The 57,671-nt window shown below is 56.2% G+C and carries 31 protein-coding genes (1 of these 31 running past the window's edge); 11 read left to right on the top strand and 20 right to left on the bottom strand.

Annotation, left to right across the window (positions count from 1 at the left end):
• The 4 genes in view from rfbC to rfbB are tightly spaced (at most 4 nt apart) and all read right to left on the bottom strand, a layout consistent with a single transcriptional unit that may run on beyond the window.
• Nucleotides 1-559 carry the 5' portion of a dTDP-4-dehydrorhamnose 3,5-epimerase gene (rfbC, locus tag G7W63_RS16425; protein ID WP_166260747.1) on the bottom strand. The gene continues 41 nt to the left of window position 1, outside the view, so 559 of the gene's 600 nt are visible here — the first part of the coding sequence; the start codon lies at nt 557-559; its stop codon lies beyond the left edge, outside the window.
• Complete coding sequence (gene rfbA, locus G7W63_RS16420; RefSeq protein WP_166261139.1) at nt 556-1,440, bottom strand: glucose-1-phosphate thymidylyltransferase RfbA; 885 nt, start codon at nt 1,438-1,440, stop codon at nt 556-558. The genes rfbC and rfbA overlap by 4 nt, the downstream gene beginning before the upstream one ends.
• Nucleotides 1,437-2,336 (bottom strand): dTDP-4-dehydrorhamnose reductase, encoded by a 900-nt coding sequence (gene rfbD, locus G7W63_RS16415; protein WP_166260744.1) that lies wholly within the window; start codon nt 2,334-2,336, stop codon nt 1,437-1,439. The genes rfbA and rfbD overlap by 4 nt, the downstream gene beginning before the upstream one ends.
• A 4-nt stretch (nt 2,337-2,340) precedes the next feature.
• Nucleotides 2,341-3,414, bottom strand: coding sequence for a dTDP-glucose 4,6-dehydratase (gene rfbB / locus G7W63_RS16410; RefSeq protein WP_166260741.1), 1,074 nt, complete (start codon nt 3,412-3,414; stop codon nt 2,341-2,343).
• 535 nt (nt 3,415-3,949) lie between these two features.
• On the opposite strand from rfbB, the gene G7W63_RS16405 reads away from it, so the two are divergent.
• Complete coding sequence (locus G7W63_RS16405) at nt 3,950-4,861, top strand: beta-1,6-N-acetylglucosaminyltransferase (protein WP_166260738.1); 912 nt, start codon at nt 3,950-3,952, stop codon at nt 4,859-4,861.
• 66 nt (nt 4,862-4,927) lie between these two features.
• Here G7W63_RS16405 and G7W63_RS16400 read toward each other — a convergent pair whose 3' ends face one another.
• A complete protein-coding gene (locus G7W63_RS16400; RefSeq protein ID WP_166260735.1) occupies nt 4,928-6,280 on the bottom strand; it encodes a glycosyltransferase in 1,353 nt (450 codons plus the stop codon).
• 257 nt (nt 6,281-6,537) lie between these two features.
• On the opposite strand from G7W63_RS16400, the gene G7W63_RS16395 reads away from it, so the two are divergent.
• Nucleotides 6,538-7,323, top strand: coding sequence for a glycosyltransferase family 25 protein (locus G7W63_RS16395; protein ID WP_166260732.1), 786 nt, complete (start codon nt 6,538-6,540; stop codon nt 7,321-7,323).
• A 57-nt stretch (nt 7,324-7,380) separates the two neighbouring features.
• Here the strand turns inward: G7W63_RS16395 and G7W63_RS16390 are convergent, their stop codons facing one another.
• The 4 genes from G7W63_RS16390 to G7W63_RS20045 form a co-directional block, all read right to left on the bottom strand.
• Nucleotides 7,381-9,249, bottom strand: coding sequence for an ABC transporter ATP-binding protein (locus tag G7W63_RS16390; protein ID WP_242634459.1), 1,869 nt, complete (start codon nt 9,247-9,249; stop codon nt 7,381-7,383).
• Nucleotides 9,250-9,415: 166 nt separating this feature from the next.
• Nucleotides 9,416-10,648, bottom strand: coding sequence for a cytochrome-c peroxidase (locus G7W63_RS16385; RefSeq protein ID WP_166260729.1), 1,233 nt, complete (start codon nt 10,646-10,648; stop codon nt 9,416-9,418).
• Entirely contained in the window at nt 10,648-11,094 is a 447-nt protein-coding gene (locus tag G7W63_RS16380) for a FixH family protein (RefSeq protein ID WP_166260726.1), read from the bottom strand. The genes G7W63_RS16385 and G7W63_RS16380 overlap by 1 nt, the downstream gene beginning before the upstream one ends.
• A 66-nt stretch (nt 11,095-11,160) precedes the next feature.
• Complete coding sequence (locus G7W63_RS20045; protein WP_166260723.1) at nt 11,161-18,519, bottom strand: malectin domain-containing carbohydrate-binding protein; 7,359 nt, start codon at nt 18,517-18,519, stop codon at nt 11,161-11,163.
• A 735-nt stretch (nt 18,520-19,254) separates the two neighbouring features.
• On the opposite strand from G7W63_RS20045, the gene G7W63_RS16370 reads away from it, so the two are divergent.
• The 3 genes from G7W63_RS16370 to treY all read left to right on the top strand — a co-directional run bounded on the left by G7W63_RS16370 (nt 19,255) and on the right by treY (nt 27,748).
• On the top strand, nt 19,255-20,106 hold the full coding sequence (locus G7W63_RS16370; RefSeq protein WP_166260720.1) for a hypothetical protein: 852 nt from the start codon (nt 19,255-19,257) through the stop codon (nt 20,104-20,106).
• A 761-nt stretch (nt 20,107-20,867) separates the two neighbouring features.
• Nucleotides 20,868-23,018 (top strand): glycogen debranching protein GlgX, encoded by a 2,151-nt coding sequence (gene glgX / locus G7W63_RS16365; protein ID WP_166260718.1) that lies wholly within the window; start codon nt 20,868-20,870, stop codon nt 23,016-23,018.
• A complete protein-coding gene (gene treY / locus G7W63_RS16360) occupies nt 23,015-27,748 on the top strand; it encodes a malto-oligosyltrehalose synthase (RefSeq protein ID WP_166260715.1) in 4,734 nt (1,577 codons plus the stop codon). Before glgX ends, treY begins: the two co-directional genes overlap by 4 nt.
• A 20-nt stretch (nt 27,749-27,768) precedes the next feature.
• Here the strand turns inward: treY and glgC are convergent, their stop codons facing one another.
• The 5 genes from glgC to malQ form a co-directional block, all read right to left on the bottom strand.
• Nucleotides 27,769-29,028 (bottom strand): glucose-1-phosphate adenylyltransferase, encoded by a 1,260-nt coding sequence (gene glgC / locus G7W63_RS16355; RefSeq protein ID WP_166260712.1) that lies wholly within the window; start codon nt 29,026-29,028, stop codon nt 27,769-27,771.
• A 188-nt stretch (nt 29,029-29,216) separates the two neighbouring features.
• Complete coding sequence (gene glgB, locus G7W63_RS16350; protein WP_166260709.1) at nt 29,217-31,436, bottom strand: 1,4-alpha-glucan branching protein GlgB; 2,220 nt, start codon at nt 31,434-31,436, stop codon at nt 29,217-29,219.
• Entirely contained in the window at nt 31,429-34,761 is a 3,333-nt protein-coding gene (gene treS, locus G7W63_RS16345) for a maltose alpha-D-glucosyltransferase (protein ID WP_166260706.1), read from the bottom strand. Before treS ends, glgB begins: the two co-directional genes overlap by 8 nt.
• A gap of 59 nt (nt 34,762-34,820) precedes the next feature.
• Nucleotides 34,821-36,842: an alpha-1,4-glucan--maltose-1-phosphate maltosyltransferase gene (locus G7W63_RS16340; protein ID WP_166260703.1), complete on the bottom strand. Its 2,022-nt coding sequence runs from the start codon at nt 36,840-36,842 to the stop codon at nt 34,821-34,823.
• A gap of 195 nt (nt 36,843-37,037) precedes the next feature.
• A complete protein-coding gene (gene malQ / locus G7W63_RS16335; RefSeq protein WP_166260700.1) occupies nt 37,038-39,179 on the bottom strand; it encodes a 4-alpha-glucanotransferase in 2,142 nt (713 codons plus the stop codon).
• Nucleotides 39,180-39,617: 438 nt separating this feature from the next.
• On the opposite strand from malQ, the gene G7W63_RS16330 reads away from it, so the two are divergent.
• Together G7W63_RS16330 and G7W63_RS16325 are read left to right on the top strand one after the other, a co-directional pair.
• Nucleotides 39,618-40,634: a hypothetical protein gene (locus G7W63_RS16330; protein WP_166260697.1), complete on the top strand. Its 1,017-nt coding sequence runs from the start codon at nt 39,618-39,620 to the stop codon at nt 40,632-40,634.
• Nucleotides 40,635-40,699: 65 nt separating this feature from the next.
• A complete protein-coding gene (locus G7W63_RS16325) occupies nt 40,700-41,644 on the top strand; it encodes a 1-phosphofructokinase family hexose kinase (protein WP_166260694.1) in 945 nt (314 codons plus the stop codon).
• A 170-nt stretch (nt 41,645-41,814) separates the two neighbouring features.
• Here G7W63_RS16325 and G7W63_RS16320 read toward each other — a convergent pair whose 3' ends face one another.
• A complete protein-coding gene (locus tag G7W63_RS16320; protein ID WP_166260691.1) occupies nt 41,815-42,066 on the bottom strand; it encodes a hypothetical protein in 252 nt (83 codons plus the stop codon).
• Nucleotides 42,067-42,087: 21 nt separating this feature from the next.
• Between G7W63_RS16320 and G7W63_RS16315 the strand changes: the two genes are divergently transcribed.
• Together G7W63_RS16315 and G7W63_RS16310 are read left to right on the top strand one after the other, a co-directional pair.
• Nucleotides 42,088-43,161, top strand: coding sequence for an ATP-grasp domain-containing protein (locus tag G7W63_RS16315; protein ID WP_166260688.1), 1,074 nt, complete (start codon nt 42,088-42,090; stop codon nt 43,159-43,161).
• An 85-nt stretch (nt 43,162-43,246) separates the two neighbouring features.
• Nucleotides 43,247-45,946 carry a cation-translocating P-type ATPase gene (locus G7W63_RS16310; RefSeq protein ID WP_242634458.1) on the top strand — a complete coding sequence of 900 codons (2,700 nt, stop codon included), beginning with the start codon at nt 43,247-43,249 and terminating at the stop codon, nt 45,944-45,946.
• A gap of 43 nt (nt 45,947-45,989) precedes the next feature.
• On the opposite strand, the gene otsB is transcribed toward G7W63_RS16310, so the two are convergent.
• The 5 genes from otsB to gap form a co-directional block, all read right to left on the bottom strand.
• A complete protein-coding gene (gene otsB / locus G7W63_RS16305) occupies nt 45,990-47,489 on the bottom strand; it encodes a trehalose-phosphatase (protein ID WP_166260682.1) in 1,500 nt (499 codons plus the stop codon).
• A 76-nt stretch (nt 47,490-47,565) separates the two neighbouring features.
• On the bottom strand, nt 47,566-49,995 hold the full coding sequence (locus tag G7W63_RS16300) for a glycoside hydrolase family 65 protein (protein ID WP_166260679.1): 2,430 nt from the start codon (nt 49,993-49,995) through the stop codon (nt 47,566-47,568).
• Between the two features lie 82 nt (nt 49,996-50,077).
• On the bottom strand, nt 50,078-51,088 hold the full coding sequence (locus tag G7W63_RS16295) for a hydroxyacid dehydrogenase (RefSeq protein ID WP_166260676.1): 1,011 nt from the start codon (nt 51,086-51,088) through the stop codon (nt 50,078-50,080).
• Nucleotides 51,089-51,180: 92 nt separating this feature from the next.
• A complete protein-coding gene (gene ppsA / locus G7W63_RS16290) occupies nt 51,181-53,553 on the bottom strand; it encodes a phosphoenolpyruvate synthase (RefSeq protein WP_166260673.1) in 2,373 nt (790 codons plus the stop codon).
• Between the two features lie 2 nt (nt 53,554-53,555).
• Nucleotides 53,556-54,551 (bottom strand): type I glyceraldehyde-3-phosphate dehydrogenase, encoded by a 996-nt coding sequence (gap, locus tag G7W63_RS16285; protein ID WP_166260670.1) that lies wholly within the window; start codon nt 54,549-54,551, stop codon nt 53,556-53,558.
• A 501-nt stretch (nt 54,552-55,052) separates the two neighbouring features.
• Between gap and G7W63_RS16280 the strand changes: the two genes are divergently transcribed.
• Nucleotides 55,053-56,216 carry a phosphoglycerate kinase gene (locus G7W63_RS16280; RefSeq protein WP_166260667.1) on the top strand — a complete coding sequence of 388 codons (1,164 nt, stop codon included), beginning with the start codon at nt 55,053-55,055 and terminating at the stop codon, nt 56,214-56,216.
• A 3-nt stretch (nt 56,217-56,219) separates the two neighbouring features.
• The gene (locus tag G7W63_RS16275; RefSeq protein WP_166260664.1) at nt 56,220-57,416 is read left to right on the top strand and encodes a 2,3-bisphosphoglycerate-independent phosphoglycerate mutase; all 1,197 of its coding nucleotides are present in this window, start codon (nt 56,220-56,222) and stop codon (nt 57,414-57,416) included.
• Nucleotides 57,417-57,671: the final 255 nt, after the last annotated feature.

Here is a 57,671-nt window from a genome sequence, read left to right as displayed (position 1 = left end):
GCAACTGTTGGTACTCCGGCAGATGCCCCTGATTCAGATCCCTTAAACAGGGCGCCGAACGGTCCTTCGATGACAGGCTGACCTTCTGCAAGGGCCAGTCAATACCGATGACCGGATCATCCCAGCGAAGGGAACGCTCTGTACCAGGGCTGTAAAGCGCCGTGCACTTATAGGCAAAAAGCGCGGTAGGGCTGGTTACGCAGAAGCCGTGGGCAAAGCCCGGGGGTATCCAGAACTGGCTTTTCTTTGTGCTGTCGAGATAAACACCTACCCAGTTACCGAATGTGGGCGATCCGCGGCGTACGTCGACAGCTACATCGAAAACTTCGCCCTCCAATACATAGACCAGCTTGCCCTGCCCGTACGGATGTTGAAAATGCAGTCCACGAAGAACACCTTGCTCTGAACGGGAAAGGTTGTCCTGTACAAACGGTGCCGCTATCCCTGCAGCGCGATAGCGTTCTGCCTGAAACGTCTCCATGAAAAATCCCCGCTCGTCGCTGAATGCTCGAGGCTCAAGAAGCAGGACTTCAGGAATGGCTGTAGGCGTGATCTTCATTCTGACAGACCCTCAAGGAGCACTTTCTGAAGGTATTCACCGTAGCCATTTTTCACCATGGGCTGCGCTAGCGCGTCCAGATCTCCTGCGCTTATCCATCCCGCCCGATAGGCGATTTCCTCAGGACAGGCGACCTTGAGCCCTTGCCGTTTCTCCAGCGTCGCAATGAACTGCCCGGCATCGAGGAGAGAATCGTGGGTACCGGTGTCAAGCCATGCATAGCCCCGCCCCATCACCTGGACATTGAGCTGGTTCTGCCTGAGGTACCAGGCGTTGACCTCAGTTATTTCAAGCTCGCCCCTCGCGCTCGGCTTTATCTCCGCGGCTAGGTCGCAGACCTGGTTGTCATAGAAATAGAGACCGGTAATGGCGTAATTACTCTTTGGATTGGCGGGCTTCTCTTCGATATTCAGTGCCTGGCGCTGGGCGTTGAATTCAACCACGCCATAACGCTCCGGGTCCTTAACATGGTAGGCAAATACGGACGCGCCCACTTCCCGCGCAGCGGCCCGGCCCAGGAGCGTGATCAGGTCATGGCCATAGAATATATTGTCGCCAAGCACCAGGGCGCTGGGATGGTTGCCCACGAACTGACGCCCGAGAATATACGCCTGGGCCAACCCGTCCGGATTTGGCTGAACGCAGTAACTCAAGCTGAGCCCCCAGCTCGATCCGTCCCCGAGCAGAGCCTGAAACTTCGGCAGGTCCTGTGGCGTTGAAATGATCAGGATCTCCCGGATGCCAGCCAGCATCAGGGTGCTTAGCGGATGGTAGATCATCGGCTTATCGTAAACCGGCAGCAGTTGTTTGCTTACCGCCAGGGTAGCCGGGTAAAGCCGGGTACCGGAGCCCCCCGCGAGGATAATGCCTTTCCGTGTCAGCATGAGCGACCATCCAGAAGTTCAGTGACTGTACTGGCTACACCTGACTCCCAGGGCGGCAGCCGCAGGTCGAATGTTTCAGTGAATCGGTGGGTATCGAGGCGGGAGTTCAATGGCCTAATCGCCGGCGTCGGGTATTCCGCGGTCGTCACAGGGCTGATTCCCCGTGCGCTGAGTTTGAGCCGAATACCCTGCTTCTCGGCAATATCGATAATAAAACGCGCATAGTCATACCAGGACGTTTCACCGCTGGCCGCCAGGTTGTAGAGGCCATTAACGCCCGGACGATGCGCGGCGGTGCGTATGGCATGGGCACTGGCATCGGCCAATAACGCCGCCCCTGTCGGTGCGCCAATCTGATCATCTACGATGCGCATAAAGTCACGTTCGTCAGCGAGCCTCAGTATAGTCCTGATAAAATTATTACCGCGCCTGCCGAACACCCAACTCGTCCGGAAGATCAAGTGGCGGCAGCCGGATTCCCGTATCGCCTGTTCGCCTTCGAGTTTGCTTTCGCCGTAGACATTCAGGGGACGGGGCGCATCCGTCTCACGCCAGGGCGTATTGCCGCTGCCGTCAAACACATAGTCTGTTGAGTAATGCACGAGCCACGCACCGAGCCCGCAGGCAATCTCTGCCAGTTCCCCTGGTGCGCGGCCGTTAATCGCATGGGCTACTTCAGGCTGGGATTCTGCAAGGTCTACAGCCGTATAGGCCGCAGCATTAACGATGACATCCGGATAGAACTGACGAATGGTGCGGGCCATATCCGTCATACAGCTCAGATCGCCACCCTCCATGGTGCGGCTAAGTGCCAGCAGCTGGCCCAGCGGCGCCAGGGCACGCCTGAGGTCCCAGCCTAATTGTCCATCAGCGCCAAGCAGAACCAGTTTCACGATGTCACGCCTCGCTTACTGCTGTAATGTGCAGTGCCTTTAGCCTGGATAACTTTCTGTCGTCTTCTATGTGGCTAAGCCATTCAGGATTGTTGAGGTACCACTGAACGGTTTTTTCGATGCCGGTTTCAAAGGTTTCCAGCGGCTGCCAACCCAACTCTCTGGTCAGACGGCTGTTATCAATGGCGTATCGCAGATCGTGCCCCGGGCGGTCTGTTACGAAGCGGATCAATTGTTCATAAGGTCCGGAGTCGGACGGAAACGCCCTATCCAGACAACGGCAGATCATCTGCACGACTTCCAGATTGGTTCTTTCGCTCTGACCACCCACGTTGTAGGTTCTTCCGATCTCCCCTTTCGCCAATATCAGGCGCAGGGCACGGGCATGGTCTTCTACGAACAGCCAGTCGCGAATGTTCTCGCCTTTACCGTAGAGGGGCAGCTCTTTCCCTCGCACGGCGTTCAGTATCATCAGAGGAATGAGTTTTTCGGGAAACTGACACGGGCCGTAGTTGTTAGAGCAATTGCTTATTAATACAGGCAGTCCATAGGTTCGGTGCCAGGCACGAACCAGATGATCGCTGGCAGCTTTCGAGGCCGAATAGGGTGAGCTTGGAGCATACGGTGTCTCTTCGGAAAACGGCGCCTCACCTGCCTGGAGATCTCCGTAGACTTCATCCGTGGATACGTGATGGAATCTGAAATCTGAGCGTGCCCTGGGACCAAGTCCGGACCAGTACGCCCGGGCAGCTTCCAGCAGCGTAAACGTCCCGACAATATTGGTCTCAACGAAAGCGGTCGGGCCTGTTATGGAGCGATCGACATGGGTTTCGGCAGCCAGGTGCACGACCGCATCAGGTCGGTACTGGTGGAAGATGCGATCAAGGGCGCTTCGGTTGCAGATATCAATACATTCAAATATATGGCGTGGGTTATTATGGACTTTCGCCATAGACCCAAGATGGCCTGCATAGGTAAGTTTGTCGACATTGACTATTGTGTTGCGGACCTCAGTGAGCGCTAGGCGGACGACTGCTGACCCTATAAAGCCGGCACCACCTGTGATCAAAATTTTCATTTCAGAAATAGTCCATTTAGCGACTCTACCTGTGATGGTGCTGAGAAAAGGCCCACACTGGCTTTACTCAAGTTAAGCAGGAAGTTTGTGCTGCTCTTAATTTCCATACAATTTTTCCCAACCTCAGCAACTAAACCGTCCTGAAGTTTAGACAGGGTCATGTTTAAAAGGATATGGCCCCTTAGAGCTAAACTGACCTGTTACCGGTCAAGCCACGCATTGGTTTGAAAAGCTGACTAATTTCTTTTCTCTCCCACCAGCTCGATAACCAAACCACTTCAGAGGCAGCGTGCAGAAACAAACATAGGAGGCCAAAAACCCAACACTGGATTTCTTAGTGTGCTGGTCCCGGGAGATAAATCGCCCATCTATAAGCGGCTGAACATGAGAAGAAAGTGAGAGCTGGCTTTAATCTGACTACCCATCGCCTTGTGTGTCACAAATCACCTATTCGGCGCCTGGCTCATTCGGGCTATAGCTCGCGATTCAATCGGAAAATAAACTGCATCTGGTAATGCAAAAAGGGTTAGATCCCATGAAGCTTGCTTTTGCTATATGCGCACATAGGGAACCAGAATTATTAAATGCACTGATCAACCAGATACTGGAAAATGATAACTGCCGCATATTTATACATATAGACCAAAAGTCTTCCATCCCTGTTAATGGAATAACGAATGACCCCCGGGTGACGGTTATAAATGAACGGGTAGCGGTTGAATGGGGCGATTTTTCTCACGTAGAGTCTATAAACGCTTTACTTAGAGAAATTTTAGCAGACAGGCACAGTTATGATTATGTGACTTTGCTAAGTGGTCAGGATCTACTAATCAGACCTGTCGACCAGCTGACCACTTATCTGGCGAACAATGCCCAGACTGAAATTTATATGGACATATCACGGATGCCTTTTAAGGCATGGGGTAAAAGCGGAGGCTTCAATAGAATACTTTATAAATATCCAAAATTTTACAGAAGGAAATATAATAAAGACCATCCTATGAATACGATAAAAAGATTCTACAATAAAATCTTTGGGTTAAGACTCATGCCCACCCAAACTCTTCCTTCTGGCATTGAGTTCTGGGGAGGATCAGATTGGTTTACTATTAGCGGCAGGTTGTTGCAAAATTCGCTGAATTATATTGAAGAAAACCCTTGGTACGATCAATTTTTCAGCTATAGCCTAAATGCGGCTGAGGTTTACTACCCTACCCTCTACATGCATCTATCTGATAGAGAAAAAGCAATAACAGACAATAACCTAAAATATATCGATTGGTCCATTCCCGAAAGAGGTTCTCCAAAGACTTTTGACTTGAGTGATAAAACCAACCTGGAACGATCAGGCCAATTTTTTGCAAGAAAATTTAGCCATGAAAAAGACAGCGAGATAATCCACTATTTCGTGAATAAGTGCACTGCGCCAGAATTAGAGAAAGTATAGCGTGGTAACTATAAGCCACCCTACTCTAGTTTCTGATTGTTGCCGAGTTTACCTACCCGAACGCTTTTATAACGTCGGTTCAATTATTTTTTTAGCAGAGCCCCCGATTTCCCTGATCAGAGCCCTAATCCTTCCAGAGCCGTTCTGAGCTCGCACCTCAGCTGATAAATTGGTTACATTCTGCCTCAGTTCATCACTATAAATGACCTTTTGGAGAGCATAGACAAGCCGCTCTTTTGTGAAAGCGGTTTTATCTATGGTAACGCCAAAGCCAAGTTTTTCTGTAACCCAGCCATTATATGGCTGATCCCACATCTGAGGAACGCATATCAGGGGCTGTGCAAACCAGAGCGCCTCCTGTATCGAACTGCCGCCTGCATGACTAAGAAAACCCCTTACAGCCGGATGAGACAGGATGGCTGGCTGAGGCAACCAGGGCTCCCACCTGATGTCTGAACTCGACAGACGAACGTCCTGAAGGGGGTTGTTCTTGGATGCCCATAATAATCTGACGTCAAGCTCGGTAGCTGCCTCAACTATCGCGTCTATCGCTTTGCGGGAAAAGGATGCCAGTGTGCCAAAACAGACAAAAATGACGGGTCTTCCCCCTGCGAGCTCAAGCCAACTGTTCAACTCTGACGAAATTTCCGAGTCCGAGACTGGGGGTAGCGGACCCAAAAGTATCCTGTCCGGGGGTACCTCTATCAAATTGCCGAGGTATTTGGTTTCCAGAGCTGCCAACCCGGTTGTTATGTAAAGTAGCTTTGTACCGGGTCGAGATTCTTTTAATTGCGCAAATTGAGCCTTGTACCCCTCTACGATAAGGCTTCGCTCCTTTCTACGTTCCCATTCAGCTTTTGCGAACAGTCTGGTTGACCTGGACTCCACAGAGATCAGGATATTAGAGCAAAAATCATATACCAGTTTTCTAATGGAATACCGTTTGCCTGCCACGCGGATTCGGCGAGGCCTCTGGTTTGTGCCGGGAGCGTGATGAAGTACGACCGGAACTCCACAGTCTGCTGCAATTGTGTACATAGCCTCCTTGAATGAAAGGGTAGCATCTCCTATCACTAAATCCGGGCCAAAAAACTTTACCGCCGATCTGACTTCGTCTAGCCGGGAAAGCACATTTATTTTCAATGGGACAAGATAGTCATAGTCAAACAGATAGCGCAGGATTAGCCTGTTTGCGAGGGGGGGCGCGTCGAACAATCGCCTTAATGATTTTTGGCCGTGCTCTGGGGTCACGGAACCAAAGAAGTACGAACAAAACTCCTTTTTATTGATAATCGGTTCCGCCTCATCGGGGACAAAAAAACGTATCTCGTGGCCATCCTTAATGGCTTCTTTCGCAATCCGTATTAGAGGTATGAGGTGGCCAAAATCAGGTATGAGACACACTATTGCTAATTTCATACGCGCCTCTATATTTTCTCTATTTACCTACCTTATTACGAATCTACAATTATTATAGATGGCTCAATGGGGCTAGTTATTCAAAAACAGGAAACCGTTACCATATTCGAGCCTGGCCTTGCTGCGAGTACGACCTGATTTCGGCCAGACAAAAGCATTCAGTTGTCCTAATACACCCTCGGTCTTGCCTGTCATAAAGTTTTAACGGCCTGATGGCATCAGGCTCAATGTGCGGACACCCGTAAAAGGTCGAATTCATGAAAGCGTATTGCATCAATCTCGATAGCCGTCCCGATCGACTGGAATACGTCACCGATCTGTTCGGACGGCTTGGCATGGTTTTCGAGCGCATCTCAGCAGTCGATGGCAAGGACCCGGGTATTAGCGCCGCAGCACGAGCTCTGGCACCGATGTGGACTGGCTGCAGAATGAGTTCGGGTGCCTATGCGTGTCTTCAAAGCCACCGCAAGATTTGGCAGCGACTGCTCGATAGTGGCGATCACTATGCGATGATCTTCGAAGACGACATGTTTCTGGCGAACGGAATCGCCACTTACCTTCATGATGCCTGGATCCCGCAAGATGCCGACGTTGTAAAGCTCGAAACTTTCGGTACCCGTGCCCATCTCGACCGGACCACTATCAAGATCATAGGCGGGCGCAGCCTACGGCGGTTGCGCTCCAGGCATGTCGGCTCTGGCGCGTACGTGGTCTCCGCCGCAGCGGCTCGCCGGCTCTTGATTCAAACAGAGAGCGGTAGCACGCCAATTGACGAGGTGCTCTTCAATGATACTCTCTCAGTGTTTGCCGACCTGACCGTTTATCAGATGCTTCCGGCCCCGGCAATACAAGGCAAGCGGGTCGAAGGCAGTGTTGCATCCCCGGCCGCGGCGCTAAACTGGATCAAAGCCTCGATCGAGCCTGTCTCGAAAAACTCAGGGCCAAGGTCCGAAACTGTACTCCGGCGTCTGTGGCGGCGAACCTGCGCAGAAGCGCAGGCACGAACGAAGGGTACGATATATGTTGTGGTGCCCCACGGTTGACCCCGACCTTGCCTCTCGGGACAGACAGACGCCCAAGCAGGGTGTGCTGTCTTTGGTTCAGCTATGCTCAACCATTCGCTTGAAAATACTGCTTTGACAAACTAAAGCGTCGTAACGCCCCCGATCCACTATCTTCCCTTCAGACATCAGATAAATACAGTCACATTGCCTTACTGTCGCAAGACGATGAGCAATAATGATAATGGTCTTCCTTCCGGAAAAGTCGTGGATGGCATCCATAATCAGCTTTTCAGTGATCCCGTCCAGGGCACTAGTGGCCTCATCCAGAACCAGAACGTCGGCGTCATGATAAAGTGCACGAGCAATGCCGATACGTTGGCGCTGACCGCCGGAGAGCTTCACGCCGCGCTCGCCTACCCAGGTTTCCAGCCCGGCGGGCAATTCGTTTATCAACTCCTCTAAGTGGGCCAACCTGACAGCCCGCCTAACTTTTTCTTCATCAATAGCTGCCCGCGGCAAACCGAAGGCGATATTCTCGCGGATACTGCTGTCTGCCAGAAATATTGCTTGAGGGACGAAGCCTAAACTGTTCTGCCAGGCGCGGAGGTTGTCTGGCGTAAGTTTTCGACCGTCAATCAACAGTTGTCCGCTGTCGGGCTTGATCAACCCAAGTAATAAATCAATCGCCGTGGATTTTCCCGAGCCAGAGGATCCTACCAGTCCGATCACGCTATTCGCTGGAATTGTCAGGCTCAGGCCCTTGATTGCCGGCTCTTCTTTGCCGGGATAGGTAAATGTGACGTTTTCCAGCTGAATGGATTCAGAGAGTCTTAAATATACATCACGTACCGTACGCTCTTGCATGCGTAATTCGTGGGGGTTCTCGGCGCTGGAATAGAGATCGTCCCGCAACACCTCAAAGGCTGCTAAATTGCCTCGAATTACGGAAACGCTCTGATAAATTTGCTGAAAGGCCGGGAGCAGCTTGAATCCCGCCAACGCATATACTGAAAGTATAGGCAGGATGGTACCGACATTTCCGCGATGGGCGCTCAACAGATAAAGCACCAGGAAGATAATACTGCTGAATGCCACCAGCTCCATGGCATAGCGAGGCACCTGGCTCATGGCTTTGCTGGCACCTTGGGCGCGGGCGAACTTCAGGGTAACGGCATCAAAACGTTCTGTGAACAGCAATTGTCGGCCCAGCAGGATTGTATCTTTAATTCCGCCAAAGCCTTCGTGCATCAACTTGAATCGCATATATTGTGTTTGGCTTATTATCTTTCCATTAGCTCTTAGACGATTACGAACGGTACGATAGAGCCCGAAGTAAGCGCTGGAAAAGATGAGCAGCCCGGCGGTTGCTACAAGGGGATCATAGACAAATATTGTTACTGCCATGAACCCCGCCATTACTAGTTTGGCATTCATCAACATCAGTGGATTGACGATTCCCCCCGTCACCCGCGAGCACTCCACAGCAATCTGTTTCGTCAAATGGCTGCTGCTGCCACTGGCGTGGAACAACCAGGACTGACACATATAATAATGAAACAACCGATTACTAAGCTCTGCGCCCACCCGTTCGCCATACATGGATAATCGATAAATAGTGTACATGGACACTAGAGCTGCTGCGGTAAGTAGAGCCAGGACGCTAACGCCTAGCCAGAACAGAAACTGGTCCGGCGAGCCGACGCCGCTGGCGCGGTAGAGCTCGGCAAAGCGCCCTTCTCCCTGAAGCTGGCTCATATCCCCTACCAACGCCATGAATGGGCCGATTGAAACCACTCCAGCAATTTCGGCGAAAGCCATCAACACGACGAGCGCCTGCAGGCGAAGGAGTTTCTTACGCTGCTCGGCGGTGAGAAGGAAATAGATTTCTTTTAGGGTATGCAGCATAAGTCCTTTATTCTCAGAAAGACGCTCTCTGCCGTCCCTTGGCGCAAGTGTGATATCCACCTTAGGACCAGAGCGATACATATGCTATAGCCCGGTTGGGTCATGCAGAATTCGCCTCTACTCGTGCCTCCCCCGATGTCGCCAACAGACTGCCCATGCTACGGAAAGGTCTGATTTGTCCGTAACTCAGGTGATCAAATTGCCATTGTGTTCAGAGCCTCCTCTGCTAATTCAGCATTTTCAGAAAAGCAACCAATGCCACTATTTCTTCCGTGTTCAGGTCCATAGCCTGTAACTCGTGAATCCTGTTGCGCCCCTGATCAGGGGGGGTCTGATAGAAACGGATAACTTCTTCAAGGGAGGAAAATCGCCCATCATGGAAATAGGGTTTGGATTTCTCGAGATAGCGTAAGCTGGGCGTCTTGAAAGCGCCGTGTAGAGCCTGATGAGGATCTTGCGACACATGCCCGAGCGCTTCACATTGATCGGGTTCGGCATCGCTGTAGATGCCCAGGCAGTTGAATTCATCCATCAGCACCGCCTGGAGGCCAAACACACGGCCGAAGTCCATGCCCTCCCCCGAGAACTTGCCCGTACCGATATTGTGAAACCCGCCATTGCTGAACATGGGTCCGTTATGGCAACGGAGGCATTGAGTGCGTTGATCGTCCATATATAACTTCATGCCTCGCAACTCTTGGTCAGTCGCCAACACAGCAATCGGTGCCGTAGTCTCCGTGTTTAGGGCTGAGACAAACCGGTCGAACCGGGTCTCCGGCGGTGCAAGGGTGCGCTGGAACGCGTCCAGTGCCTTACCTATGTTGGCGAACACGGTATTGATGGCTCGCTGTTCCCCTCGCCGGAGGCGGTGCCAGGCATTCTGCATAACGGTGTCCCCGATGGGGGCCGCATGGTCGGGCAAACTCTCCCAGTCAAATTCAGGAGGCGTCCCGAAGAGTGAGCGGTAATTTTCTTGGTAATCAGGGTCGGACAAGACCCGACGCACTACCCCAACCCGGCTGGAGCCCATCTCGCTCGGCGCTTCGAACGGTATCAGAGCCTGGGACCATAGGGTGTCACGCCGGCCATCCCAGTACAGCCAGTCAAGATAGGCCGCACCATAAAGGGTGGGAGTATTGCGTCCCGTGCGGTCAATGCCTTCGGCCAGTGGTTTGCCGTCGGTGAAGGCTTTCTCTGGCTGATGACAGGTAGCGCAGGACAGCGATCCGTCAACACTAAGGTTCTTGTCGAAAAACAATGCCCGGCCCATGTTCACCGCCCGATCGTCATCGGCGACTCGATTGGAAGGGCTTGGGGGCACTGGGCCCAAGGCAGCTAGACTCAAAGACTTGAGAATGCGGTGCTCACGCTCGGTAAAATTTCCGGGTAACTCGGCATGGGCCACCGGAATGAAAAGAAGGACACCCAGGATCAGACATTGGGCTATGCGGGACACCATCAGTAATCCAGCGTAAGGGTCAGGTCAGCAACGTCCTGAATGTCCGGCGTCGCCAGGTGAAAACGCAGTGTCCACTCACCGTGCATGTTGAACAGGAACCCCGTGATGCGGTAGCGCCCCTCCCCCAGATATTCAGTAACCTTTGGCTGGCTGGGCAGCCCGTGTCCGTGTCCTTGCATGCCTCCGCTGACCGACAATCCATTGAGCTTTACCGGGTTCCCATCACCATCCTGAACTACCACGATCCAGTCATGGTGCCGTCGCAGTGGCAGGCGCTCCAGAGCTGGCCTTGCCGTCACCTGGAAGCCGCCATCACGGGACAGGACTTTGCAACCATTGCTGCATGCATCAGCCAGGCCCACCGTCGGGAAGACCAGCATCAAAGCAAGACCGAAACCTCTCAACGTTTGCGGCAGCTTCCCTGCAGTCGGAACAGAGCGCCGCACATGAGTTTCCTTTTTACTAAGGGGTCCCATCGGGTGTCGCCTGCCGCGCGCAACGGACTGCCACGTTCACGGCTTTCCTCCATCGATTTCAAGCAAGTAAAGCTCCAGTTCTACAGCTTCCTGCTCGCTGACAGTAAGGTTGTCATGGGCGAGAATAGCCTCGGCAATGCTGAGGCTCCCTCCGTGATGTAGGTAGGGCGCTGTTGCCCACAGCAAATCCAGGGTTGGTGTGTCGATGCCGTGGACAGTGCCGTAGTTATTAGACCCCGTCGCGCCGGTCATGGTGCCGATGTCATGTACCACGCCAGTACCGGAATCCGTCTGCTGTTCACCACTGTGGCAGCTTGCGCAGTTCTCGCGCTGGTAGATCGCCTCTCCTGCGCTGGCGGCCACTGACAAAGTGCCACCGTGTAATGGCGAAGCCGGATGGTTGTCCAGAGATGCCAGATAACTGGCAAGGGCATCCAGATCTGCACTGAGCCCGGCGCGAGTGCTGGCAAGGGGGTCGTCCCCCAGGTCGAACATGCTGTCGTCTATCAAGCCCGTACCGCCCGCCAGCAGACGGATCTGGCTTTCAAAGTCCTGAACCTCGTCAAGGTTGCCGGTCCAGTGCATGAAGCCATGGCCCGCGCCCTTGCCGATCAGACCGGCGGTATTACGCACGCCTTCACCCAAGCTGCTGAAATCCCATACCCGCCCGTCATGGCCACCGTCGTTGTGGCAAGATGCGCAACTCATGTAGTTATCCCGGGCCAGACGATCATCGGCGGCATCATAAAACAACTGCTTGCCCCGCAGCACGTTCGGCGCCAGGGTTTCGCTGGCCACCAGGCCCACCGTATGATGGATGATGGCCTCCGGGAGGTTTTCCAACAGTATCGGTGCCAGGTCGTAGCTCTGCAGGCTGCGGCCCATGAAGTTATGAATCAGCAGGCGCTCGCCGTCAGCGCTCAAGGCCAGCCCTTGCGGTGCCAGGCCTGTCGCCAGCCTGGTCAACTGGTAGCCCTGCTCCAGGTTGTATACCGAAACTTCGCGGCTTGTTTCCAGGGCCACAAACAGGTATCGGCCATCTGCGGTTACCACGGCACCGGTGGCCACACTGGCATTATCATGGTCGATCCGGGCACCGGGATTTTCGCTTCCGGTCACCAGATCAACACGGGAGGTGACCGCTCGAACAGTCTGGTCGAAGGTTATCCCCGGGCCGCCGCGGGCCGCGCCAGCAAGGATATTGTCCTGTTTGGACGGCACATAAGCCCAGTCTCCATGCGGCCCCAGCACTGGCGCGTTAAGATAATTGGGCATACCGGGTCCGGTACTTTCGGACACGCCGCGGTTACGGTATCCCAGGCTTATGGTCTCAAGTAGCGTCAAGGTCTGGGCGTCCATCACAAACAGCTCGGCGCTGCCCGCCAACACACCGGGCACAAGGCCATCCTCGCCCGGCAGAGGCGGCGTCACGAAGTTGGTAATATAGACAGTCTCGCCATTACTGCTGACCGCCAGATGCCGCGGACGCCCGAACAGGTCTCCACTGGCAACCACCTGCCCGGTGGCAGGTTCCAGCCGGACAACTTCCGCGCGGGCCTCCAGGATAACCAGCAGGTCACCACTGCCAGGCACCCGAACCAGTCCATGGGGCTGGCTGTTTGGCGGTAAACTGATCGTATCGACGACTGCCTGAATGGCGGTATCAATAACACTGACAGTGGCCTCTGCCTTGTTGGTCACCCAAGCCTGTGAACCGTCCGCACTCAATGTGATCGACGAGGGCTTTGCGCCGACCACAACCTCGGCAACGCGCTGATCATTCACCACTAGGGAGACACTGTTGTTATCAGGGTTCACTACCCACACCCGATCTTCTCCGGTCACGCTTTCGACCGCCAGAGTGGTGGAGTTGAGCACTGGCAAGGGTGCCTCGGCATACAACGCCGGATCGTAGGGGTAGAAGTCGGCGTTGTCGCCCACGCCATCGCCGTCGCTGTCCGCCCATTCCGTCGAATCATCGGGGAATACATCCTCCTCGTTCAAAACACCGTCACCGTCGCGATCCGGGTCGCTGTTGTCACCAATGCCATCGCCGTCGGTATCCTTCCACTCGGCGGGATCGAACGGGAACGCGTCTTCAGAGTCGACGACGCCGTCACCATCGGAATCCAGAACGTCGCCGTCACGTACCACTTGGATGGCGAAACCTTCTGATGGCACACCATTCCCATCTACTGCGAACAGCCAGTAGTAACCGGGAATCATGACGTTGGGATTAGGGTTAACCTCAACAGTGTACTCACCGTTAACGCCCTCAAACTCCAGCGGAACAAAGCGCTGATCGGTGTTAATGGAGTGAGTGGTCCCCTGCAGGCGGATCATGTTGAATGCCGAAACGCTGCCGCTGGCATTGATAGCCATCACCGTGCCCGCTTTTGCCTGTACAGGTGCTTGAAGGATTTGCGGTCGTCCAGCCGGGGTGCCATCACTATTGAACAGGTAGTCGGGTGAATAGAACTGCGCATCCTGATGGTTAGCGTCACAGGCGCCGCAAGCGCCGCCACCGCCGGTGAATACCCGGCCATCTTTCATCAGCAGGGCGGTGGAGTGGTAATTCCGGGGAACGGTCAGGCTGTTAACTGCGGTCCATTGTCCGGTTGCAGGGTCCCAGATTTCCGGCTGCAGTATGCTGCCCTCATCATTCCACAATTTGGCTGCCGTAGTGCCACCAATCACCATCACACGACCGTCCGGCAACACCACGGAATCCTGGAAGGTCCGTTTGTGCCTCATCGGTGTGGTTTCCTGGATGACTGGCGCGGCTCCGTTCAGGTCCACGAGGATGGCCTTGTTGGAAGCCGGCTCCTGTTCAGAGGCATCGTTACCACCGGTGATCAGGATCTTGCCAACATCGTACATGACCGCCGACCCGAACATCCGGGCCTGATCGCCGCCAAGGCGGGCACCGACCTGCTCCACAGCGCCTTCGCCCGCCGTATCAAACCAGTGCATGGTCTGCATGGGGCCGGACTGGAAGACACGGCCATTGGGCGCGACGTGCATGAAGGCATACCACTGCATATCGACACTGCCATTGCCGGATTGCGAGCTGTTTATCAGGTTCTGCTCGTCCACCAGGCTCTGCATGGTCGCGCCCGGGGTATTCAGCCATTGCTGCTGAACATTGGAATAGATTTCCGAGGTATTGCCGGCGCCATCCGCGAATGCTGTAAAGATCCGGTTGTCGGGCATGGTAATGGTGGTGGGGTACCAACGGGGGTAGCTCATATCGTCCAGCGTTACCCACGACATGGTTTCGATATCGAATCGGCTGGTTTTTTTGGTAGCCGGATTGCCGCCGGAGTTGAAGATGGAACCATCTTCCATTTGAGCGATACCAGAACAGAACTGGTTATGGGTGGCATGATCCTTCGCCAGGAAAGTGCCAGTCTCCGGGTCATATATACTGGCAGTGGACTTTTTACCCGTATCGGTAATTTCGGTGCCGCCGACCCAGGTCAGCAGTTTGCCATCTGGCAACTGCGCGGCTGACACCGGAATCTCGGCCCATTGCACCACCTCGCTCCATTCGCCGCCAACGTGGCTGGCATACTCAGTCGGTGGCGTAAGAACAGCGTTCACCCGATCAGTGATCGCTGCCATGTCTGCGATGCCCGAGAAGTAAAAATCATTCTCCGTTCCCCGGGCACCGGCCAGTTCCACGACAGCACCGCCGGCAGCCTCGTAGTAGAGGATTTCCACTTGCCTCATACCCGCCAACAGGTAGACCGTTGTGTTGGTTTCATTAACGGCATGGGGCTCGCCATCGTCGATGACGACCTGGCCATCGACGGTCAATTGAACGCCGTCATCGCTGCGAGTCAGGAATGTGTAGTAACCGTCCTCCGGGATCAGTACCGAGCGTGTCGCATACATGGCAAAGTGATCGTCAAAAGGAAAAGCTTCAGAATCAGCGAAGATACCGGTATTGCCCGCGCTGCCGTCGCTGAAGCTTATGGTGTTCGAGCTCAGGGTAACGCTCTGGTACTGATCGGCGTTGGTGATCAGCGCTTGCGCCTTGGCCAGGGTATCGACCACTTCGATGCCCTTGACGAACAGCACCTCAAAGTATTCGCTCCATAACCACTTTGTTGGGTCGAGCGGGTGGGCATCGGTGTTGTCACCATAGCCATCGCCGTCGGAATCCACCCACTCGGTCGGGTCGTGAGGGAAGGCGTCATCAGCGTTGCTGTAGCCGTCTCCATCAAAATCCAGTGCGGGATCCCGGTTGTCACCGATACCGTTGTTATTAACATCCTCCCATTCGGTCGGGTCGTCCGGAAAAAGGTCTATGTGATTGTCGTAACCATCACCGTCCCGGTCTGTGTCGGTATTGTCACCAACGCCATCACTGTCCAGATCGGACCACTCGGCGGCATCCAGCGGAAAGGCATCGTCTTCGTTCAGGTAACCATCACCGTCAATATCGGCATCGGAATTGTCACCAACGCCGTCATTATCCAGATCGGACGACTCGGCCGCATCGAAAGGAAAGGCGTCTCCGTTATCCCCCACGCCGTCACCGTCGGAATCCAGCCATTCCGAGGCATCATTCGGGAAGGCATCGTCTTTGTCGGCAATTCCATCACCATCAAAGTCGCCGTTGCTGTCATGGACGCACACGGCCGACAGCTTGGGCGCATCCACAACCTGGCCAAGGCTGATCTCGACGCTACCATCGTCCACTTCGACCAGATAACGCTGGTTAATCGCCGCTTGACTACCCGCCTCGGCAATCATGTCAAAGTCTGAGCGAACCTGGTTTCCATCCACGGATATGTCGAACACACGTGACCCCACACCACCGGACGAAACGGCGGCCTGGTAATAGATCTCGGCGAACATCAGCAGCACGACGTAAGGGCCGTTGGCCGGGACCGGAATGCTGTAACTGAAGTCGCCCCAGCGCTCACTCTGATAAAGAGTGTCATCCTCGGTATTGGCAATACCGATGTCATAGCTCGAGGCACGGCCTCCTGAATACTGCTCATCCGACAGGAAACTCACTCCATCAAAAGTGGTGTAGGCCGGGCCTCCCGAGTTAATACACATCTCAAAGGTTGGTGTCGGGTCCGAATTGTCACCGATGCCGTCGCCGTCAGTGTCCAGCCACTCATTGGGGTCGTCAGGAAAGGCGTCGTTCTCGTTGAGGTAGCCATCGCCATCCCGATCCGTGTCGATGTTGTCGCCGACGCCATCACTGTCCAGGTCGGACCATTCTGTCGCATCGTTGGGGAAAGCATCCCTATTGTCACCGACACCGTCTCCGTCACTGTCCTGCCATTCAGTGGGATCTAGTGGGAAGGGGTCGCTGGCATCAGCTACGCCATCACCGTCAGCGTCGCCGTAGGTCTGGTGAAGGCAAATTGCAGAAAGTTTGGGCTGATCAGCAATGGCTGCGAAACTTACCTCAAGGGAGCCGTCGCTCACCGACAGCAAGTAGTCCAGAGACAGCGCCGTCTTGCTGGGTACCCGGGCGAGAATGTCGAAGCCTTGCTCAACCAGAGAGTTCTCCAGATAGATATCGAACACGCGAGTGCCAGGGCCTCCGGTATCGGTGGAGGCCTGGTACCATATTTCAGCGAAATGCAGGGTCGCGATATAGTCGCTTGCTTGCGGCACGGGAATCTCATAGACAAAGCTGCCCCAACGCTCGGTTTGGTAGAGGCGATCATCAACGGTTCCGGCAATATCGTGGGTCAATGTGCTGGCGTTACCGCCAGAGTAATGCTGATCTGCCTGGTAAAGCAGGCCGCCGGCGGATGTAAAGTCCTCACCACCGACATTGACACAATAGCCCCAGTCCGAGCCGGGCTGAGGCGGCTCAGTTTCCCAGCGCGTCGGGTCCTCAGGATAGGCATCCTCTTCATTGGCAACGCCGTCGCCATCACGATCTGGATCGCTATTATCCCCTGCACCGTCGCCGTCCAGGTCTGACCATTCTGCCGGGTCATTGGGAAAGGCATCGGCGTTGTCGCCCACGCCATCGCCATCGCTATCCATCCACTCCTGGGCATCAAAGGGGAAGGCATCCTCATTATCGGACACACCATCACCGTCGGTGTCGCCAATACTCTCACGCACACACAAGGCGGAGAGTTTGGGCCAGTCCTTCACAACCTCGAACGTAATGTTTACCGAGCCGTCTTCTACCATCGCCATGTGATTCAATGTCAGGGCTGACTTGCTGGGCACCTGTGCCAGAATGTCAAAATTGTCGGCAATCAGCTGGTTCTCTACTAAGACATCGAACACCCGGGTGCCCGGGCCTCCACTGGTCGAGGTGGCCTGGTAATAGATTTCGGCAAATTCAAGCTCAACGGTGTAGGCGCCGTTCGCAGGTACCGGAACGGCATAACTGAACGACCGCCAGCGCTCTGACTGGTAGATCAGGTCGTCGTCGGTATCTGCGATATCGTGAGCATGAGTACTGGTCCGGCCACTGGAGTAATAGCCATCGGCCTGGTATTCAGTACCATCGACCGCGGTATAGGCAGGCCCGCCGGCATTGATGCACATTTCATAGGCTGAGACTTCCGGCAGTGGGGTCGGGTCCGCGTTATCGCCGATACCGTCGCCGTCACTGTCCAGCCACTCATTGGGGTCATCGGGGAAGGCATCGTCTTCGTTAAGGTGGCCATCGCCGTCCCGGTCCGGGTCACTGTTGTCCCCTATGCCGTCGCCGTCAAGGTCTGACCATTCGGCAGCGTCATTAGGGAAGGCGTCACCGTTGTCACCGACGCCGTCCCCATCGGAGTCCAGCCATTCGCTCGGATCCAGAGGAAAGACATCGATGCTATCTTCATAGCCGTCTCCGTCCGAATCCCCGGTACTCAGGTGAACGCAAACGCCGGATAGTTTGGGGTATTCGACTTCTTGGCCAAAACTGATCGTCAGATCGTCGTCTTCAAGCGTAGCAAGATAGGTCCGGGACAAAGCCGTCTTGCCGGGTACCCTTGCAAGGATGTCAAAATTGTCCTCGACCAGTTGATCTTCCAAGGTTATGTCGAAAACGCGGCTTCCCGGGCCTCCTTTTGAGGTACTCGCCTGATAGTAGATTTCCGCAAAATGCAATGTAACCAGGTAATTATCAGGAGGCAGTGGGATCGAATAATTAAAGAGGCCCCATCGCTCACTCTGAAAAAGAATGTCGTCGCTCGTCCCGTCAATTTCATGGGCGAAGGAACCGGTGTTCCCTCCGGAATAGAGAACGTCCGCTTCAAACGTTGTGCCCTGGGAATCTACAAACCCATTCCCACCAGCGTTAATACAAATCAGTGCGTTTTCACTAAAAAGCGGTGCCGAGGCGGCCCCGGGGACACTCAGAAGGGACAATAACCCGAGGATCAAAGACCATAACCATCCCTGTTTCATGTTAATACCCTCTGAGCTGTCGAGCTTCTAGAAAGAAACGACGATCAAGCGGGCACCGAACGTATTGCTTCGGCCACAAACCGTTGCATCACTTTCAGGCTTAGTTTTCACAATCACGGCGCACCGGACTTCATATTTTTTAGGTCATTCCGGAACTATCCTTCGGAGACAGCAACTTCATAAGGGGGCTAACTCTTCTGAGCCTTGCACTGGTCCTCAATTAAGGACGTCTGGCACGCGGGCACACTGACAAAAGCCAGTAAGCCACTTCCTCATGCTGAGACTCCGCTTGGGAAGACGCTGTGTGGACCATTAAAGTTGGCGAACCCTATAGGGTTTGCGAAGAAATTGACCCTCTAAATTGCGCACTAAACTTTGTTAGCTTTGTTAAAACGCTATCTATTAAGGTATTCCTGTTCATTCTTCTGACACATAGCCCAAAGGGACTACTGGGAAGGGTCTAGCCTCGCGGTAACCGATTATCGGTCGGTCCCATGGTCAAGCTTTACGCCCAGATCGGGTTAGTTACGGCGGCACGCCCTTCCGGTCGAGCATGACGCATGTACCCCACTATGATTGGCACACAAAAGCCCACCAGCTGATCCGCGATAGCTCCTTAGAGCTAATAGGAGACCATTGAATTGATGCTAATCTTTTAGATATCCAAAATTGCCCAGAAACTGAACACATCGAAACAATAAAATTACCCCCGTTCCGTTAGGTCATGAGGTGGAAATGAACATTACACGCGGGTGGAAGCTTGTGCGGGGCGGGGAGCTGTATTACGTCCTCGGCCGATTCCAGCTCGTACGAAGTATCTATAGCCGGCTTCGAGCATTTCACCAGAGCCGAAGGAGAACGCCATCAGACCTAACGGAAGAGGCGACCCTTTTTGTTGGGCTTGACATCGACGCCGCTGTCCAGGCTATCCGCAGCGAGGCGGTGTTCATCGGGGCCAATCTGCCCAATAGCGTTGTGGATGAGATTGTAAGATTCTGTAAAGAGGAGGCCCTGTTCGCCCGACACGAACCAGAAGGTGGCACCTTTCGTGCCCGAGAAGTTGTCGGCGGCTTCAGGCCGGATGGACGCCCAGCACCCATAGGCGCCATCAAGGACCCTCTCAGCTGCCCTGCCGTCAGGTCGGTTACCGAGGACCCCGGGTTGCGCAGCATCGCCCGAAAATACCTTGGCTACGAACCTACCAAGATCATGACTCTGCTTTACTGGAGCTTTGCGTCCAGCTTTACAGATGAAGAAAGACGCCGGATGCTGCAACACGTGATTGACTATCACTACGATGTCGGTGGCTACAATTTCGTCTATGCCAGTTTTTACCTGCTCGATACGGTCCGCAGCTCAGGCGCTCATATCATGGTCAGGGGATCCCATAAAGAAAAGCCTCTGAGGATGCTCTGGGGTTCCGCCGTAGCCTCGGAGGATCAGGTCTACCTCCAGTTCGGCAAGGAGAACGAGCTGGTTATCGAGGGCCCAGCTGGCACTGGGTTCGTAGAAGATACCTCCTGCTATCACCGGGCATCCCCACCGACCAGTGGTGATCGGCTTTTGCTACAGATCCGGTTCAGTTGAGCATCGGTCCAAATGCTGGACCTGCACGCCCTACCACCCTATCCCACGCCTTTCCGATCAGCGCAATGTCTCCCAGGTCGCTGGGTCAGGTAAACAGCAACATCTGACGCCGACATCTCCCCTAGCTGCCTGTTGGTGACTGCCAACGCCCCACCTTGAAACACCGCAAGAATGTGGTAAAGGACGGCGTAAGCGCGACTTGGGCTGGCAGGTGGACCCATAGGAAACCCGCTGATAAGGGTTGTCTGAGACCGGATGCTAAGCTAGTGTCATATCAAATGCGTGTTCTTGGCGACCACCCAAAGCACGCCCCCTTCAATAAGGCCGTTAAGGGACTGAACGCGCGCTACAGGGGTGCATCATGGAAGACAGACAGCACCTACCGGTGCCTCGGCCGGCTCTCCAGGCCAAGACTGCCAACTGCCTAGTTGTAACGTTGGACCGACGGTCCGGCCCGTCTTTTCGGCTCTGTTTGCCAACAGCATCGGGCGACCCTTCGTCTTTGCCCAGGCAGGCGCGCCAACAGCGCAACCTCAGTCGTTCCGGCATTACCGGAAAGCAGCGCATTCGCTCTTTAAGAGCTCCTGTGAGCGGTTTCCGGTCTTCAGGCATTAAAACTATGAGCCAGCTTCAGCCTAGTTTTCATGCCGTGTCTGGAGGTTTTGTGGTGGCAGTTTGTCACGCGTCTGCCACCCGTCATCAAGAATTTTTTCAGCTCAGCTGAAAAGGCTGGCTGTCTGCACAAAAGGTGGAACTGAGCAATGAGTGAAAAGCAGCCACGCGTATGGCCGGGGGAACCACAACCACTTGGGGCGACCTGGGATGGAAACGGTGTAAATTTTGCCCTTTTTTCTGAACATGCAGAACAGGTTGAGCTCTGCCTGTTCGACCCTTCCGGCAAGCATGAAATTGAACGCATCATCATGCCTGAGCGCACAGGGCTTGTCTGGCATGCTTACCTGCCCCACGTCCGGCCCGAGATGCTCTACGGCTACCGAGTTCATGGCCCCTATGAGCCGGAAGACGGTCACCGTTTCAATCCGAACAAGCTATTGCTGGACCCATACACCAAAGCTGTTTTCGGAGAGATTCAGTGGAGCGATGCGCTGTTTGGCTACCGCGTAGGCGATAAAGACGACGACCTGTCTTTTGACGAAACGGACAGCGCGGAGGGCATGGTCCGCTCCCGGGTCATTGACGAAAGCTTCGACTGGGAAGGCGATATGCCGCCGGCTACCCCATGGCAGGAGATGATCATCTACGAGCTCCACGTCAAGGGCTTTACCCAAATGCGTACGGACTTGCCCCAGTACATAAGGGGGACCTATGCGGCGCTGGGAACAGAGCCTGTCATCGACTACCTGAAACAGCTCGGTGTAACAGCGGTGGAACTGCTGCCCGTTCACGCTTTTGTCAAAGACCGCCACCTCGAGGACGAGGGCCTCACGAATTTCTGGGGCTACAACAGCATTGGCTTTTTTGCGCCTGAGCCCAAATATGCCAGCAGCGACCCGGTCACCGAGTTCAAGGCTGCAGTGAAAGCCTTGCACAGGGCAGGCATCGAAGTGATTCTTGATGTGGTCTACAACCATACCGGCGAAGGCAATCATATGGGCCCCACGATCTGTTTTCGCGGTATAGACAACAAGGCCTATTACCGGCAGGTGCCAGAGGACGAACGCCATTATATGGATTACACCGGCACCGGGAACACGCTCGACATGGGGCATCCGCAAGTCCTGCAACTGATCATGGACAGCTTGCGCTACTGGGTGCAGGAAATGCACGTGGACGGTTTCCGGTTTGATCTGACATCGACACTGGGGCGGGAGGAGCACGAGTTCGACCGGTACGGTGCCTTTTTCGACATCATCCAGCAGGACCCGGTGCTGTCCCGGGTAAAGCTGATTGCCGAGCCCTGGGATCTGGGCGAAGGTGGCTACCAGGTTGGCAATTTCCCGCCGGGCTGGACCGAGTGGAACGATCGATACCGGGACACGGTCCGTGACTATTGGCGGGGCGAAGGTGATGTTATTGCCGAGCTGGCCACACGACTGACCGGCTCGGCCGATCTTTTCTACTCAAACGGCCGTAGCCCCTGCTCCAGCATCAACTTCGTTACGGCTCACGATGGTTTTACACTTCACGATCTCGTCAGCTACACCATAGAGCAAGTTCCAGCCCAGGAGGAGGATCAACCGAACGAAGAAAACGATGATGACGAAGATGAAAAACGGAGCTGGAACTGCGGGGCGGAGGGGCCTTGTGATGACCCGCAAGTTCTGGCACTGCGGGAGCGCCAGAAACGTAACCTGCTCGCCACGCTTTTTCTTTCGGCGGGTGTTCCCATGCTGCTGGCCGGCGACGAATGCGGCCGCACCCAGCAGGGAGACAGCAACGCCTACTGTCAGGATAACGAGATAAGCTGGCTGAACTGGGAGCTGAGCCAGGAAGATGAACAACTCCTGGAGTTTACCCGTCAGCTGATCCGGATCCGCCAGTCCCACCCTGCCTTCCGGCGTGGTCATTTTTATCGCGGTCAGCCAGTCAACGGTTCCGAGACCAGGGATATTTACTGGCTCAACCCCGACGGTCTCGAAATGACCAAGGAGGAATGGGACACAACCTTTGCCCGCGCTCTGGGTGTGCTAATAACCGGCTTGGGATTGCCGGACGTAGACAGGCAGGGAGAACGCCTGGAAGACGACGACTTCCTGCTGTTCCTGAATGCCCATCATGACGATGTACCATTCACGATTCCAGATATCGCCGGCATAGAGTCCTGGAACCTTTTGATCAACACCTTCATCCCCGACATTCCTGCGTCTTCCGAGCGCTGGCAGCCAGGCTCCGAATGTGCCGTCGGGGGACATTCGCTGATGCTGTTCCAACACCAGAGGGAGAGATCGTGAAACGCTATCACGAGATGCCGTTTGGTGCCCGGGTACAGCCGGATGGCAAGGTGCATTTTGGATTCTGGGCGCCCGCTGCCTCAGAAGTCGAAGTCTGCCTGTACGAAGGCGAAAACAGGGGCAAAGACAGGACCTATTTGCCAATGGAGCCCGCGGAAGAAGGCTGGTTCAGCCTTGAAACCGAGCGCGCCGGGGCCGGCTCCCTTTACAGCTACCGCATCGGGGGAACTGAGTGCGTGCCAGATCCAGCCTCACGCTTTCAGCCCGAGGATGTCCATGGGCCGAGTGAGGTTGTCGACCCCTCAACCTTTGCCTGGCGCGACAGTGAGTGGCGCGGCCGACCCTGGCATGAAGCGGTGATCTACGAGTTGCATGCCGGTACCTTCAGCACAGGTGGCAATTACCAGGGCATTGAGGAAAGGCTGGATTACCTGGCGGAGCTTGGTGTTACCGCCATTGAACTTATGCCCCTGTCGGACTTTCCGGGAGGCCGGAACTGGGGCTACGACGGCGTTCTACCGTTTGCCCCAGACCATACGTATGGTCGCCCTGAGCAGTTGAAAAGCCTGATCCAGGCCGCGCACGAGCGCGAGATCATGGTGTTTCTGGATGTGGTCTACAATCATTTCGGTCCCGACGGCAACTACCTGCACCTCTATGCACCTGATTTCTTTACCGAACGCCATCAGACTCCCTGGGGCGCGGCGATCAATTTCGACGGTAAAAACAGCCAGACAGTCCGGGATTTTTTCATCCATAGCGCCCTTTACTGGCTGGAGGAGTACCACCTCGATGGCCTCAGGCTGGATGCCGTTCACGCCATCCATGACGACGCAAGCCCGTCCTTCCTTGAGGAGCTTGCCAGCCGTGTCCAGGAAGGCCCGGGCCGTGATCGTCAAATCCACCTGGTGCTTGAGAACGACCACAACTCGGCAGGTTATCTGGCCCGTACACCGGAGCTTTCACCCCGCTTCTATACCGCCCAGTGGAATGATGACATCCACCACTGCCTGCACCTGATGCTCACGGGTGAGAGCGATGGTTACTACGCTGACTATGCCAGGCGTCCGAACTGGTTCCTGGGCCGCTGCCTTGCAGAAGGCTTTGCTTACCAGGGTGAGCCCTCTCCCTACAGGGCAAATGCTCACCGGGGTGAGCGGAGCACGGAGCTTCCCCCTGAGGCCTTTGTTTCCTTTCTGCAGAATCACGATCAGGTGGGCAATCGCGCTTTCGGGGAGCGGATTGACACCCTTGCCCCGCCAGCCGCCATCGCTGCTGCCGCTGTTGTGCGCCTGCTGGCTCCCCAGCCTCCCTTGCTGTTTATGGGTGAAGAATTCGGGGCGACCACTCCCTTTCAGTTTTTTTGCGACTTTTCCGGTGAGCTCGCTGAAGCCGTAACCTCAGGGCGACAGTCAGAATTTTCCCATTTTTCGGACTTTTCGGAAGCAGGCACAAAAGACCGGATTCCCGATCCGAATTCCGAACAGACCTTCGTCCAGAGCAAACTGAAGTGGGATTGCCTCGATTCGCCTTACCACGCCGACCGCCACCGCCACTTTACAGAGCTGCTGGCCTTACGCCGGAAACTCTATGGCGAAACGGACCACCGGCCGCTCCCCGGCGCGGGGACGTTCCACGAGTGTGGTGACACCGCACTGGAGGTAGTCTGGCAGTTAAAGAGTGGCGCCAGGCTCACCATGCTAATCAATCTTGGACCCGATTCCTGTGCAATTCCGGACGTCGGACCAGACTCCGGGGACACGCTGTATTTCTTTCCTGACGATCTTCCGGATGCACTGGCATCTGGACATCTTCTGCCCTGGTCGGTCGCCGTTTTTCTCGCCTCGGCCGATGACACGAAAGCCATTCCGACTGCCACCTATCGACTCCAGCTCAACAGGAACTTCACCCTCCGCGATGCTGGCAAGCTGATCCCCTATCTCCATGACCTGGGCATCAGTCACTGTTATTGCTCGCCTTACCTGAAGGCCCGGTCGGGCAGCAGCCACGGCTATGACATCGTTGATCATGGCACTCTCAATCCCGAGATTGGCAGCCAGGCCGACCTCGATGACTTCGCCGCAAAACTCAATGAGCGGGACATGGGGCATATCCTCGACATGGTCCCCAACCACATGGGGGTCATGGGAGACGACAACCTCTGGTGGCTGGATGTTCTGGAGAATGGTCCAGCCTCCAGGTTTGCGAATTTTTTCGACATCGACTGGACACCCCTGCGCCGGGGGATGAATAACCAGGTACTGATTCCTGTACTCGGTGACCATTACGGTGATGTGCTTGACCAGAAACAGCTGAAACTTGTTTTTGACCCGCACCGAGGCACGTTCTCGGTACAGTATTATGAGCATCACTTCCCGATTGATCCGCACCAGTACGCGCTGATTCTCAAACGGCAGCCGGACAGTTTAAAAGAGCGTTTTGCGGATGATGAGGTTGCGCTGATGGAATTCCAGAGCCTTGTCACGGCGTTTGAGAACCTGCCGCCCCGCAGCTGCGTTCTTAAACAGGAACTGACTGCACGCAATCGGGATAAGGAACTCCTTAAACAGCGGCTCAAAGCTCTCCATGAGAATAGCCCTGCCCTACAGCATCACCTGGCGAGCGTCGTCCGGGAGATCAACAATTCCGAAGCACTGGGCAAGGAGATCAGCAGCCCGATGCATGAGCTGCTTGAGGCCCAGGCCTATCGGCTGGCCTACTGGCGGGTAGCCGCTGATGAAATCAACTACCGCCGGTTTTTCGATATCAATGAACTTGCCTGCCTGCGACAGGAAGATACCGAGGTTTTCGAAAAAACCCATGGCTTTGCATTCGACCTTATCCGGCAAGGCAAGGTCCAGGGCCTGCGGATAGACCATCCGGACGGACTCTACGACCCGGCGCAGTATTTCCATCGCCTGCAGGGCCCCAGACCAGTCTACCTAATTGCCGAAAAGATTCTCTGCGAGGGCGAACGGCTGCGGCGGGACTGGCCTGTTCACGGCACGACGGGCTATGAGTTTGCTGCCGATTGCACCAGCCTCTTTATTGATCCGGCCAGTGCAGATGAAATGCAGGAAATCTATGAGGCCTTTGTGGGCCACAGAATGGAATTTGACGACCTCTGTTATCGCTCAAAAAAACTGATTGTCCAGACGTCGCTTGCCAGCGGGATGGCCGTGCTTGCCAATCAGCTTGCCCGCATTGCGGACGCCGACCCACACACCCGGGACTTCACCCTGAACGGTCTGAGGCAGGCTCTTACCGAAGTGGTCGCCTGTTTCCCGGTCTATCGTACCTATATTACTGAGCGCGGCGTTACTGATGAGGATCGGTACCAGGTAGACCGGGCAATCCGGGATGCCGTGGCAAGAAGCCAGGCGGCGGATATCACGGCATTCCGTTTCATCCGGGACGCTCTGCTACTGGAAATCGGCGAAGGCCAGCCGGAAACCCTGCGCCAACAGCTGATCCGGTTCTCTATGGGCTTCCAGCAGTATACCTCCCCGGTCATGGCCAAGGGCCTGGAAGACACCGCGCTGTACGTCTACCATCGGCTGGTCGCGCTTAACGAGGTCGGGGCCGAACCGGGCATCTTCGGAATCAGTGCTTCGTCCTTTCATCAGGCCAACCTCGAGCGCCAGGCCAACTGGCCTCATAGCATGATCGACACCTCCACCCACGATTCCAAGCGGTCCGCCGATACCCGTGCCCGAATCGGGATACTTTCCGAACTGCCGGACCAGTGGCGGGAAAAGGTCAACCACTGGACTGCCCTCAATGCCCGCTACAAAACCCAGGCCAGTGGCAGAGCATGGCCCGACAAGAACGCTGAATACCTGCTGTATCAGACCCTGATCGGGGCCTGGCCCCTGGAGCCGATGGACGACATCGATTTAGAGGCGTTCAGGTCGCGCATTCGGGATTACATGCTCAAGGCGGTCAAGGAAGCCAAGCAGTACACCTCCTGGATCAACAGTAACGCGGGTTATGAGGAGAGCCTGTCGGGATTTGTCGACGCTGTGCTGCAGTCTGACAACGCCGGGTTTCTGGAGGACTTCACCGGCTTTCAGGAAACCATCAGTCGGATGGGAATGTACGTCAGCCTTGCCCAGGTCCTGCTCAAGCTGACAGCGCCCGGCATGCCCGACACCTATCAGGGGGACGAACTCTGGAATTTCAGCCTGGTGGACCCGGATAATCGCCGTGCGGTGAACTACGACCGGCGCAGGGAAATACTGCATGACTTGAAAGCGCAGTTTGGTGGGGACTCCATTGAGCGTTTTGCGCTTTCCTCGCTGATCGAGGACATGTTGGACGGCCGAATAAAATGTTTTCTCACCTGGAAGTGTCTGTCCCTACGTCGGGAATATCCCCACCTGTTCAGCCAAGGTGGCTACATTGCTTTGCAGACCAGGGGCGAATATGCGGACAACCTGTTCGCGTTTGCCCGGGAACACGAGGGCAAAACGCTCATCGTGGTGGTGCCAAGATTGCTCGGGCGTCTACCGGTAGCCGCGGCCGATGGCTCCGGCCATCTTGTGAGCCAGCTGGACTGGGGGGACGCCCGCATCGAGTTGCCTGAACACCTGGCCAACCGTGACTACTGCAGTCACCTGACCCGGGAGTTAATAAATGCCAGCTCGCTCGAGCAGGGCCGATGCCTGGCAGCGAAGCAGCTGTTCGCCGAGTTTCCGGTGGCGTTGCTGGTTTCCGCGCCGGGGTCTTGAAGTAGTCTTTTCAGCCGCCCTTACAGGCCGTGGGGGTAATCCTGGTTCAGCATCTCCGGTGTAACCATGACGATTCCCTTCGGGCTGACGTAGAACCGTTGATGGTCCTCTTCCAGGTTGATGCCTATCCGGCTACCCTCCGGAATTCTGCAGCCACGGTCTATAACCGCCCTGCGAATCTGGCAATTCCTGCCGATATCCACGTCAGGAAAAATCACAGAATCATTGACTTCGCTGAAGGAATGCACAAATACCTGGGAAAACAGGACGGAATTTCTCACGGTCGCTCCGGACACAATGCAGCCTCCCGCCACCATGGAGTCAACCGCCATTCCCCGTCGCCCGTCTTCATCAAATACGAATTTTGCCGGAGGCAGCTGTTCCTGATAGGTCCATATCGGCCACTTCGGATCGTAAAGGTTCAGCTCGGGACTGACACCGATGAGTTCCAGGTTTGCCTGCCAGAGCGCATCGACCGTGCCCACATCCCGCCAGTATGCGCCGGTTTCCCGAACCGGGTCGAGAAAGGGGAAGGCGACGACCCTGAGCCTGCCGATAATGGAAGGAATAATGTCTTTACCGAAGTCGTGGGAGCTATTCAGCTTATGGTCGCGCTCCAGTTCCCCGAATAGCACTTTGGTACTGAAGACGTAAATACCCATGGAGGCCAGGACCCGGCCGGGCTTGTCAGGGAGTTCTTTCGGATTTTCAGGTTTCTCAAGGAACTCCGTAACACGGTAGGAACTGTCCACTGACATCACGCCAAAGGCTGACGCTTCCTCTACCGGGACCTCGACACAACCAACGGTTACATCCGCCTCTTCCTCCACATGGGCTGCGAGCATGGTGCCGTAGTCCATTTTGTAGACATGGTCACCCGCCAGCACAAGCACATACTCCGGATTGTGGCTCTTGATGATGTCGAGGTTCTGCATGACTGCATCCGCAGTGCCCTCATACCAGGAGGTTTCTATCCGTTGCTGGGCCGGCAGCAGTTCCACAAATTCGTCCATTTCGCCGCGAAACGAACCCCAGCCCCTCTGGATATGGCGAATCAGTGAATGAGCCTTGTACTGGGTTATAACCCCCACCCGGCTTATCCCCGAATTGATGCAATTTGAAAGCGGGAAATCGATTATCCGGAATTTGCCGCCAAAAGGCACCGCTGGTTTTGCACGCCATCGGGTGAGGTCATGGAGGCGGCTGCCCCTGCCTCCAGCAAGTACCAGTGCGAGTGTTTGACGAGTAAGACGGCTTACGAACCTCTTCCTTGCGGTCATGGACCCTTCCTTTGCCTGGGTTTGACGTCGACTACCTCCTAGGTGTCTGAGAACACCGCGAAACGACAGACTTGATTTATTACAGATTTACCATCCGACGCCTATGGTGTAAAGATCAAGCATATGATTTGCCACTTATGATTTCACTTATACGCCTTGCTCTGCATACGCTAGCGACAAAAGCGTTGCTAGTGCTCCGGACGAAGGACCAGCACCCCCAGGGGCGGCAGCGAGAGAGACAGGCTCGATGGCTGGCCATGAAGCGGAGTCTCATCAGCCAGCAGCTGACCACCATTACCGACATTGCTGCCTCCATAGACCGCGGCATCACTGTTGAATATTTCCGTCCAGGCACCCTCCCTGGGCACACCAACACGATAGTCGCTATGGGCAAGGGGGGTCATGTTGGCAATGACAAGTACCGGGTTGCCCAACTGATCGAGGCGCAGCCAGGCAAATACGCTGTTTTTCCGATCGTCCCCGATTACCCACTGGAATCCCTCCGGCGCCGCATCAGCCTGATGCAGTTCGCGGGTCTCTCTATACAATCGGTTGAGATCCCTGACCAGGTCCTGCACGCCTTTGTGCCTTGGATGGCTGAGCAGAGACCAGTCCAGTTCGCGGTCATGGCTCCACTCTCGCCATTGACCGAACTCGCAGCCCATAAACAGAAGTTTTTTACCTGGGTGAGTCCACATGAACGAAAGATAGGCTCTCAAGTTGGCGAATTGCTGCCACTCATCGCCCGGCATTTTCCCGATCAGCGAGCCCTTTCCGTGGACAACTTCATCGTGGGAAATGGGTAGGACGAATCTCTCCGAAAAGGCATAAACCAGCCCAAAGGTCAGTTTGTCATGGCTCCAGGACCGGTAAAGGGGATCCTGGGCTATGTATTCCAGGGTGTCGTGCATCCAGCCCATGTTCCACTTATAGGCGAAACCGAGGCCACCACCGGCGGTGGGGTCGGTGACACCGGGCCAGGCGGTGGACTCCTCTGCGATAACCTGGGCACCCGGCACATCCTCTTTGACGACATCATTGAGGTGGCGGAGAAAATCCACGGCTTCCAGGTTTTCCCGACCTCCATATTCATTGGGAATCCATTCTCCTTCTTGCCGGGAATAATCCCGGTGCAGCATGGAAGCAACCGCATCCACTCTAAGGGCATCCACATGGTAATCCCGTAACCACTGCAGCGCGGAGGACAGCATGAAACCGTGCACTTCACGCCGACCCAGATTGTAGATATAGGTATCCCAGTCCTGGTGAAAGCCTTCAAACGGGTGCTCGTATTCATACAAGGCGGTACCGTCGAAACGGCCAAGGCCATGGGTGTCCGTGGGGAAGTGGGCAGGCACCCAGTCAAGTATGACGCCCAGCCCGGCTTGATGGCACGCATTAACGAAAGCGGCAAAGTCACGGGTATTGCCGAAACGCCCGCTCGGCGCAAACTGGCTCAGTGGCTGATAGCCCCATGAGCCGCCGAAAGGATGCTCCATGATCGGCAGCAGTTCGATGTGGGTGAAACCAAGCTCGACCGCGTAGGGAATCAGGTGCTCGGTCAGTGCCTCCCAATCGTACATTTCACCGAGGTCTCCACCGTGCTTCCGCCAGGAGGCCACGTGAACCTCGTACACGGAGACAGGGCTCACAGGGGCTTGGAGGTCACCCCTGTGGGCCATCCAGTCGTCATCGCTCCAGATGAAAGGCGAAGTATCGGCGACCACCGAAGCCGTACTGGGTGGGGCCTGGGTGGCGAGGGCAACCGGATCGGCCTTGAGCACGGCTTCGCCATAAAAATTGAGGATCTCGTACTGATACGCTTCTCCCGGGCCGAGTCGTGGCAGGAACAGCTCCCAGACACCGGTCGGCTCGCGCTTGCGCATGGGGTGGCGACGACCGTCCCAGCTATTGAAGTCTCCCACCACAGAGACCCGCCGCGCGTTAGGCGCCCAGACCGCGAACCGAACACCCTTTATTCCGTCAACCTCTGTCGGCTGAGCTCCCAGACAATGGCCGATCTCACGATGGGTACCTTCGCCAACCAGGTAAAGGTCCAGGTCCCCCAACAGCAGACCAAATGAGTAGGGGTCCTCAGTCTCCTGTATCGCACGGTCTGGCCAGCGGATTCGCAACCGGTAGGGAGCGGCGTGAGGAACCTGGCCGGCGAACAGACCCGGTATCTGGATCGCGGTCAGGCTGCATCGCAACCGATTGTCGTCGCTGTCGAGCACATCGACTCCCAGTGCACCGGGCACGTAGACCCGAAGGACCATGCCATCGGCGGTTTCATGAAGGCCAAGCACGGAAAACGGGTTGCCATGACTGGCTTCCGCCAGGGCCTCTGCATCTGCTCGGGGAAGCCAGACACCCTGGTCAGTGGGCGGTTTTTCAGCAGCATCAGACATTGCCTTCTCCCTTGTTCAATTGATCAGCAATAGCTGCCAGGCCTCGCAAGGGTACCCTGAGCCAGGTGGGCCTGTTGGCAGCTTCGTAAGCAATTTCATAAGCGGTCTTCTCCAGCAGGAACAGCTGCAGGGCGGCGTCCTCTCCGTCTGCGTTCTGCCACTGGTGGGCGATGCCTGTCGCGCTCTGGCGATAATTTTCCAGGAATACCCGGCTGCCGATGTGCCGGTATCGCTCAGCCACTTCCCGGCTCTGTTGGCTCACGCTCGGGCTGGTCTCCGAGGAGGTTGATCGGTCGCCTGTAATTGCGCCCGCGTAATCGAACGATCGCAGCATGCCTGCGACATCCTTCCAGGGGCAGTCCTTGGCACGTCTCTCGCTGAGGGGACGCGCCGGCTCTCCTTCGAAGTCAATGAGATACGCATCATCGTGCACAACCAGGACCTGACCAAGGTGAAGGTCACCGTGAATTCTTGTCAACAGGCTACCCCTTGCCCTATGCGCCAGGCTTTCGGCATGACTGACCAGCCCATCGCGCTGGGCAAGAACCTGGTCGACCAGTCGCTGGTCCTCCTCTGGTGCGCTCCGGGCATGTTTATCTAGCAGATCAAGCGCTTCCCGCACCCGATCTCCGACCCGCCGGGACCAGAGACCAACCTGTTCTTCGTCCGCCAGCTCGGGCTGGAATGCAGGATCCCGACAGGGTCTGGCCAGGACCTGATGCAGCTCTCCAAGACGCTGTCCCAGTTTGGCGGCAAACGCTTCCAGTTCGTCAAATGGGCCGAAGCCCTTCTCCAGCGTGCCCGCATCTTCGAGCGTGGCTTCGTGAATGGCCCGCTCCAGCGTATTGCGGGTCCATGTCCAGGCATCACCCTGATTCTCGATATAACCCTGGGCAAGAATCAGCGTGTGGGGCTCCTCCCCTTCCTGGTGGCGCGCCACATCGCCGTAAAACGGTGGCACATGGGTAAAGCCATTGTCAGTAAGATAATGGGCAATCTCGGCTTCGGGATGAACGCCTGCCTCCAGGCGCCGCAACAGTTTGATGACCACCTGCCGGCCAATGACAATCGAGCTGTTGGACTGCTCCACGCCCTGTGACACAACCTCAACATCATCAGGAAGTTTCAGGTCCTGCAGGAGCGAGGTGGGCGAGAACCTCAGCTCACCCCTGCCACAGGGAAGCGGGGCGCCCTTGCGTAAATAGCTGAGCAGACACAGACCAAATTCCTCAAGCGCCACAGCATCTGTCAGCAGGCCGACCTCGCGGCCCCGGCGTATCCTGGCCATGGCCAATTGCTGGGCGAGCACATGGGTTCGGTCATCTGCACTGACGAAAGCAAGGGGCACCTGATATCGATCGGCCCCCTCACTGTGGCGGACCTCAATCTCGCTCATCAGGAACTCGTTGCCCGAGTCACCAATGGGGTCGGCATACAGGATATCCACCGATTCAATACGGGCCTGTTTCGCTCCGAACCAACGGCGCTTGGGCAGGTACTTCGGCAGGACTTCCTTCTCAAGTTCTCTGCGGGGGCGCGGTTCAAGCACTTCCTGAAGATGACGCCGTGTAATCAGGGTAACGTAATCAGGCATGGGTTCGGGAGGCGGCATATGCCAGGACGGCATTTGCGATTCGCTGGCCATCAGAAACCAGAAAAATCCATAGGGCGAAAGGGTCAGGTTGTAATGGGTTGCCTCCACCGGAGGAAAAGCGCTCCCCCCGGTCATTTCCACCGGCACCCTGCCCTTGTAATCGGCGAGATCCAACTCCACCGCCTGAGCAGTGCGAGCGACATTGGCAACGCACAGCAGAGACTGTGTTTCGCCGTTTGCGTCCGTCAGCTCACGCATATAGGCCAGGATGTTGCGATTGGCAGGATATAGCATGCGCATGCCACCCCGACTGAAGGCCCGATGCTGCTTCCGTACAGTCAGCATCCGGCGCATGCTGTTCAACAGTGCATGGGGATCCCCCATCTGGGCTTCCACATTAACGGACTGAAAGCCGTACAACGGATCCATGATGGGAGGCAGTACCAGCCTGGCAGGGTCGGCGCGGGAAAAGCCACCGTTTCTGTCCATGGACCACTGCATCGGCGTGCGCACCCCGTCCCTGTCGCCCAGGTAGATGTTGTCGCCCATGCCAATTTCGTCGCCGTAATAGAGAATGGGGGTGCCAGGCATGGAAAGAAGCAGGCTGTTGAGCAGCTCCACCCGTCGACGGTCCCTTTCCAGCAGAGGCATCAGGCGTCGGCGTATGCCCAGGTTGATCCTGGCACGGCGGTCCGCGGCGTAATGGTTCCAGAGATAGTCCCGCTCCTCGTCAGTGACCATTTCCAGGGTCAGTTCGTCATGGTTGCGCAAAAAGATCGCCCACTGGCAGTTTTCCGGAATGTCTGGGGTCTGTCGGAGGATATCCGTGATCGGAAAGCGGTCTTCCTGGGCCAGGGCCATGTACATCCGTGGCATCAAGGGAAAATGGAAGGCCATGTGGCATTCATCCCCGTCACCGAAATAGGGCCGGGTATCTTCGGGCCACTGATTGGCCTCGGCCAACAGCATCCGGTCAGGATAACGCTCATCAATCACCGTCCGGATGCGCTTCAGGACGTCGTGGGTTTCAGGGAGATTTTCATTGTTGGTGCCCTCCCTTTCCACCAGATAGGGAATAGCATCCAGCCGAAGCCCGTCGACACCCATGTCCAGCCAGTATTCCATGGCCTTGAGGAGCTCATCCAGAACCTGGGGATTGTCAAAGTTCAGGTCGGGCTGGTGGGAATAGAAGCGGTGCCAGAAATAGGCATTGGCGACTGGATCCCAGGACCAGTTGGAGGTTTCAGTATCGGTGAAGATAATTCGGGTGCCCGGGTATTTACTGTCAGTGTCAGACCAGACATAGAACTCCCGCTCGGGTGATCCTGGTGGTGCGTTGCGGGCCCGCTGAAACCAGGGATGCTGGTCCGACGTGTGGTTGATCACAAGCTCGGTGATAACCCTCAGACCCCGCCGGTGCGCTTCCGTAATAAACTCCTGGGCATCCTCCAGCGTTCCGTAGTCCGGGCTCACGTTGCAGTATTCGGCAATGTCGTAGCCATCGTCACGGCGGGGTGACGGGTAGAACGGCAGCAGCCACACGGCATTGACCCCCAGACTCACAATGTAGTCCAGCTTCTGGATCAGTCCTTTGAAATCTCCGATCCCATCCTCATTGGCATCAAAGAACGACTTCACGTGCAACTGATAAATAACGGCGTCTTTGTACCAGAGGGGATCCTGCAGAAACGCCTCTGTTACCGGATTCTCTTGCTCGGCTTTGACATCCATCGTGGTTTTTGCCTCCTGACGTCAATCGGAATTTGGGCTCTTCATGCCGGCAGCAAAACTCAGGGCAGGTTTACCCGCCAGATGCCAAAGGGAAGGCCCAACGGGTCAAGACGTGTCCATTGCCATTGCCCATGCCAGGTCCAGCTATGGCCTGTCATCAGGTCTTCCGCCTCCAGGTCGGCGTCTTCCGGCAACCCGAACTCCCACAGCGGTAATTCGAAACTGCCTTCCTGGGCCTCAAACGGATCAAGACTGATCACCACAAAGACTACATTGCTGTTATCGGGTGTGCGTTTACAGAAATACAGCAGGCGGTCGTTATTGATGGGATGAAAACTGACCCCCAGATGGGTTTGAAAAGCCGGATTCTCCCTGCGGATGCGGTTGAGTTGTGCAATCTCATAAACAATGTTGCCTGGGGCACTGTAGTCCCTTGGACGTATCTCGTATTTTTCCGAATTGAGATATTCCTCTTTGCCCGGCACTGGCGCGTTTTCACAAAGTTCAAAGCCCGAATACATGCCCCAGGACCCGGCCCCCAGGGCGGCCAGGGCCGCCCTGATCAGGAATCCCGTACGGCCGGACGACTGCAGGAAATACGGATTGATATCCGGGGTGTTCACAAAGAAATTGGGGCGATACCCATAGCGCCAGGGCGGACGAGACAGAGTCGTCAGATATTCGGTCAGCTCGGCTTTTGTGTTGCGCCAGGTGAAGTAGGTATAGCTCTGGGTAAACCCCAGCTTGCCCAGATGAAGCATGACGGCGGGACGCGTGAAGGCTTCAGACAGGAAGATGATGCCCGGGTCCCGGCTGCGGATGTCGTCGATAAGCCACTCCCAGAATGGGAAGGGCTTGGTATGGGGGTTATCCACACGAAAAATGCGCACACCCAGGTCAATCCAGCCCTGGACTACGTCCCGCCAGGCCAGCCAGAGGTCCGGAATGGCATCTTCCCCATAGAAATCCACATTGACGATATCCTGATATTTCTTCGGTGGGTTTTCCGCATAGCGGATAGACCCGTCCGGACGCCAGGAAAACCAACCAGGATGTTCTTCCAGCCAGGGATGATCCGGAGAGCACTGAATGGCAAAGTCCAGGGCGATTTCCAGTCCATGGTCGGAGGCTGCTCTTTCAAGTTCGACGAAGTCCTCGAAGGTACCCAGCTCGGGATGGATGGCTTCATGCCCGCCGTCCTTGCTGCCGATCGCGTAAGGACTGCCAACGTCGTCGGAACTGGCCTCCAGGGTATTGTTTTTGCCCTTACGATGGATCCGGCCAATGGGGTGGATCGGCGTAAAGTAGAGAACATCGAACCCCATGTCGCGGATCATGGGCAGCCGTTTCTGGACGTCCCTGAAGGTGCCGTGACGGTTCGGGTCATCGGTTTCGGAACGGGGAAACAGCTCATACCAGCTGGCAAACCTGGCTTCGACCCGATCAACGTAGAAGGGATACTTTATGGCACTGCGAACGCGGTGGCGGCGGGGGTCCGCTTTTTCCATCAGTTGATGGGTAAACGGGTCCAGTATGAGTGCGACTTTGCCGCTATCCGTGCTGGTCTCTACAAACTGGGTATGCAGGGCTTCCAGTGCTTTGCGCGTCTGACCTCTGCTGCGTTCCTGCGCCTGGGCAATGAGCCGGCGCCCCTCCTCGAGTTCCAGAGCAACCGGCACACCGGCATGATGCTTCTTGTAGAGCTCGTCGCGGTAGGTACCGAACACATCCCACCAGGCTTCGATCGTAAAGTGGTGCAGCCCGAGTTCCTCTGGCGTTATCTCGGCTCTCCAGAGGTCATTGCCAAGCGGGGTGACGCGGGTCATAGGCTGAACCTGCCAGTCTCCGCCCTCTTTGCGCCAGCGAACCACAGCGGACAGCAGATCGTGCCCGTCAGCAAAAATGACGGCCGTTACAGGTACAGGGTCGCCTGCGATGGCTTTCGCCGGGAACCTTCCCTGATCAAGACTGGGTTCGACTGATTCAATGGCAATACGGGGAGCTTTGGCAGCACTCTGCGCTGCCTTGCGGTCATTCTCTGCCGTGCTGCTCAACGACGTCTTGCGCACTTCTCTGTTCATCAGGCTGTCTCCCTAGCCTCCCTGGCAGCATACCGTCGCCGCCCGCCTTCAGAATTCGTACATCCTCGTCTGTTCTGCCCTCATCCGCAGCCTTTGCAACGTGGCTTTCTTGCAAGGCCCTGACTATTTAAAGCCGTCCTGGTCCGGTTGAGACATCGGCGTATAAAACCAGTATCAATTAAGCCAGTTACTAATTCAATGTTCGCTGTCCGCGCTTTTCACAGATTCGAGACGACCGCTACGAAGGTCGCCCAGACGCTGACGGACCTCTTCAGCCTTCGGTATTTCCTGCGCAGCCGGCGACCATCGACGGCGCCAGTTGGGATGCTCGGTAATGGTTCCGGGCAGATTCGCCTGCTCCTCAAGCCCCAGCAGGTCCTCTACTGGCAGAATGGCCAGCGGAGATGGCGTACGGCCCAGGTGCCGCGCACAGCGGTCCAGAACACGGGCCACGGGAATATCCGCGGCCTGTAGCTCGCTGACGGCATCCGGGGACTCCACCAGCCCAAGCGCCCGCGCCAGCCTGGCTCGGTCTCTGGCCCGGTTTTGGCGTTCGGTTTCCACTGTCTCGGTTTTCGGCAGGAGGCCAAATTTCCCACGCCATTCGATGTCCCGGCCGGCCCACCAGCCAGCCACAGTAGGCAGGTCATGGGTGGAAGTCGTGGCCATTGTCGCTGGCGACCAGTGCTCAGGCGGCTGAAAGTCCGCCACATAATCCCGCTCGAACCAGAGAACGTTCATCCCCATTATGCTGCGCTCACAAAGCCTCTCACGAAATCCTGGCGCCACCGTGCCCAGGTCTTCTCCCACGACGACCGCCTCATGCTGGACCGACTCCAGCGCTGTAAGCCTGAGCAGATCGTCGAGCGGGAAACGAACATACCCGCCCTCGTCGGGCCGCTTACCGGCAGGCACCAGCCAGAGCCGCAGAAAACCCAGGATGTGATCAATCCGAAGGCCTCCGGCCTGGGCAAAATTTGCCCGCAACATGTCGATAAAACTCCGGAAGCCGGAACGTATCAGGCCGTGTGGGGAAAACGAGCACAAACCCCAGTCCTGGCCATGTACATTGAACGAATCGGGCGGTGCGCCAATAGAGACTCCAGTGAGCATTTCCTGCTGCCGGCTCCAGGCCTGACTACCGGAATCATTCGCACCCACGGCAAGGTCGGCAACCAGGCCGACCGCCATGCCGGACTCCACGGCTGCGTCCTGGGCCCGCTGAAGGCCATCCGCAACAAGCCACTGCAGAAACGCATGGAAGCTCACTTCATCGGCGTGGTCCTGAGCAAACTCTTCCACGGCAGCACTGGCAGGGTCACGGAATTCCACCGGCCAGTTCCGCCAGCTGCCAGCCCCCTGCCATTCTGATAAGGCCTCGAATCGGCAATGATCCTCAAGAGCCGCTCCGCCCTGCTTACGAAAGGTCGTGAACTGCCGGTACAGATCGCTGTCCTGCCCGTCCCTGCCCTCAGCAAAGTCCTCATACAGAGACCGAAGCCAGGTGAGTTTTGCGCTGCCAACGGCAGGCCAGTCAATCATCTCAAGGGATTCCAGATCCCGAACACGTTGCTCCAGGCCACAGCGGGCTATTGCTGCCTGAACCCGTGACTCGCCAAAAACACCTTCAGGAGCGCTGTAAAGCACGTTGCGCAGAAGCCGACTTGAGGGGGAATAGGGACCGTAGTGATTGGGGTCTGAACTGAACATGGCGTGGGTCGGACTCACAGTCACCGCCGCTGCACCCTCAGCTGCGGCGCTGCGACAGAGGTTTTCCAGCGCCAGGGCGTCTCCCATCCCGCCGCCACCTGGCCGACGCAAGGAATAAAGCTGTGTGGCCAGGCCCCATAATCGTGAAGATCCGTCAGTCGAGCGACTGGCGGATCTTCTGCTAGCAGCCTGTTCGACAGAAAAACATCTGGCGGGCGCAACGGCCAGAGTCAGCGAACAGTCTGCAACGCTCAATCGGTGGTAGCCCGCCTCCGCTACCGCCGGGATCCGGCCATGTTCATCGGTCCGGCCCTGATGGCGATGGCCACTTTCGAGCTCGATCATATAGTCCGTGGCCGGGGCCAGCGGACAGGCCAATGTGATGACACATCCCTGATCGGCAGTAATCAGTGGCGGAAGCTGAGCTGGAGTTTCGGGATGATACAGCCGCTCCAGCGCCTCCCGACTGCTTCGTATCTCTTCGTCACTGCCAGCTGGAAATCCAAGAAGTGGTAATAGAACACTCTGGATCTCAGGCTCGAGGTATTGGGTGGAGCCCTCACTGTCGGTCCACTCAAGGATCAGGCCTGCGGCCTCAGCGAGTTCTCTTAAGGCACTGCCATTCATAGGAGGCTCCTTCTCCTGTTGGGACATAGCGCCACAACAAGCGCGATGGGTCCGGGTTCGTATAGATGGCCGCGAGTGCCAGTCCCATAGCAAGACAGCTAAAGCGGTAACTGTCGTAGCGCTGGAGAAATGATTTCAGAATCGGACACGAATAAGCAATAACCCGCGTAAACCGATGTGGCCTGTGTGGGATAACGCCAGGCGCAGCATGCTCATTAGTGCGTTGGGTCAGGTTGACAGCTACCGAATGATTGCCTCACTGTCAACCTTTACCAAAATCCTATAGTCTTTTTACATCTTTTCTTGGTAATTGGATTGATCGCCAGACCTTTCTCGAAAGCGACTCAACGTCTGCCGTCGGTTTACACTGTATTAAAAAAATCACCATTGAATGCTATCTTTTCCTTGATGGACCATTTTTTTATAAGGAAGTTATCTATGACCTCATCGGTGACCATTCAACTACAGATTGGCAATGCGATTCCGCCTGGCAATGAAGATGAGACCCAGGAGATCATCGAGTTATGGCAGCAGGCCAACGCTTTCTTCACAAATATGGAATTTACGGCCCAGGGCCGGTTAAATGGAAGCGCGCACTCCTACCGGGTCAGCCTGGACGCCGGAGAATTGATTGCAGCCATGGAAAAGGCACGGGGTCAGTCAGGCTCTTTCTCCAGGCAACAGCTGGCCCATGTGGAGGATCCTGACAAGCCAATCAAGGCTGGACTCTCCGTCACCATCTCGGCGGAGGGTCACACCACAGCAGAGGAAGAGAGTTACCAGGTAGCCACAATTTTTATCCAGCAGATGGTGTTAGCGGTCAATCTTGTCAGACCCGGAGCAATCCAATTGCTGGACACCCGGTTTGCCGGCCAAGGCGCTCATAAATACGAGGCCCAGAATTATGCTTCCGGGCTGTTTTATGGTGCCCTGAAAGCCTCACAGGAGTACCAGTGGCCCCCGCTTAAAAAGCTTTCCCTTGAAGAGGTCTGGGCCTGGCTTGAAAACACCGAAAGCAGCCGGAAAGATACTGCCATAAAGAGCATCAATGAGGTGCTTTTCACCCTGCTGAAGGTGGCGGAGAACCGTCATGAATACAGTTCCCGAATGGCGATGCTGATCATGTATCAACTGGAGAAAATACTCGATTGCCGACAGGTTAACTCACAGTCAGACGTATATCATCGAACCGCTTTGATCCTGGAGCACTGCCCTCACCCTGACGGCTGGCTCTCTGAACTGCAAGATGCCCGCAACAACCTGTTCATGGCAAGTGTGCCGGTGCACCGCCCACCGCTCATTTGCCACACCACAGAGAATGCTCTTCGGAAACAGTTCGGGCAGCATCATTCCGCTGTTGAATCGGGTACGGCCGTTGTTCTGGCCCTTCTCCATGACCTTATTGGCCATGGAGCACAACGCTACAAATTTTCAGAAACCATGGACCGGGAATAAATTGAACTGAACAGTCCGGTCGCGAATTGAAGCCTTCCTGTTCGAGACAGCTGGAGGAATGAGATATGGGTAACGTAGCGACAGTGACAATGAACCCAACAGTCGACCTTTTCGCTGAAACCGAGCGGCTGGTGGAAAACGGTAAGACCCGTTGCCAGAATACCAGCCATGAACCCGGCGGAGGTGGCATCAACGTGGCCCGGAACCTGCACCGGTTCGGCGTTAATGTCGTGGCGATACTCACTGCGGGCGGCCTGCAGGGAGAAAGACTGAAACGAACCCTGAAACGTGAGGCTTTTACCTCTCACTTCGTCGACATCCAGGATGAGACCCGGCAAAGCCTTGCGGTCACCGAGAAGGCCAGCGGCAAGCTCTATCATCTGGTTTTCCCCGGCCCCGAACTGCAGGAATCAGAGTGGCAGCAGTGTGTCGACGTGTTCGAGACCCTGCAGCCGACGCCTGATTACCTGGTGCTCAGCGGCAGCCTTCCGGGTGGTGTGCCGACTGATTTCTACAGCAACCTGGCGCGCTCGGCCGCCGACGGCGGAACCAGAGTGATACTGGATACCTCCGGCAAGGCCCTTTCCTCTTCCTCGAGAACGGGCATTTATCTCACCAAACTCAACTTCGGCGAATTCCTCGACCTGGGGTATTCCGGCCCGGAGGACTACGCCAGCGTATTGGAGGCCATGGGCAAAATGGTGGATCAGGGCCTGAGCGACAACCTGATAATCACCCTGGATGCGGACGGCGCCCTACTCGCCTCAAGCGTCGGCGAAAGGCTTCACGCGCGCCCTCCTGAGACCCGCGTGATCAGTCATGTGGGCGCAGGAGACAGCTTCGTTTCGGTCCTGGTTTACCAGCTTGATCGTGGCCAGGCAATGGCGGAAGCCTTCCGTTATGGGGTTGCCGCCGCTGCGGCCAAGGTCAGCACGCCGGGCAATCAGCTCACGGATCTTGAAAAGGTCGAATCTATCGTCACGAAGGTGGCCGTCCGCGAGCATCAGTAGTGGTCACTGGGGATATCGGTCAGAAACGTTTGCTGGCTTCAAAGCCGAGGCTGACGAGGTCACTCGCAAATACCGATGATGTTGCCCGTCTGGCCTGGCATTTAAGAGATAAACCCCATACTTTTTCTTATACTCAAGACGATGTATTGCAGGGGCGGTCGGGATAGCCGCTAGCTGGATAGCAACCAACAAGGGCCAAAGACATGGATCACCGTCGAAAAAATATATTCGTTCTTGGATACGATGAAGAACATGCCCAGGACCTCCGGAAGATACCCGATGCCGACGCCTTTTGCTTCCACCCGCTTTTGCGCACGGATGAAGTAGTTCATCAGAAAAACTTCTACATTGATGAAAGACTGGAACAGGCTCGCGACATCTTGCGCAGCTTCGACGGAAAATTGGACGCCATTGTCTGCCACTGGGATTTTCCTGCCACCCCCATGGCCGCAATTTTATGCGCGGAGTTCGGCTTGCTGGCACCCTCTCTGGAGGCCGTACTCAAGTGTTCCCACAAGTATTGGAGCCGCCTCGAACAACAGGCCGCGGTACCCGAAGCGACGCCAGGATTCTGCGCTGTCGACCCCTTCGACAAAGATGCGCCTGACAAAATCACACTGGATTACCCTTTCTGGATAAAGCCGATCAAGGGCTATGGTTCTGCCCTAGGGTTTCGCATCAATAATAGACGCGAACTTGACCACGCTCTGGACGTAATAAAACAGAGAATCAAACGCATCGGTGATCCCTTCAACAAAATTCTGGAAAAAGTGAACTTGCCGCCTGAACTGGCTGGGGTAGACGGTAATTACCTGGTTGCCGAAAAACTGATCCATGGCTGGGAGTTTGCCCCCGAGGGCTATATGCAGCATGGAGAATTTCACGTACATGGCGTAATAGACATGGTTCGGGACAAAAACCGAAAGAGCTTCCTTCGCTATGAATATCCCTCCCAGGCGCCCCGCAGGATCCAGGAGCGCGGTATTGCGATGGCCGAAAAAGTACTTCGCCAGATTGGTTTCGATAATGGCTGTTTCAACATGGAATTTTTTTGGGGCGAAGATAGCGACAGCTTATGGATTATCGAGATTAACGCCCGAATCTCCCAGTCTCACTGCTATCAGTTCGAGATGGTCGACGGTATGTCCAATCACGAGATAGCCGTGCATGTGGCGCTTGGTGATACTCCACGGTTTGAACATCACAACGGGCCCTACAGGCATGCTGCGAAATTCCTCCTTCGGCATTATACACAGCAGGATGCCGTCGTTGCTCGCGCGCCAAGTGGCGACGAGCTCTCGCGTCTCGCTGAGTCGCAGCCCGACACCAAGGTAGTGTTCAAAGCACAGGAAGGCATGCGATTGTCAGAAATTCCGGACCAGGACCCCTACAGCTATATCCTGGCAGAGGTTCATGTTGCAGGCAAAACCCAGCATGAAATGCTGCAGCGTTACCGTGAAGCCATTAAGGCACTGCCCTTTGAGTTCTCGCCAGTGCCGGATGACGAGGAAGATTAGCATCGCGCAGGCGCAGGCCGTTCGCAAAGATCTGAGTTTAAGAGTCCGCGCCGACCTTTTAGAGGACTTTCAAAGGAACGACCCATTGGCTGCGAAAAGCGAAAAGAGAGGGAACTCTTCCAAAGAAACTGCCTGGCATTCCGCGGACATTGAGGAAACTCTGGCGGAACTCGACGTCCGGAAAGAAAATGGATTGACGGATGACGAGGCCCAGGAGCGGTTCAAGCGTTACGGGCCTAACCAGCTGCGGGTGGCCCAAAGCCGGCCCTGGTGGCGGATTCTTGTGGGGCAGTTTCGCAGTATCGTTATCTACCTGCTGGGTGGCGCCGCCCTTCTGGCGTTTGCCACCGGCCGCCTCCCGGAGGGGTTTGCGGTCCTTGCGGTACTGCTGGTAAATACCACTATCGGCTTTGTCAGCGAATGGAAGGCGGTACTATCCATGGCCGCCCTGCGCCGGTTGGGAGAGCACATGACCCGTGTGCGCCGGGAAGGCAGTGAGCAGGAGATTGCTGCATCGGAAATCGTGCCCGGCGATATTGTGCTGCTCGAGGCCGGCGACCTGGTCCCCGCTGATCTGCGATTGCTGGAAGCGGAACATCTGAGGGTCAACGAAGCACCTCTCACCGGTGAGTCCGTTGCGGTGAGCAAACTGACCGATACCCTGGCCGCGGATACGGACCTTGCCGATCGCAAGAACATGCTCTACAAGGGCACCAGCATCGCCGACGGCACCGCGGTAGGCGCTGCAGCGGCAACGGGTTCCAAGACGGAGCTGGGCAGGGTGTCCGCACTTGCGGAATCGGCGGAGGGAACTGTCACACCATTGCAGCGGCGACTGGATCAATTGGGGCGCCGCCTCGCTGTATTAACCATTTTTATCGCGGTCGCGGTCGCTGCGGTGGGTTTGCTGGTGCGGGAGCAAGAGGCCGCGCTGGTGATCGAGACGGCGCTGGCCCTCGGTGTAGCAGCCATTCCTGAAGGCCTTCCCATTGTTGCCACGATCGCCCTCGCCCGCGGCATGTACCTGATGTCCACCCGCAACGCTCTGGTGAACCAGCTCACCGCGGTGGAAACTCTGGGGGCAACCCGGGTGATCTTTTCTGACAAAACCGGCACCCTGACGGAAAACCGGATGCGGCTGCAAAAAATCGTCACCCCCACTGGTGATCTCGCACTGGAGGAAAACGGGACGGGCACGTCGCTGGAGGACAAGGAGGGGGTACGCCGCGTACTGGAGGTGGGCCTGCTCTGCAATGGCGCTTCCCTCAAGCAGGAACAGGGAGAGGACAATCCTCGTGGCGACCCCACTGAAATCGCACTTCTGGCCGGAGGCAAGGACCTGGGACTGGAGCGGGAATCTTTGCTTAAAGAGCGCCCTGAGGCACGGGTTGAAAAATTCGAACCCCGGCTCAAGAAGATGGCCACCTTTCATCAGGAGGATGGCAAGTATTACGTGGCGGTGAAAGGCGCCCCCGAGGCTGTGCTGGATGTCTGCAGCGATATCCTGGCGTCCGAAGACAGCGCCGAGTCTCTGGATGACGAGACCCGCCAGCAATGGGTCGAGCGCGCCAATGAACTGGCAGGCGAGGGTTTACGCCTCCTGGCAATGGCCGAGAAGCGGACGGAAACCGAGGATTCCGATCCCTATGAAGAGCTATGCTTCCTCGGCCTTGTGGGCCTGCTTGATCCACCCCGCGAAAACGTCAAAGTAGCGATAGATGCCTGTCAGGCGGCGGGTATCCGGGTGGAGATGGTGACCGGCGATCAGGCAGAGACCGCCACGGCGATCGCCCGGGCTGTAGGGATCGTCGGGGGCAAGGATGATCCGGAAACTGTCACCATGCTGGGGCGCGATATCGGTGCCCCCGAAGAGATCGACGAGGACCAGCAGGAAAAGATCTACCGTGCCAATATATTTGCCAGGGTGAGTCCTGAGCAGAAGCTTGATCTGGTGACTATTTACCAGAACCGGGGCGAGATCGTGGCCATGACCGGTGACGGCGTCAATGACGCTCCCGCTCTGAAGAAGGCGGACATCGGCATTGCCATGGGCAAACGGGGCACCGAGGCGGCCAAGCAGGTCGCTGACATGGTGCTGAAGGATGACGCCTTTGAGACTATTGTGGAGGCGGTACGACAGGGACGGGTGATTTTCGGCAACATCCGTAAATCCGTCATGTTCATGCTCACCACCAATGTGGCCGAAGTGCTGGCGGTGGCCATAGCCACCGGTGCGGGATGGCCTCTGCCGCTGTTACCGCTGCAGATTCTCTATCTCAATGTGCTTACCGATGTCTTCCCTGCTCTCGCCCTGGGGGTGGGCCCGGCCAGCGGAAGTGAAATGAAAGAGCCACCCCGCAGCCCCCGGGAATCGGTGCTGACCCGAGCCCACTGGACGGAGATCACCGGATTTGCTGCCGTGATGGCAGCTTGTGTGCTGGTCGCCCTGCTGCTGGCACATCACTGGCTGGGATTGACGGAACTGGAAGCGGTCACGGTTTCTTTTCTGACTCTGGCTTTCGGCAAGCTCTGGTTTACATTCGTTCTGCGGAGCCCCAAGTCTGCTGTTCTGCGTAACGAAATAACACGCAATCCCTGGGTATGGGGAGCCCTGGCGCTTTGCATCGTGTTGCTCGCCGCCGCAGTCTATCTTCCGCTGCTCTCTGGCCTACTGCAAACCCGGCCTCTGGGCTGGCAGCCGTGGCTTCTGATTCTGGCAATGAGCGTCGTTCCCCTGCTGGTGGGACAAACAGTGCGGGAAATACAGCGGCGCAGGTTGACTTAGTAAAACCAGCGCGCAAGGAGAGCCAGGGTGCGGAGGCATTGCGCTAAGGCGTGGCTTCCGCTGAATCACCCAGGTTGCGTAAAAGATGAAGCACTTCGGCGGGGTCCCGGACATGATAATCCGCCAGGGAGCAGGTTATAGCTTCACCTACGTAAACACCCGGCCCGTCGTCACGGAGGGCGGCAAATGCATCTTCATCGGTAACATCGTCCCCCGCGTAGACAATAAACGGTGGCTCTTCACTCGAAACTGGCAGAACGTCGATGAGCCATCGCAACGCCCGGCCCTTGTTCCAGTCGACGTCGGGTTCAAGCTCCAGAACTTTTTTACCCTCACGCTTTCTCAAGCCTGTTTCCTGACGGATATCCTCAACAGCCTCCCGCACTCTGTCGAGCACATCCCCACTCTTCACCTTGCGGTAGTGAACAGCCAGTGAGTAACGTTTGCGTTCGATAATCACACCCGCAAGATCACCGACTTGCTCTGTTGCCATCCTTTCTGCATGGTCCACGTCTTTCACGGCTTGATCGGCCTCCGGGAGAGTGTGTTGATGACCATTCCCAGCAATATCGAAGCCGTGGTTACCGGCGTAATAAATCCCCTTTACATGGACCCGGGATTCCAGATCCTCCCTGTCCCGTCCGCTGATCACCGCCACCGGGCAAGAGAACCGTTCCAGCGCCGACCGGGCTTCTGCGGAAATTTCCGCCTTACCCGGCTCATCGGTGATTTCAGCCAAAGTGCCATCGAAGTCCAGAAATACGGCCAGGGGTCGGCCGCCCTGCCATGCCGAAAGATCGCTCAGGTGATCCAGGACGTTGGGAATTCGGCGTAGAAAGTCCACTGCGTAGACATCGGAGTCGACACGATGGGCACCGGCTTCCCGGAGCTCTTTCTCGCCGCCGTTTCGCGACACGCCCACCACCAGTCCGAACCCGCCTTCACGGCCGGCCCGAACGCCGGCAGTGGCATCTTCCAGGATGACTGTATCCCCCGGGTCTACCCCGAGACGGCGCGCCGCCTCCAGCATGATCTGCGTTTTATCCGCCAGCTCCTGCTCTGCCGCCATGACGCCATCGATAACCACGTCGACTGCAGTCATGAGTCCGGCTTCGGTGAGAACCCGCCGACCATTCCGGCTCGCGGTGATGATGGCCAGCTTCATGTTGCCGCGACGCCATCGCTGCAATGCAGCCACAGCATCCTCAAAAACGGCCACGCCGGTTGTTTCCAGAAGCTCAAGAAACCGGGTGTTTTTGCGATTACCAAGGCCACAGACGGTGTCACAATCGGCGTCATCCGAGGGCTTTCCGTAGGGAAGCTTTAGTTGGCGGGAGCGCAGAAAATCTTCAACGCCTTTATACCGGGGTTTGCCGTCCACGTGGGCAAGATAGTCGGCTCGGGAAAAAGGCTGCTGTTGATCCTCACCGCTCAGGTAGTCATCAAACACCTGCTTCCAGGCCCGCATGTGCAGGTCAGCGGTGCGTGTCAGCACGCCATCCATGTCAAAAATGACGGCCTGAAACGGCTCCATCCGCTTCATATTGAAAATCCTCCTTGCCTGCGGACAAATAGTGAAGACTCAGAGCCGAGCGCCCCAACCGTTTTCGGATAAAATCTCATGAGGGCTTAGCCATATTGAGACTGAAGCGTTTCTGCTCTCCTGAACACATTTCGTATACCTGGCCTTCAAAGCCAACCTGAGCCGCGCTGGACCAGCCTTTCTCAAAGCTGACGTTCATCGTTTCGTGGTTCAGTTCGATGTGCAACCAATGGCCCCGATAGTGGACGCAGAAGCTCAGCCCTTCGAGCCCTTTCGGTAAGCAGGGGTCCAGCCAGAGTATGCCGTCACGCATTTCGATACCGGTATAGCAACGCTGCACCAGATCCACCGTTCCACCCATCGCGCCCAGGTGGATACCCTCCGACGTCGTGCCACCCTGAATGTCGTCGAGATCACTGACCAGGGCCTCCTGGAAGAGGTCCCAGGAGCGCTCGCGGTGCGTTCTCGCGAGAACCCAGGCGTGCACCACCCGGCTAAGGCTGGAGCCGTGGGACGTTCGGTCGAGATAGTACTGGACGTTTTCGGGGATATTGTCGGGATCAAACTCATAGCCAAGGCCGGAAAATATTTCCCCGAGCTCCCGGCTGGAAAACAGGAAAAACAGCATTAACACATCGGCCTGCTTGGTGGCCTTGTAACGGTTCATATCCCGACCTTCCGCCTCCAGGATACGGTCCAGGCGCTGAATGTCACCGTGCTTGCCCCGCAGTTCTTCCCAGTCAAGCTCCTCAAGGCTGTCCCAGCCCTCGAATTGACTGATAAGCCCAGATGAAAGGAAGGGGATGAACATCCGTTTGCTTACATCCTGCCAGCGGAGCAGATCCTCGGAGGAAACATCGAGAAGCTGGAGGAGCTCCGCCCGCCGGTCCTCAGCCAGCATCTCCAGCATGATGCAGGCTGTCTTCAGGACCCATGCTGCCATCACGTTGGTGTAGGCGTTATTGTCCAGGCCCAGCTCTTCCCGATCGGGGTATTTGGTGTGGAACTCATCCGGACCCATTACCCCCCGTATTTCATAGCGCCCACGGTCAGGGTTGAAGGTGGCAATACTGGCCCAGAACTGAGCGATGTCGATCAGAATCTCGGCACCGTACATAGAGAGAAACTCCATATCCCCGGTGGCCTGAAAATACTGCCAGACGTTGTAGGCAATGGCGGCGTTGACGTGACGTTGGGTGTGGGAGTTGTCGGGTATCCAGCGCCCGGATTCCGGATTCAGATGCAGAACCTGGCTCTCCTCCCGACCATCGCTACCGCTTTGCCATGGAAACATGGCGCCTTTGTAACCAGCTTCCCTCGCCGCCCGTCGGGCCCAGCGCAGGCGCTCATAGCGATAGAGCAACAACGACTCGGTGAGATCGGGAAGACGCAGATTGAAATAGGGGAAAGTGAACAGCTCGTCCCAGAAGATATGTCCTCGGTAACCCTCTCCGTGCAGTCCCCGGGCGGGAATGCTCGCGTCGCGCCTCGTCGTATGTATGGAGGCCGTCTGCAGCAGGTGGAAAAGGTGCAGGCGAAGGATGGCCTGAGCCTGGGTGTTCTCTTCGCCAACCAGGGTCAGATCAGCCCGACGCCACAGTCTTTGCCACGCCTGCTGATGCTGCTCGAGCAGAACATCAAAGTCTGCAGCATGCCGGATGTCCTCGCAGGCTTCGAAGACGGGCTCGCTAATGGCGAGATCCCGGGAACTGTGTAAGGAGAGCACTTTTTCCACAGTTATCGGCCGGTTTTTTTCTGCCCCAAGCGTCAGGGATTGACCAATCCAGTTCTGCTCGGACAGGGTGTGCCGCTCGGCAGCAGCCGGCTCATTGTCGACCCAGACCCGGGTACGGACCGCCTGGGCTGTGCGGATTTTGGACTGCAGGGTTCTGGCGCAAAGGAAAATCGCCTCCTCCCCCACCTGACCGGTGTCCTCTACCTCCAGATGATTGCCGTTGAGATCCCGGTAACGAGCCACTCCGCTGTTGGTAACACGACCGTCGATGGCTGACCTGATCTCCACCGCTCCGGACCAGTTGAGAGGGGTAAGCACCCAGCTGATGGCAGCAATATGGGGATCGCCCATATGCACAAGGCGCCGGGTTTCCAGCATGAATTCACGGTCTGACCTATCACTGAACTGAATTTTCCGATGAACCAATCCGCGATAAAGATCCAGCCAATGGGTGTAGTCGAGAATCTTCACATGGGCCAGGTCGAACCATTCACCATCTTCGCATCGAAAGGAGAGAGGTAGCCAGTTGGGCCAATTCACCATGTCCTCATTTTCAATGATCTTCCCCCGGATTTCGCTTTCCGCTCGGTTAAAGCCCCCCGCCAGATAGGTCCCCGGGTAGTGGGGGCCTCCGGCAGGCGATTCCTCCAGTGCCCCACGCGTGGCGAAATAGCCATTGCCCAGAGCCAGCAGGGCTTCCCGGGTAGGCTGTTCCTCCGGATTCCACTCGTGGTAGACCAGTTCCCAATTGGTGAGCGACCTTTCTTTCATAGGTTTCTCTCCTAAAAATTCAGCGTCTGAAACGGAAGGCATCACCCGGGCCAGCAGGTCCGCTTATGGCTGTGCAGACCCTCTACCGACCGGCCGTGACCACATTGACCGGATCACCCTTCCCAAACCGGCGAATGTTTTCCACGGTGGTGTCAAGAATACGCTGAACGGCTTCCCTGGTATTAAAAGCACTGTGAGGCGTAACCACTACATTCTTCATTCGAACCAGCACCTCGTTCGCCAGCAGGGAGGAAAGATCCTCGGTCTCTTCGTAGACAGAACGAAGCAGCTCTGCCTCTTCCCTCACCACCGGCTCATAAGGCAGAACATCCAGCCCGGCGGCCGCTACTTTCTGCTCTGCCAGTGCCCTCGCCAGGGCCCGGATGTCGACCACGTCGCCCCGGGCTGTATTGATAAGGACCACTCCGTCTTTCATCTTGGAAAACGCTTCGGTATCAATAAGGTGATGGGTCTGGGGGTTCGCAGGCACATGCAGGCTCACGATATCAGCCTGTTGCAGCAAGTTGTCCATATCGACATAGTCAAATTTGAGGTCTCGGGCAGCCTCTTCATCCGGTTTAAGATCATAGGCCAGCACGCCCATGCCAAAGCCCTGTGCAATTCGGATGACGGCCATGCCAATAGCCCCGGTGCCCACAACACCCAGAGTCTTTCCCTTCAAGTCGAAACCTTGCAGGCCACGGGGTGAGAAGCCGCCTTTGCGGGTCCGTTCCACTGCTTCCTCCAGCCGATGGCTGATCATGAGCAGAAGGCCAAAAACATGTTCCGCCACTGTGTGTTCGCCATAGTCAGGACAGTTGCATACCGTGATCCCCCTCCGTTCGCATTCCTTGATGTCGATGTGGTCGAAGCCCGTGGATCTGGAGGTGATCAATTTTAGGTCTGGCATGGCGTCCAGAGCCTGCCGATCCACCCTGGAGTAGATGAAGATCGAAATGGCCTCCGCAGCCCCGTACTCACCGGCATTGCCCGACCGTAGCGGCTCTTCAACACAACTCACGGAATGTCCTTCCTGTAACACCGCGAAAGCGCCCCTTTCCCACTTTTCTACGTCGAAAAATACAATTTCCATGTGCCCTTATCCTTTTCCAGCCTCCGATTCGCCGCTATCTTGCACTTCACCCAAGGGCCCGTATCTGAATGTCTTGTTAATGCTTTTGCGAATCAGCCCTCTCGCCAGATTTCCAGTATATCCAGCACACTGTCCGGGTTGAGCGAGATGGAATCGATGCCGCTATCCACCAGAAACTGGGCAAAATCCGGATAGTCGCTGGGGGCCTGGCCGCAAATGCCCACCTTGCATCCACCTTGATGGGTCTTTTCGATCACCTGCACAATCGCGGTTTTGACCGCCTCGTCCCTTTCATCAAAGAGTTCGCTGAGTTGCTCGGAGTCCCGGTCTACTCCCAGTATCAGTTGGGTCAGGTCATTGCTGCCAATGGAGAAACCGTCGAACCGCCTGGCAAACTGGTCCGCTAGAAATACATTGGAGGGCACCTCACACATCATGTACAGCTGCAGGCCCTGCTCACCGCGCCGAAGCCCATGTTCAGCCATTACATCAATAACCTGGTCCGCCTCACGCGTGCTGCGAACGAAGGGCAGCATCACCACGATATTGTCCAGGCCGATTTCCTCTCGTGCCATTTTTACGGCCCGGCATTCCAGGGCAAAACCGTCCTTGTAGTGATCGCTGTAATAGCGCGAAGCTCCGCGGAATCCCAGCATGGGATTTTCTTCCCGCGGCTCGAACTGGTCTCCGCCAATGAGCTTGGCATACTCGTTGGTCTTGAAGTCGCTCATGCGGACAATAACTGGATCCGGATACTGGGAGGCGGCTATCATCGCGATACCGCGGCTGAGGTGCTCGATAAAGTACGCCGTTTTATCCTCGTATCCGGCTGTGAGCTGCTCGATACTCTTTCGCGCCTTTTTGTCTTCAACTTCATCAAATCGCGCCAGGGCCAGGGGGTGAACCTTGATCGCGTTATTAATGATGAATTCCATACGGGCCAGACCCACTCCTTTTACCGGCAGACGCCACCAGCGGAAGGCGGCGTCCGGTGCAGCCAGGTTTATCATCAGCTGCACGGGCGCTTCGGGCAGATCCTCGATATCGATATCCTTTTCCTCGTATTCCAGGATACCCTTGTAAATCCGGCCTTCGCTTCCTTCTGCACACGAGACCGTGACTTCCTGACCATCCTTGAGATCCTTGGTCCCGGTGCCGGTGCCCACCACTGCGGGAACGCCCAGCTCCCGGCTTACAATGGCCGCGTGGCTGGTCCTGCCGCCATGGTCAGTGATGATGGCTTTCGCCCTTTTCATGACAGGGCCCCAGTCCGGGTCGGTGCGCTCGGTGACCAGCACATCGCCATCCTCGAAACGGTCTATCTCTTTAGGGCTGCTCAGAACCCTCACCTTGCCCGTTGCTATGGACTCACCAATGGCCACGCCCCGGCTCAGTACCTCGGCCGTTCCCTCCAGCCGATAGCTTTTGAACGCGCCGGACTGCTTCTGCGAATGAACAGTTTCAGGGCGGGCCTGAACACAATAGAGCTCACCGGATTCACTATCCTTGGCCCATTCCATGTCCATGGGTTTGTTGTAGTGCTGCTCAATGGATACGGCCCAGCGAGCAAGGGTGAGAATGTCATCGTCGTCAAGCACCAGAGCTTCCCGCTCAGCCTTTTTGGTACTTACCGTTCTGGTAGGCGCCGAACCCCGGGACGCGTAAACCATTTTTTCCTTCTTACTGCCACATTTCTTCGCCAGGATCGGCACCAGGTTCTTATTCTCAAGCCCAGGCTTAAAGACCCGATACTCATCTGGATCCACGGTGCCCTGTACGACCGTCTCGCCCAGGCCCCAGGCGGCGTTAATGACTACCACATCGGGAAAGCCGGTATCGGTGTCCAGCGAAAACATCACGCCGGCGCTGGCCTTGTCTGACCCCACCATCTTCTGTACGCCTACGGAAAGCGCGAGCTGCAGGTGGTCGAATCCACGATGTTCACGGTAATTGAGGGCGCGATCAGTAAACAAGGACGCATAACACTTACGGCAGGCATCAATAAGATCGTCGCTACCGCGGATATTGAGGAAGGTCTCCTGCTGTCCGGCGAAGCTTGCCTCCGGAAGATCCTCCGCCGTGGCGCTGCTGCGCACGGCCACGGGCAGATTCTTCTTGCCATTGCGGTCGGCAAGCTCTTCGTAGGCACCACGGATGGCCTGCTCAATATCTTCCGGAAACTCACCTTTGCGGAAGGCATCGCGGATTTCCTTGCCGACCTTTTTGAGAGACTTTTCCTCCCGGGCAAGCGTTTTGGTCAGTTCCCGGATGGTATCTCCCAGCTCATTGTGCTCGACGTAAGCCCGGTAGGCATCTGCCGTGGTGGCGAACCCGCCCGGCACCCGCACACCCCCTTCCCGCAGATTGCTGATCATCTCCCCCAGTGAGGCGTTTTTTCCTCCAACAATAGAGACGTCGTCATTGCCCAGGTCTTCAAACCAGCGAATGTAATTTTCTTCCTTCATGATCAGCCCATCCGTTGCATCATATCCACGCAGCGGCGGGAAAACGCCCACTCGTTGTCATACCAGGCCAGCACCTTTGCGAAGCGGTCCCCGATCAGCTGGGTGTCCTGGCTGGTTACGATGGCGCTTTCCTCCCTGCCGATTATGTCACTGGAGACAAGGGGCGAATCGTCGACGGCAAGAATGCCCTTCATGGAATCCTTCGCTTGTTTGCGAAACGCGTCGTTGATCCGCTCATCACTGGCGTCTGCGGCCAACAGGCAGGTCAGATCCAAAAGCGAACCGGATTTGACCGGTGCGCGCACTGCGATGCCGTTGAGCCTTCCGTCCAGATCCGGAATGATCTGTCCAATCATCGCCGCCGCGCCGGTAGACGTGGGTACGAGATTTTCCGCCGCCGCCCGACCCCGCCGGGGCTTTTTGTGCGGTCCGTCCAGCAGATTCTGGGAGGAGGTATAGGCGTGCACCGTATTGATGAATCCTTTCTCGATCCCGAACTCGTCGTGCAGCACCTTGACCACCGGGGCTAGACAATTGGTCGTGCAGCTTCCGATGGAGATAATATGATGTCGGTCCGGGTCGAACTGATCCCCATTAACACCAAGGATAAAGTCGCCGTCGAGTTCGCTCTTGCCGGGTGCCGAAATAAGCACCTTCCGCGCGCCCGCATCGATGTGTTTATGCGCGTCTTCCTTTTTGCGAAAGAGCCCGGTGGCTTCGAGAACAACGTCCGCGCCCTTCTCACGCCAGGGCAACTGAGCCGGGTCTTTCTCGGCGCTTACCGTAACGGTCATGCTGTCATCGATAACCAGAGCGTCCCCTTCGGCCCTTACCTGATGAGCCCAGCGCCCATAGGTGCTATCGCACTGCAGGAGGTAGGCCAGGGTTTCCGCGTCGGTCAGATCATTGATGTGGACCACTTCCAGGCCCTGTTGCTCATAGGCGATGCGAAATACTTGTCTGCCTATGCGGCCGAACCCATTGATGCCAATCTTCATGGTTGCAATCTCCTTTGCTTTCCACGGTGAAGTTAGCTGAACTGCGTATGTAGCTGATCAAGAAACTGCGGAGTTAAAACCATCCAATAATTCTTAAAGCGTACTTCAGTATCAGTGCACTGAAGGCCGTACGCTAACATGATCTAAACAGGGCGCGATGCCCTTCCGGCAGCACATTGCGAGCTGCAGGATAAGCTCAGCCGGGTGATGACACATCGCCATCATTATGCCAAGCCCAACTGTATTCTCTTGTTGCGTTATCTTAAAAAGAATTGCTAGCTTTGAACAAGCACGAACAGAACCTGTCAAATTCGCGAAGACTCTGCATCCAAGAACACACTTGTCAGCAGTAGATGTCAATGCCCTAGTCGAGTTTTTACTCACTCACCGGACTAACCAGATAACAGCCGTATAGCTAAAAGAATGAGTTAAACAACGCTCTAGGGGGCACCCCGGCGCAATCCCCCCGATTCATTCCTTAGAGGCAGGAGGCCCGCAAGTATGAAAACATTGAGCGATCTGGATTTAACCAATTCACGTGCTCTCGTTCGGGTGGACTTCAATGTTCCCCAAAATGACGAGGGCATGGTGCTGGACGATAGCCGCATGCGCGCGGCCCTGCCGACACTACGTCACCTCCTGGAGAAAAATGTCGCCTGCGTATTGATGAGCCACCTCGGTAGGCCTGGCGGTAAGCGGGTGGCACAACTGAGCCTGGCTCCGGTCGCAGAGAAGCTCTCTGAATTGTTGCCCGATCATCGAATACGACACTGCGAAGAAGTGGTGGGTTCGCGAGCTGAGGAAATGGCCCGGGCTCTGGCCGGTGGTGAGATCCTTTTACTGGAAAATCTGCGTTTCCATCCCGGTGAAAAGGCTAACGATGACCAGTTTGCAGGCGCCCTGGCGGGGCTCGGCGATGTCTATGTTAACGATGCCTTCGCGGCCTGCCATAGAGAACATGCTTCTGTGCATGCCACAGCAACACGCTTTCACCCAGACAGGCGAGCGGTGGGTCGTCTGGTTGAAAGGGAAATAGAAGCCCTGGACAAGATCGTCGATAACCCCCAACAGCCCCTGGTCGCGATTTTCGGCGGCGCTAAAGTAGCCGACAAGCTTGAAGTTGTCAGCGCATTCATCGACCGCGCCGACCGGATTCTGATTGGCGGCGCCATGGCCTATACCTTTCTGCGCGCCCAGGATAGATCCACAGGCTCTTCTAAAGTGGAAGAAGATCATCTGGATGAGGCCCGGGAAATACTGGACAAAGCCGGAGACAAACTCCTTCTGCCCATAGACCACCTTATGACCAGGGATGGGGAAGTCCGCACTGGTGATGAAATCACTGGTGACTGGATGGGGATGGACATCGGTCCGGATACCGCCTCCCGGTATGCAGAAGCCATTGGAAGCGCCGCTACCGTGGTATGGAATGGACCCATGGGCAAGATTGAAGAGGAAAAGTACTTCAGCGGTACACAACGAATAGCGCAAGCCATGGCAGAGTCCCGGGCCATCACCGTTGTTGGCGGCGGGGAAACCGGACAGGCGGTTCATAAGCTCGGGATAGAGGATAAGCTGACACACCTTTCCACCGGTGGCGGCGCCTTTCTTGATTACCTTGCCCAAGGCTCATTGCCGGCACTGCAAGTCCTGAAGGGAGATTAACCCATGGATCTTAGACCCCTGCTCACCGAAAGCGATACAAAAATACTCTTTGTCATTGCCGACGGGCTCGGCGGTATAGACAGTGAAGGCCGAGGCACGGAACTGGAAGCAGCCCGGACACCCAATCTCGATCGGTTGGCGAGCCAGGGCGCCACCGGGCTAACCTACCCAGTGGCACCCGGCATTACGCCGGGGAGCGGACCCGGCCATCTGGCTCTCTTTGGCTACGATCCGGTGGAGCATGACATTGGACGAGGGGTCCTTACTGCGCTTGGTATCGACTTCGACCTGAAGCCGGGTGATGTCGCTGCCCGTGGTAACTTCTGCACCGTGAACGACGACGGCGAGGTAACCGACCGCCGGGCCGGCCGCATCGACTCCCAGGAAAGTACCCGGCTGGTGAAGATGCTCAGGGATATCCGTCTCGACGACGTGGAGATTTACGTCGAACCAGTCAAGGAGCACCGATTTTTACTGGTGTTGCGGAGCAAGAAGGAAGCAATCAGCGCGGCTCTGGACGACACCGATCCCCACCGAACCGCCGTAGCGCCCAGGCAACCCCATGCCCGGGAAGAAAAGTCACAGGAAACGGCGCGGGCGGTGAGTGAGTTCCTAGCGCAGGCCCAGGAGATTCTCGCTAAGGAAGAGCCGGCTAACATGGTGCTGTTGCGGGGTTTTGCGCAGTTGCCCCAGCTGGCTTCGTTACAAGAACGGTATGGACTGAACGGCTGTGCCCTCGCTGGATACCCCATGTACCGGGGCATCGCACGGTTGCTGGGAATGAAAGTCGAGGACTGCGGCCCTGATCTGGACAGTGAAATCGAGGCTCTGCGGGCTGTCTGGTCGGACCATAATTTTCTTTTCCTGCATTTCAAGGACACCGATAGCCGTGGCGAGGATGGCGACTTTGATGGCAAAGTTGCGGCCATCGAAGAACTGGACCGAGTGATTCCCAGAATGATGGAACTGGAACCGGATGTGGTCGTGGTGACAGGAGATCACAGTACCCCCAGCGCAATGGCCAGCCACAGCTGGCATCCGGTACCGGTCCTCATCCGCGCAAAGACATGTCGGGTAGACGGAGTCAATGTCTTCGGCGAAACCGCCTGTGCCGGTGGCGGGCTCGGCCACCTTCGGGCAAAACATCTAATGACCCTGGCTCTGGCCCACGCAGGCCGTCTGCGAAAATTTGGAGCTTGATCACCGAGCTCATCCCGAAAATCACTTTCAATACTGGACGGTCTCGTTCCTGTCGCGCCGGAGGCTCATAAACAGGCACAGCACCAGAACGAAAAAAGCCGATCAAAAGATCGGCTTTTTCAATAATGGTAGCGGGGAGCAGACGCGACCAGCGTCTGCGGCAGCAGCTTTGCGCCGCAGGCCCGTAAACAATGCTGACACACATGCCACCGCCAGAAAGCAAAAAGCCGATCAAAAGATCGGCTTTTTTCAATA

Source organism: Marinobacter salicampi, assembly GCF_011074795.1.
GTDB lineage: Bacteria > Pseudomonadota > Gammaproteobacteria > Pseudomonadales > Oleiphilaceae > Marinobacter > Marinobacter salicampi.
This window is presented reverse-complemented; position numbering and strand designations above follow the sequence as displayed.

Coding starts and splice junctions, on each gene's coding strand:
- G7W63_RS16405 (WP_166260738.1), top strand. CDS start 3,950: ATGAAGCTTGCTTTTGCTATATGCGCACATAGGGAACCAGAATTATTA.
- malQ (WP_166260700.1), bottom strand. CDS start 39,179: ATGAATGGCAGTGCCTTAAGAGAACTCGCTGAGGCCGCAGGCCTGATC.
- gap (WP_166260670.1), bottom strand. CDS start 54,551: ATGAAGATTGGCATCAATGGGTTCGGCCGCATAGGCAGACAAGTATTT.
- G7W63_RS16325 (WP_166260694.1), top strand. CDS start 40,700: ATGGGTAACGTAGCGACAGTGACAATGAACCCAACAGTCGACCTTTTC.
- G7W63_RS16395 (WP_166260732.1), top strand. CDS start 6,538: ATGAAAGCGTATTGCATCAATCTCGATAGCCGTCCCGATCGACTGGAA.
- G7W63_RS16315 (WP_166260688.1), top strand. CDS start 42,088: ATGGCCGCAATTTTATGCGCGGAGTTCGGCTTGCTGGCACCCTCTCTG.
- otsB (WP_166260682.1), bottom strand. CDS start 47,489: ATGAAGCGGATGGAGCCGTTTCAGGCCGTCATTTTTGACATGGATGGC.
- G7W63_RS16400 (WP_166260735.1), bottom strand. CDS start 6,280: ATGAAATTAGCAATAGTGTGTCTCATACCTGATTTTGGCCACCTCATA.
- G7W63_RS16340 (WP_166260703.1), bottom strand. CDS start 36,842: ATGAACAGAGAAGTGCGCAAGACGTCGTTGAGCAGCACGGCAGAGAAT.
- G7W63_RS16300 (WP_166260679.1), bottom strand. CDS start 49,995: ATGAAAGAAAGGTCGCTCACCAATTGGGAACTGGTCTACCACGAGTGG.
- G7W63_RS16370 (WP_166260720.1), top strand. CDS start 19,255: ATGAACATTACACGCGGGTGGAAGCTTGTGCGGGGCGGGGAGCTGTAT.
- glgC (WP_166260712.1), bottom strand. CDS start 29,028: ATGACCGCAAGGAAGAGGTTCGTAAGCCGTCTTACTCGTCAAACACTC.
- treS (WP_166260706.1), bottom strand. CDS start 34,761: ATGGATGTCAAAGCCGAGCAAGAGAATCCGGTAACAGAGGCGTTTCTG.
- ppsA (WP_166260673.1), bottom strand. CDS start 53,553: ATGAAGGAAGAAAATTACATTCGCTGGTTTGAAGACCTGGGCAATGAC.
- glgX (WP_166260718.1), top strand. CDS start 20,868: ATGAGTGAAAAGCAGCCACGCGTATGGCCGGGGGAACCACAACCACTT.
- G7W63_RS16280 (WP_166260667.1), top strand. CDS start 55,053: ATGAAAACATTGAGCGATCTGGATTTAACCAATTCACGTGCTCTCGTT.
- G7W63_RS16385 (WP_166260729.1), bottom strand. CDS start 10,648: ATGGTGTCCCGCATAGCCCAATGTCTGATCCTGGGTGTCCTTCTTTTC.
- rfbB (WP_166260741.1), bottom strand. CDS start 3,414: ATGAAAATTTTGATCACAGGTGGTGCCGGCTTTATAGGGTCAGCAGTC.
- G7W63_RS16295 (WP_166260676.1), bottom strand. CDS start 51,088: ATGGAAATTGTATTTTTCGACGTAGAAAAGTGGGAAAGGGGCGCTTTC.
- G7W63_RS20045 (WP_166260723.1), bottom strand. CDS start 18,519: ATGAAACAGGGATGGTTATGGTCTTTGATCCTCGGGTTATTGTCCCTT.
- G7W63_RS16275 (WP_166260664.1), top strand. CDS start 56,220: ATGGATCTTAGACCCCTGCTCACCGAAAGCGATACAAAAATACTCTTT.
- glgB (WP_166260709.1), bottom strand. CDS start 31,436: ATGTCTGATGCTGCTGAAAAACCGCCCACTGACCAGGGTGTCTGGCTT.
- G7W63_RS16330 (WP_166260697.1), top strand. CDS start 39,618: ATGACCTCATCGGTGACCATTCAACTACAGATTGGCAATGCGATTCCG.